This is a genomic window from Flavobacterium cryophilum (genome assembly GCF_048286555.1).
GTDB lineage: Bacteria > Bacteroidota > Bacteroidia > Flavobacteriales > Flavobacteriaceae > Flavobacterium.
The window spans coordinates 1-57,671 of the sequence record NZ_JBLVPZ010000006.1 but is presented as its reverse complement, the minus strand read 5'-3'; the positions used below and the strand labels follow the sequence as shown (position 1 = coordinate 57,671).

Sequence of the window (57,671 nt, the reverse complement as noted above, 5' to 3'; positions counted from 1 at the left end):
AAAGGAATTGTTTTTACCGCTATATTTATCGAAAATAAAGAAGAAAAAACCATCAAGATTTCATTTCGTTCACAAGGTGATTTTGATGTAAATCAATTTGCCAGAGATCATTTCAATGGCGGTGGACATCGTAATGCTGCCGGTGGAAAATCAGAAGTATCGATGGAAGAAACGGTACGAAAATTTGAAAATTTAGTAACAACACTAAAAATATAGCAGATGTCAAAATTCAGTATGTTAATCGCATTTGGATTCTTTTTATCCATACTCGCTTCGAGCTGTAAACAGCATCAGGATGCTAGAAAGCCCATTTCACAAACTTCAGGAAGTTTTATGAAAAAATCAATCGCGCGCAATAAAAAACTGGTTGCCAGCGAAGAAACTAAAATTGAAGCTTTAATTAAAAGCAATCCTAATGTACAATATATCGCTTCTAAAAAAGGATATTGGTATACTTATGAGACGAAAAACGAAATTGATTCTCTTACTCCTAAAAAAGGGGACGTTGCTTTTTTTGACTACGAAATAAAGGATTTAAAAGGTACTATTATATATTCTGAATTGGAATTAAGACCACAAATCTATTACGTTGACAAACAAAACATTATGATGGGATTGCGTGACGGTATCAAGTTAATGCGAAAAAACGAAAAAGTGAGCTTCCTTTTTCCGTCAAATATGGGATTTGGTTACCATGGCGACGACAAAAAAATCGGCACCAATATGCCTTTAATTTGCACAGTAACTTTACGTGATTTTATGCCGGAAACAGTGTATAAAAAACAAAGTGAAGCCAGACCAAAAGTCATACCTTTACCTGCCAAACCAGAAACTAAAGCTGTACCAGAGGTCCAAGACACGATAACTCAATAAATTTAAAATTAGAAATGAAAAAAAAGATCCTACTCACATTCCTAGTCATTGCTACATTTTACGCTTGTAATGAAGAGCACAATAATCTTCCTGATGGTTTATATGCAAAAATAGAAACCAATAAAGGAGAAATAATTGTACAATTAGACTTTGAAAAAGCACCTATAACCGTTGCAAATTATGTAACTTTAGCCGAAGGAAAAAATAATTTTGTCACTAATGAAAACCTTAAGGGCAAACCATTTTTTGATGGATTAAAATTCCACAGAGTCATTCCTGAATTTATGATACAAACGGGTGATCCTTTAGGAACAGGTTCCGGAGATACGGGTTATAAATTTAAAGATGAGTTTTCAGATTTAAGATTTGACAAAGGTGGCGTTTTGGCTATGGCCAATAACGGACCTACTACTAACAGCAGTCAGTTTTTCATCACGCATCTTGCAACACCGTGGTTAGACGGTAAACATACCATTTTTGGTCATGTGGTAGAGAAAGGAATGGATGTTGTAAACAAAATTGTACAAAACGATTATATCAATAAAGTTACTATCATTAGAAATGGCGAAGCTGCTAAAAAGTTTAATGCGGTAAAAACCTTCAATGATTATTTTGCAGTAGAATCTGAAAATCAAAACAAAAAAACAGCAATTGCTGCTGAAAACAAAAAAATTTACGACGCAAAATACAAAGAAGTCCGCGAACAAAAAATCGCTTATTTTGCCGCATTAAAAGCCAAAGCTATTAAAACACCTACTGGATTGCAGTACGTAATTACAAGTAAAGGCGGCGGTACAAAACCTGCCAATGGCACCAGTGTTTTCATCCATTACTCCGGTTTTCTGGAAGACGGAGAATTATTTGATGCAAGTGTAGAAAGCATTTCTAAAACATTCGGAAAATACGATGAAAACCGAGCGGCTCAAAACGGGTATCAACCCATCCCTTTTCAAGCAGGGAAAAAAGATGGCATGATTCCTGGGTTCATTGAAGGACTGGAAAAATTATCTTTTGGAGACAAAGCAGTACTTTTTATTCCGTCTCGATTGGGTTATGGTCAAGCGGGCGCCGGTGGAGTAATTCCTCCAAACGCCAATATCATTTTTGAAATTGAATTATTGGAAACAATACCACAACAATAACAGATTAAAGAAGTTGGACCTTAAATACTTAAAAAATGAAATTTAAAATTCTGTTTTTATTATTTGTGGGAATGTTAAACGTACATTCTCAAACGACAAAGAAAATTGCTCCGGTAAAAAAAACTGCAACAACAGTAAAACCAGCGGTAAAACCAGTATCAAAAACACCTGCAGCAATCGAAGGGATTTTCGCGACAATTGCGACCAACAAAGGAGATATTGTAGTTGAATTAGAATACAAAAAAACTCCCGTTACTGTAGCTAACTTTATAGCGCTAGCGGAGGGTAAAAACACTTTTGTAACCGATGAAAAACTAAAAGGAAAACCATTTTTTGATGGTTTGAAATTTCATCGTGTGATTAAAGATTTCATGATTCAAACAGGAGATCCTTCAGGAAATGGTTCTGGCGGTCCTGGTTACGGGTTCAAAGATGAATTTACAGACTTAAAGCACAATAAACCAGGCATTCTCTCTATGGCTAATTCAGGCCCAACTACTAATGGGAGCCAGTTTTTTATTACCCACAAAGAAACCCCTTGGCTAGACGGCAAACACACTGTTTTTGGTCATGTTACTGCGGGAATGAATGTAGTCAACTCCATTGCTCAAAATGATGCGATCACAAAAATAACGATCTTTAGAAAAGGCGCTTTAGCCAAAAAATTTGATGCCCCAAAAGTGTTCTCGGATTATTTCAACACTAAATCCGAAGATCAAAAAAAACAAGACCTTGTTAATGCTGAAAACAAAGCAAAACAAGCAGCAATTGAGGCTGAAGCCAAAAAAGCCTACACTGAAAAATACGGGCCTGTAGTGGCTGCAAAAAAAACCTATTTGGCTACTACAAAAGCAAGTGCCACCACTACTCCATCAGGATTAGCGTACAAAATAACACAAAAAGGAACTGGCGTAAAACCAGCTAATGGCACGACCTTTTATTTTCATTATGCCGGTTATTTTGAAGATGGAACGCTATTTGACAGCAGTTATGAAGAAGTTTCTAAAAGCTACGGAAAATTTGATGCAAACCGTGCCGCTCAAAACGGATACCAAGCATTCCCTTTTGAAGCTGGAAAAAAAGAAGGTATGATTCCAGGATTTATTGAAGGTTTAGAAAATATGTCCTTTGGCGACAAAGCCGTAGTTTTCATCCCATCAAATCTGGCGTATGGAGAACGAGGTGCTGGTGGGGTTATTCCACCTAACACAACACTTGTTTTCGAATTGGAAATGCTGGAAAAACAACCAGCTCCAAAACAATAAATTTCAAAAAGCATTCCATAAAAAAACCCGACAGTTCTCACCAAAAGCGAATTGTCGGGTTTGTTATTTTAAAATTATTCCGAATGAATAACTTGTAGCAAAAAAATCAGCACACGGATTAGACAGATTAAACGGATTTACACTGATTATAAAAATCTTTAAAAATCCGTGTCTTTCTGTAGGATCCGTGTTATCTGTGTGCTATAAAACTTCAATCAGAAAGGGAATTATTTCTTTCCAAATTTCCAGTCAAATTCATCTTTTTGATTGATAATTGCCCCAATCTCAAATTTCACCACTTCATCAAATTCTGTTTGGAAAATAATCCAATTATCCTCATTGAAATAGTTTTCAAACGTATCGAATTCTTCCTGAGTAAATTTGATAATTCCTTTGGCAGCCAAATCTTTTTTGACCTCACTAATTTTTCGATTGATAATTGTATTGCCCAACAAATCCAGTTCCGGGCTAGACGCCACGATGTAACCCAATCTAAAATCTTCTTCCACATAGAACGTCAAACGCATTTTCAGTTTGTTGTAGGCAAAAATCACGTTCTCATCTTCGTCCTTGTAATTCCGGTCTGGTTTACCATAAATAGCAGTAACATCATTTTGTTTCATTCCGAAAATGAGCTTGTCAATTCCGTTTTTTGGATTTATTTTCATACCTAGTTTATATTTGTTTTTTAAAGCAATTTGTAATTTGCATAACGCTATCGGTGTATATTCGAACTTGTATTACACCTCTTTCATATCGTATTATGCAACGGCAAAGTTCGCAAAGTTTTTTGCAAAGTCCACTACCTTTCACAGTTAAAAATTAGCGGATAGCAAATACCCCTATTGTTTTTACTATTCACAATTTGGGCGTGGCCCTGCAGTAGCTTCGTCGTTCCTCCTCGCCACTTTGGCTCGGGCGGTACGCTATATCTTTATTTTCTTAAAGAAAGAAAATAAAGGATGCCGCTTCCCTCCCTTACGCAAACCGCAATAATTATGACGTTTATTCTTTTCAAGAAAAATTGTAAGAAAATTTTAATATATTTGAAAACATTAAAACGACAATCAATAGCGACGATCTACCCAATTTTGGGTGTTTAGTCGCTACATTGTAACGATTATTTACAAGTTAGCTTCAATTGCTACGCCAACTCAAGAATATTACGCAATTTTAATATTGAAACATATGAAAACATTAATTATTTTACTCCTGACAATTTCAACTTGTGTTGGACAAAGTTCAAATGAGAAAAATTCACAAAACAGAATAATTCATAAGTGGAATTTAAAACAATTCGAGCAGGCTGAAAAAGATGGAGTTGTTGTCACTGTTACTTTGACAAAATATGCAGATAGTGTTTCATTTGAATTTAAGAATGACCGAACTTTAGAAGTAATTTACTCAGACAAAAAAAAGGAGTACTATGGGTGGAAACTTAAGCGTGATTTAATAGAAATAACATCTTCTGAGACAAATTATAATCCTGAAATATTGGGAGTATTTGAAATACATTTTCATGACAAGATTTCTCAACTTTTTTTACAGAGAAAAAATGATCCGCACCATGGAATTATGTTAAAAGTATAAGCAACTGCAGGTAAAAGCTAGGGTTTCGTTGCGTGCATAACACGTACAATGAAGCCCGTGTTGAACCAAACCGAGTACCTGCCGTCAACATTATGGAGTTATCGTAAAAATTTTAGAGGTATTTTCAAGAGGAATTTGTTCCTCTTTTTTTGTAAATGTTCTTGATTCTATGATGCTGATAGCGATTTTATGGGTGTATCTCCCCAAATATTGCACCACCGATTTGGGACTTCCAAACGGACGTTCGGCAAAAATAACCCACGGCTTCTTCCATAATTCATGACGGATTCTTTCGTAGTGAGTAGGTAATTTCGCCTCGAGTTTGGCGCAAAATTTGCCATAGCGAAAGACAACGAAATCAGGCTCATTGACCTTTTTGTAAATAGCTTTAAACTTCCTGATTTTGGCATTACTTTCGATTTTGTCGAAAATTGATCACAATCTATCAAGACAATATGTAAAAGTATTGGCTTTGCATTTTTGGATTGCAAAAGTTATTTTTAACGCTTTTTACGGATTGTTTTATTTTATGTAGGGAGCTGACGTTAGCGGTAATAGCTGCGGACGACACAACATAAAAAGCGTGTATTTATTATTAAATAAAAGTCGTAACTTTAAAATAAAAACAATATGAAATTCAATTCTAAAATTCACGGTGCAATTGATTATTTAGTAGTTATATTTTTATTTCTTTCGCCTGCTCTATTTGGTTTAAAAGACATTACTGCTACATTCACATATGTATTAGCAGCAATTCATTTAATATTAACAATTACAACAAAGTTTGAATTTGGGTTAGTCAAAATAATTCCATTCAATATTCATGGCATGATTGAATTAATAGTTTCAATTGTTTTGATTGGTGTTGCGTTTTATCTCGGAAACCTGGAAGGAATGTTATCTAGAAATTTTTATCTTTCATTTGGAATAGTGGTATTTATTACATGGCTAATAACTGATTATAAAACTTCTTCTGTAAAGTAAAGCACTACCGCTAACAGTTAGATTTTCGTTGCGTGCGTAGCACGAACAATGAAGCCCGGGTTGAACGGAACCGATTACCTGCCGTCAAACACTATGGAGTTATAGTAAAGATTTTAAAGGTGTTTTTAAGAGGATTTTTATTCCTCTTTTTGCGAATGTTTTTGATTCTATTAATGCGGATGGCATTTTTATGGGTGTATCTCCCCAAATATTCCACCACGGATTTGGGCCTTCCAAACGGACGTTGGCAAAAAAAATCCACGATTTCTCCCATAATTCCTGACGAATTTATTCGTAACCATAAGATTTTCTGCCTTGAGTTTAGCGCAAAATTTGCCATAGCGAAAGACAATAAAATCAGGCTCATTGACCTTTTTGTAGACAGCTTAAAACTTCCTAATTTTGGCTTTACTTTCAATTTTATCGAAAATTGATTACAATTTATTAAGACAATATCTAAAAGTATTGGCCTTGCATTTTGGGATTCTAACACTGGTTTTAACACTTTTTACGGATCGTTTTATTTTAAGAATGAAGAATGCTTTTTTTCAGGAAAATTTTAATTGTAGTTTAAATCATATATTTACTAATTAATTAACTAAAATGAGTTCGTTTGAAGGTTTTTAGACGAACTGACGTTAGTGATAAGCAAAAAAAAATAGAAACACATGTAAGAAAAATAAAATTTTAAAATATAACAATATGAAACCAATAATTTTGATCTTATTAATAATCACATCACTCACTATCACAAGTTGTGAAAAAGATGACAATCCAGCTCCAAACATAACAACTGGTATAATTGGAAATATAAAATATGGAATTGGTGATTGTATGCCAATAATTAATGAAAGTTCCCGAATATATAATAATTATAATGGTGAAATCTACTTTATAATAAAATCTGATTTAGAAAATCTTGGCAATGGTGATTTTGAACAATTCAAAGCAAATAGTATTCATTTAAATATAAAAAATGGAGAATTAGTAATTGAATTACCAGTAAATACATATTTAGTAATGCCAAAGGATGTCTACTTATACTCTGATTCAAATACAATCACTATTGAAGAAGGAATTGCATTGAATAAAAATTACAAATTTTGGAAATGTACTTCCTACTAAAATAATAATTGAAAAATTGTTTTAATAAAGTATGAACGCATAACAGCTAGGGTTTCGTTGCGTGCGTAGCACGAACAATGAAGCCCGTGTTGAACGGATCCGAATACCTGCCGTCAACACTATGGAGTTATCGTAAAAATTTTAGAGGTGTTTTCAAGAGGATTTTGTTCCTCTTTTTTTGTTAATGTTTTTAATTCTATGATGGCTGATGGTTATTCTATGGGTGTATATCCCCAGATATTCCACCACCGATTTTGGGACTTCCAAATGAACGTATTGCAAAAACAACCCACGGTTTCTTGCATAATTCCTGACGGATTTGGGAATTTGGTGCAAAATTTAAAATAGTGAAAGACGACGAAATCACGCTCATTGACCTTTTTGTAGATAGTTTTAAACTTTCTAATTTTGGCTTTACTTTCATTTTTATATGAAATTGATTACTATATATTAAGACTATATCTAAAAGTATTGGTTTTTCATTTTGGGGTTCTAACATCGGTTTTTAACGCTTTTTAAGGATTGTTTTATTTTAAGAATGAAGAATGCTTTTTTCTAGAAAGAATTTTAATTATAGTTTAAATCTTATATATTTACTTACTGATTAACTAAAATGAGTTCGTTTGAAGGTTTTTAGACGAACTGACGTTGTTTGATATTTTAAAAAAAAATAGAATTTAGTAAAAACAATAAATATAAAAATGAAAAAAATTTTAGCACTGATATTTTTAGGATTAAATCTAAATGCCAATTGCCAAACTATAGGAGTCGAAAAGACATTTTTTAGCATACAAACTGGACTTGCGGGAATTTGGGTAAATAACGAAACCAAACTTTCTAATAGTATTGCATTAAGAAGTGAAATTGGAATTGAACATGATTTTTTTGTTGACGACCAATATGATGGAGCTGGATTTATTTTACAACCAGTTTTGACTTTAGAACCTCGATATTATTACAATTTAGAGAAGAGAAAATCTAGAGGAAAAAAAACATCCAAAAACAGTGGTAATTATCTTTCTTTAAAAACAAGTTATCATCCAGATTGGTTTGTATTAAATTTAGATGAGAATATTACAAAAACTGCCGACTTATCTATAATCCCAACATGGGGAATTAAGCGTCAAATAGGATCCAATTTTACTTATGAAACAGGTTTTGGTTTTGGTTATAGAATAGTTTACTTAAAACCAAACTACTATAATGGCAGTTCACAGAATGTAGATGACGTATCTACAAATAGGAATCAATATACTCCTTATTTACATTTAAGAGTAGGATATACATTTTAATACATATAAAAACATCCCATAATAGCTGGGGTTTCGTTGCGTGCGTAGCACAAACAATGGAGCTCGGGTTGAACGTAACCGAGTACCTGCCGTCAACATTATGGAGTTATCGTAAAAATTTTAGAGGTATTTTCAAGAGGAATTTGTTCCTCTTTTTTTGTGAATGTTCTTGATTCTATGATGGCTGATAGCGATTTTATGGGTGTATATCCCCAAATATTCCACCACCGATGTGGGACTTCCAAACGGACGTTTGACAAAAACAACCCACGGTTTCCTCCATAATTCCTGACAGATTTGCTCGTATTAAGTAGGCAATTTAGCCTTGAGTTTTTAGCAATATTTGCCATAGCGATAGACAACGAAGTCCGGCTGATTGACCTTTTTGCGGATAGTTTAAAACTTTGTGATTTTGCAATTACTTTCGATTTTGTCGAAAATTGACTAAAATCTATTAAGACAATATCTAAAAGTATTGGCTTTGCATTTTTGAATTGTAAAAGCCTTTTTTATCGGATTGTTTTATTTTAAAATTGAAGAATACTTTTTTCCAGAAAGAATTTTAATTATAGTTTAAATCATATATATTTACTTAACAATCAACTATAATTAGTTCGTATCAATCCGAGCCGTCACGGAGCTGGGGTAACGGGTGCTAAATAAAAACAGCAGTTTATTGACAAATATATTTTAGCATTAAACAAATCCAAATGAATAAACTAGAAACACATACCATCTATTCCATAGGACATTCTACGCGTAGTCTGGATGAATTTTTGAATATGCTGCGCTCTTTTGATATTAAAATTCTTGCCGACATACGGAGTTTACCGGGCTCACGCAGGTTTCCACAATACAACATGGAAAACTTAAAAACATCCTTAGAAGAAACCGGCATACAATATATACACCTAGCCGATTTGGGAGGAAGAAGAAAGGTAAAAAAAGACTCAAAAAACAACCGTTGGAACAATGATTCTTTCAGAGGTTATGCCGATTATATGGAAACCGAAGAATTTGAAAATGCCATTGTGAAACTGGAACTTATCGCTTTAGAACAGCCCACGGCTTATATGTGCGCCGAGGCGGTTTGGTGGAGATGTCATCGTTCTATGGTTTCTGATTATTTAAAAGCAAAAGGTTGGGCGGTATTGCATATTATGGCAACAGGAAAAGTTCAGGAACATAAATACACTTCACCGGCAAGAATACTTGATGGCAATGTATTTTATTATGATGAAAATTAGATTTACATTTAAAAATCAGTTTATGGAAACAAAATTTAAAATAAGCGACAAAGTAAGCTGGAATTCCGAAGCGGGGAGAGTTTCAGGAACTATCATTAAAATACATACCAAAGATTTCGATTACAAAGGTTATACACACCACGCTACGGAAGATGAGCCTCAATATGAAATAAAAAGCAACAAGACGGATCACGTTGCAGCTCATAAGGGTTCTGCCCTTACTAAACTCTGAAAAAAATAATTAGAGAAACGAATTGAGAAAACAACGAATCGCACCTCCCCGAAACGTCAAACTGTCTAGATCGTTTAAAACTTCTTGATTTTGGCTATACTTTCTATTTTGTCGAAATTTGATCACAATCTATTACGAAAATATCTAAAAGTATTGGCATTCCATTTTTGGATTGTAAAAGCTATTTTTAACGCTTTTTACGGGTTGTTTTATTTCAATAATCATCAACTGACTTTTCTCAGAAAGAATTTTAATTGTAGTTTAAATCACATATATTTACTTACTGATTAACTGAAAAGAGTTCTTTTGAAGGTTTTTATACGAACTGACGTTAGTGGCAAGCGTAGTGGACGGGCAAAAGAAACGAATAATTATTGACTAAAAATGGAACGACAAATGGAACTTAAAACTATCACTTTAAATGTTGACAAGTCGAAAGAAATTTATAGTTCAGACAATTGTCAAATTTTATTGAAAACATACGATGAATACTATCAAAAAATTGGCTACAATTTACCTTGGGCTGGATACTTTGTAATAAAAGAAAACCAAATTCTTGGCTCTTGTGGTTTTACAGGACAACCAAAAGAAGGAAAAGTTGAAATCGCATATTGGACATTCAAGGAATACGAAGGGCAAGGAATTTCTTCTTTTTCCTGCAAAGAGCTTGTATCAATTTCGAAACAATTCGACCCGACAATAGTAATAACAGCTAAAACAGCACCTGAACAGAACGCTTCGACAAAAATTTTACAGAATAATGGATTTACATTTACCGAAATAGTACAAGATGAGGAGATTGGTGACGCCTGGTTGTGGACGCTTCTTAAAAAGTAAAAATGGAGCTTGCATTGACACAAAAAGTTGGAAGAACGAGAAGAACTTGGGTTGTAATTCACTATCAGCTTCAGTTTCGGCTCGACGTTAATAATTTAGCTTTAGTTCTTAACTTCAACTTTTAAAAAAATATGGGGCTTCAATTGTACGCTGACTTTTTTCAAATATCCCAACAACACCAAGCCCTGTTCGTTAGCGGTCGGGCTATGATCACCGTAGATTCTAACAAGCTAAACACAACAGAATGCTAAATAGAACTTTTACTCCTTTTCCAATTTTGACAACGGAGAGACTTACCCGTAGGCAACTGGTAACTAAGGATGAACAAGAAATTTTCATTCTGCGCTCTGATAGTCAAATAAACAAATATCTTGACAGACAAATAGCTGATACTATTGACGATGCAAGGACTTTTATTAATAAGGTTAATGCGAATATTAACACAAACGACTCCTTGTATTGGGCAATAACTTTTAGTGACAAAAACATAGTGGTTGGGACAGTTTGTCTTTTCAGCTTTTCAGATGAAAATAACAATTGTGAAATCGGCTATGAACTTTTGCGAAACTTTCAAGGACACGGAATAATGAAGGAGGCTGTAGAAAAAGTCATTGACTATGCATTCAATACAATTAAAGTTCAAAAAATTGAAGCAATCTTTCATAGAGATAATCAGAGTTCCATAAAGCTGTTAGAGAAATTCTCGTTCAGGGATTCAAATGAACCTGATCAGACGGATTCTGACTTAATATATTATCATTTAATAAATTCACTTGACAAACTTAAATAAAAAAACTCAACGGAAAAGCCCGAACTGCAAACAGCTATTACAACAGATGTAAGCACTTAGCTTAATGGGAAGTTTGGTTGTATTTGGGATGATTTGACAACGAAATCAGGCTCATTGACCTTCTTATAAATTGTTTACAACTTCTTGGTTTTGGATTTACTTTCGATTTTGTCGAAAATTGATTAAAACTTATTAAAACAATATCTAAAAGTATTGGCATTCCATTTTTGGATTGTAAAAGCTATTTTTAAAGCTTTTTACGGATTGTATTATATTAAGAATGAAGAATGCTTTTTTTTAGAAAGAATTTTAATTGTCTTTTAAATCATCTAAATTTACATACTGATTAACAACACGAGTTCGTTTGGAGGTTTTTAAACGAACTGACGTTACCTGTGGGCGTAAAAGCCGGTACGAAATTTAATAAAAAAATTAAATATGAAACAGCCCTTTTTTTTAATAATTCTAATCCTTGCTGTGTTTTCTTCCAAAGGGAATGCACAAGACAATTCTTTTTTTTTGAAAGGGGAAAAGTCACCAAATGTACATCACGTTGGTGATGTCTGGCTCAAAGAAATAAATAGCGCAGATACTATTTTCAACAGCAGTATTTCCATTGCGACATTTGGGATTAATGCAAGATTAGATTGGCACAAACATCCAGGCGGACAAATCCTTATGTTTACTGAAGGCGAAGGGTATTATCAAGAAAAAGGGAAACCCAAACAGACGGTACGTAAAGGCGAAATGATAAAATGCCTTCCTGAAGTGGAGCATTGGCACGGTGCGACCCCAAAAAATGGTGTAACTTATATTGCAAGTTCGCCAACTCAAAAAGGGAAGACAATTTGGTTGCAAAGAGTGACAGACGAAGACTATAATAGCAACCCTGATAATCCAACGAATTTAAAAACTGCAAGTCTAGAGCAAGAAGTTATTAATCTATCAAAAAAGAAATGGCTTTGGATGTCGGATAAAAATGTGGACTCATTAAATATTCTATTCAATGAAAAATCTGTTTTTGTTCACATGGGCGGAAGTTGGGGGAAAAAACAGGAAATTAATATCATTAAAAGCGGTAAAATTTGGTATAAGAATGCCAAAATTCAAGAAACATCAGTAGCAATTATTGGAAATACGGCTATTTTACTAAATAAAATCTTATTGACCGCAGTTGTTGCGGGCAACGAAGTAATCAATCCCTTTATGGTAACAGAAGTTTATATTCAGCAGGATAATAGCTGGACATTAAGTTCATTATCATTTACAAAATTGCTAACTCCATAACTCAAACAAAAAAAGGGCAGAACCTAACAGCTAATATTTCGTTGCGTGTGTAGTACCAGCAATGAAACTCCGGTTAAACGGAGCCGAGTACTTGCATTCAACACTATAGAGTTACCGTAAAGATTTTAGCAGTAAATTTGAGAGGATTTTGTCTCTCTTTTTTTGTGGAATGGTTTCAGTTTGATTTTTTTCGCATTTTCCTTCACTTTCGGAGATAAGTTGCCTGAGCCGTAAAATTAGTTTTTACAGGGAATGGCGTTTTGACTGCGGTTAAGAAACTACGCAACAGTTTCAAATCTACTATATCTGTATTCCAATTAAATAAAATTACGTAGTTTTAATGTTCTTAGACGAACTGACGCAAGCAATAATTTTAAGCAACACATTTCGAACATAGTAAATAAAGTATAATTATGAGTAAACAAATTCGAAGATATGCACTAAACATTTTGTTTGTATCGTTTAACATTTTGTCGTGCGCAAACACGGTTCCTGCGCAAAAGATTTTGAAATACACCGACCACGAGTCTGCCGATGAAATGCGAACAACGTTTTTGAGAGATGTTTTTTTTCCAGCAATTGAAAAAGAATCGAATGGTAGGTTAAAAATTGAAGCGCATTGGAATGGCGAACTTTCAACATCTTATGAGGCATTAAATACGGTAAGTGGTGGTAAAATTGCAGATATAGCGACAGTAGTGCCAGAATACTCAGCAAAAGAATTACCGCTGCACCAAATATTCAAAAGTTTTCTTGTAGGTCCTACCGGCAAAAAACAAGTTTCGTTTTTTCGTAAAGTATATGATGATGTGCCACAATTTTCGACCGAATTACAGAAAAATAACGTAGTTGACATTTTTCTTAGTACAGGCTATGGCGTTGGATTTTTTAGCAGAGACCCATTTAAAACATTAACCGACTTGAAAGGAACTAAGTGGCGAACCGCCAGCTTTTGGCATCGCGATTTTTTAAATAATTATGGTGCAAGTCCTGTAACTATTCCCTGGGGAACAGAGGTGTACAAAGCTTTGCAAGAAAAAACATTAGATGGAATTATGGTAAATATTGACGGTGGTTACAATTTAAAAGTTTATGAACAAGCACCCTACTTATTAGCTTCAAAAAAACTATGGTTAGGACATCTTTACCTGGTGGTAATGAACAAGGAAACTTGGAATAACTTAGCAAAGGAAGACCAGTTTGCCATTCAGCGTGCGGCAGAGATTTCATACAAATCTTTAGGAAAAGTGATGGATAAAAGCTTTAAAATCCAAATGAAAAAACTAAAAAAGGAAGGCGTAAAATAGAGAATTTTAAGAAATAAAGAGTTAAAAGATTTTGAAGTTGCTACAAAATTTCAAGAGGTGCAGGAACGTTGGACAAAGGAACAGAAAGCAAAAGGAATAGATAATGCGGCCATTGTTTTGAAAAAAGTAACAAGCATTTTCATTAACACCATGAAATAAAAATTTAGTTAATTCGATGCCTATAATCCTTGACCAATACAAGAGTAAAACAGGCATCAAAATGAACCAACTAAAAGAAACACGAATTGCAAATCCATGCTATCAAATTTTCAGACGAAATGTCGTTGGTGGTAATTTTAACAGATGAAACAATGCTAACAGATAATTTATTAAAACAAGTCAGCTTCATAAAAGAGATAGACAAGTTGAAATACATTCAACGTAAAACTAAATTGTTCAACAGCGACAGACACGAAAATGACGCAGAACACAGTTGGCATTTGGCAATGATGACAATTATATTAGCAGAACATTCAGACAAACCAATTGATATCCTTAAAGTTTTAAAAATGGTTTTAATTCACGACATCGTAGAAATTGATGCAGGTGACACTTTTATTTACGATACTGCAAAAAACCATACAAATACAGACGAAGAACGTATTGCTGCAAACCGAATATTTGGCCTTTTACCGGCCGAACAAGCAACAGAATTTATTGCAATTTGGACAGAATTTGAAGAAGATATAACTGATGAAGCAAAATTTGCAAAATCAATGGACAGATTTGAACCACTGCTACAAAACACTTCAAATAATGGTGGGACTTGGACAGAATTTAATGTTCCCTATCGAGAAGTTTACGATAAGAAAATAGCAATTAAAAAAGGATCGACATCAATTTGGAACTATGCCGAGAACGTACTTAACGAAAGTGTGGAAAAGGGAATTCTAATAAAAAAAGTTGACTGACCGAGAAGCAAAACTACCGCTAAAATTTTATTTAAGAAATTGACGGTTCAGTGGTTAAATACAGCTTCGTCCTTCGTATTAAGCTTAGTGCCGGCAGACAATCCTAATTTACGTAATTCCCACTGCTGAATTTTTTGGATTATTTACAAAATACATTTTCATCATTCCTCTATTTTTAACTTCAATTTCACCTCTATAATGACAATCAAAAGTGTCTTTAATTAATTCATACGTGTTTTTGGATACATTAATTTTCCCGGGCTCGGAATTCGATTCCATGCGAGATGCAATATTTACCGTATCACCCCAAATGTCATATGCAAATTTCTTAGTTCCAACTACTCCGGCTACAACCGGGCCGGAATTAATTCCGATGCGAATTTCAAAACGGGTATCATTTTGAGGATTGTTATTTTTTGAATCTTTAACAAATGTGGCAATTTCCAAAGCCGCATGCACCATTTTAAAAGCATGATCATTTGTTGAAAAAGGCAAACCTCCCGCGCACATATAACAATCACCCACTGTTTTGATTTTTTCTAAGTTATACTTTTCCATAATTTCATCAAACTTCGAAAAATAATAATCTACACTTTCAACCAATTTTTCTGGTGGTAGTTTTTCTGCATATTGTGTAAATCCTTCAAAATCGCTAAACAAAACGGTTACTGATTCAAATTTTTTGGCTCGTACTTTTCCGTTTTGTTTTAATTCAAGCGCTGTTTCCTCGGGGAGAATATTAAGCAATAAATGGTCTGACCGATTTTTTTCTTCTTCAATAATGACATTGGTTCTTTTTATGAATTTATAGCGCCTATAGACTCCGAAGGCAAGTAAAAAAACAAGTCCTGCTGAAACCGCGGATGAAATTGCCATAATCTGTCGATTTTTTTTTCCTTGGTTTAGCAAATCGACTTCAATCTGCTTCTGGGACACTTCATAATTAGTTCGTAAATCAGCCATTTGCTGAACTGATTTAAGGTTGGTGACACTGTCTCGGTAAGTAATGTAATTCCTATAATGCTTGAAGGATTCAACAGGATTCCCAGATATTTGATACAGCTCTGAAAGTTTAAGATTTGAATTACTAATTTGATCCTTTAACCCATATTTTTGAGCTAACTCAAGGCTTCTCTGCGCATAATTTAGCGCAACAGCTTGATTATTACGTCGTAAATAAATTGATGACATATAGGTCAGGTAATCTGAAATTGCATAATAATCCTTTAGTTCTTCCAGAATTTTAATCGCTTTACTTATATATTGCATGGCCAGAGCATCCTTTCCCTGCTCAGCATATACCATCCCAATATTTCCCATATTGTAGGCAGTACCTATTAAGTAATTGGCTTTCTTAAAAATTGCACCGGACTCTTTAAAATTCCTTAATGCTAAATCATATTTTTTATTTTTAAAATATTCGTCTCCAGCATTTAATAAAGCGGATGCTAACCCAACAGAATTATCCGTCTTTCTTAATATTTTGATTGCTTTATTGTAGTACATATAAGCGTTTTTGGAATTCCCCATAACCGAATAAACATCGGCAATAGAGCAATAAGCACTTCCTTGACCAGCACTATAGTTTGCTTTGCCTGCTGCAGCTTCACTTTTGAAAAAAGCATCTAAAGAACTATTCAAATCTCCTATAAGTCTGAGTTTATTTCCTTTTTGAAAATACCCTCTGTGCAAGTATAAATAGTTGTTTTCTAACTTTGACAGTACAATAAGTTCCTCCGCATATTGTAACGATAATCGGAGATTATTCACTTCATTAAAAGATAAATTCCGGAGTAATTCTAATTTTTCAGAATTTGCAATGTCCCCTCTCTGATAAATTTTCACAAGGCTGTCTGCTACTTTTTGCTCCTGAGCCAAAATACATAAGTGCACAAAAAAAACAAAAAGAGAGACTTTAAAAGAATATTTGAAACTCAATTCCATTAGGGATTAATGGCTAACTTTGGATCTATACTAAATGATTTGTGTAAATTACCAGAATTGTAAACACTAAAATTGATGGTGTAAATATCTAACTCGTTGATCAAATTAGGATCGTTTTTCACATTAGCAGATGCATTTCCAGATCTTCCACCTGTCCCATTTATAGTAGCATTGTCAAAAAAATTTACGTCATTGGACTTGGATTCGTAAACCAGACTGTCTATTGCCACTGAATATCCAGCGTCACTTGAAAAACCGACCCACCGAACATTATTATTGATAAATACATTTGATTTAAAATCCTCTAAAGTTCCATTTGAAGAACTTCCTGAATTATCATCTGATAAGGTGCAACAGCTATCAACTTGAGATTGTGATGGAGCACTCATACCATAAAGGGTCGCGGTTTGAACAGTTAATGTGATTACTACAGGCTTTGCCATGATTACGATACTTAGAGGTTAATAAATTCTTATTTAGAAAATTATTAATTTAAAAATGGCTGGGGACACCAAGAAATCAAAATATAAGCTAACTATCTAATTATTAGGTAAATATAATGTTTATTTTTAAAATAAAGTAGTATATTTAAAGGATTTTAATCCAAATTCATTCTCATGAATATTGACCACCAAACGATTGACTGGAAAGAAATATTTCATCCAAAAAATATTATTTTAAATTTAGTGGGCGTGGTATTCATCACATTGGCATTAAAGGGATTCATGATTCCTAATAAATTTTTAGATGGCGGTATTATCGGTATTTCGATACTTATTCATGAAATTACCCCGCTGCCATTTGGATTTCTTGTGCTGGGATTAAATTTACCTTTCCTGTTTTTAGGAAAGAGATTGTTAGGAAAAACATTTGCAATACAAAGTTTGATAACTTTTTTATTACTAGCCGCCAGTATGACTTTTATTCACATTGAAGCTGTTACAACAGATCGACTTTTAATTGCCTTATTTGGTGGTTGCCTGATAGGTATTGGGATGGGATTGTGCATTCGGAGCGGTTCCACTGCTGATGGTGTAGAAATTTTAGCTTTACTAACTACTCGAAAAATCGGGCTTAATGTATCCGAAGTTATTTTTGCAATGAATACCTTATTATTTTTGGCTGCAGCCTGGTCTTTTGGTATCGGCACAGCACTGTATTCTATTGTTACTTATTTTTCAGCTGTAAAATCATTGGATTATATAACGCACGGTCTAGAACAATATACTTCCTTAAATATTATTTCATCTAAAAGTGAAATGATTAAATCTTTAATTGTGAAAAAATTCGGAAAAGGAATCACCGTAATTAAAGGGGAACGAGGGTATTTACCAGACACTTTCGATTTAAAAACAGATTGTGACATAATCATCACTGTAGTAACACGCCTTGAATTGCTTAGAATCAAAGATGAGATCGAAAAATTAGATCCCAATGCTTTTATGTTTATCCAATACATCAAGGAAGCTAGTGGCGGAATTTTAAGAAACAAACAAAAACACTGATATTTAAAATCCATGAAACCATCTTACCAAGATGCTTTGATGGCATTTACACTATTTTTAAATTTAATTGTACCTGCAAATATGAAAAACTGGAATCTTTTGTATGCCAATGTTATGAATTGTTTAAAAACACAATTGTCTCCTTTTCTCTTTTATCACCATTGGAAACATACGCAACATGTTCAGGAAGCCGCAGAATATATTGCGCAACAAGAAAATATAACCGAAGACGATATTCTGCTCATTAAAACGGCCGCATTGTTTCATGACGCCGGTTTTATCAATGGCGTTAACGAAGGACATGAAGAAGAAAGCATTCGGCTAGCTGAAAAAAAATTGCCTGAATTTGGATATACCAAAAAAGAAATTGAAATTATTGCCGGTATGATTAGAGCCACTATTATACCACAACAACCAAAAACCAAATTAGAATGCATTCTAGCGGATGCCGATGTCGAATACTTAGGCACCAATCATTATACTAGAGTAGGAAATAAACTTTTTTTGGAATTGAAACATTATAATCCAAAACTCAGCATGGAAGAGTGGAACGACATGCAAATTAATTTTCTCCAATCGCACTTTTATCATACAGACTACTGCATCCAAAATCGAACTGCGGTCAAAGAAAAGAATCTAAAGCTACTGATTAAACAAAAAAAATTAGAGAACTGGTAAAATTGACTTCGTTTAGTAGCTACGCAAAGGCTGTATTTTAATTTTAAATACCTGTCTGAATATAAGTCGAAATGAATATTGTTATGCGTTGCAGAAGTTTTTTGCTGTTAAAACAGTGCTGATATTTGCTTGAAAACGTACGATTAGTTAGATTTGAATGCGATCCCAGATCCGCATTACGTCCCCAAAACTAATTTACAAGTTATCTCATGAAAAAAATATTCCTTTTTGCCCTACTCTACAGTTTTTTTAATACCCATGCACAGCAAAATTTAGTTCAATATGTAAAACCAATCATTGGAACCGAAAAAATGGGACATACTTATCCCGGTGCCACAGTTCCTTTTGGAGCCGTCCAATTAAGCCCGGAAACAGACACTATTTCCTATGAACTTAATGGAAAATACAATGGCGATGTTTACAAATATTGTGCAGGTTATAAATATGAAGATAAAACTATAGTAGGTTTTAGCCACACCCATTTAAGCGGAACGGGACATTCTGATCTTGGGGATTTTCTAATAATGCCAACACAAGGAAAATTGCAGTTGAACCCTGGAACCGCCACAAATCCAAAAAGTGGGTATCGCTCCGCATTTTCTCATGCTAACGAAAAAGCCGAAGCCGGTTATTATAAAGTCAAACTGGATGATGATGGCATTCTAGCTGAGATGACTGCTACAACGCGGGTTGGTATGCATCAATATACTTTTCCAAAATCGGACGAAAGTCATATCATTTTAGATTTAATGGCCGGAATTTATAATTACGATCAAAAAAACGTTTGGACATATGTGAGAGTTATTAATGATACTTTGATTACCGGATACAGACAAACAAATGGTTGGGCAAGAACCCGAACAGTTTATTTCGCGATGTCATTTTCAAAACCTTTTACTGAATACGGCCAAAAAAATTACGACTCTAAACAACCGTATAAAGGATTTTGGGGCAAGTTCGACCAAAGCAAAAATTTTCCAGAAATAGCCGGCCAAAAAATACGAATGTATTTTGATTTCAAAACAGAAGAAGCCGAAAAAATAAAAATAAAATTCTCTATATCCTCGGTCAGCCAAGAAAACGCGCTGCAAAATATGCAGGGGGAGATCAAAGATTGGGATTTCGAAAAAGTAAAAAACCAAGCACAAGCAATTTGGAATAAAGAGTTGAATAAAATCAACATCACTGCATCCGAAGCTACCAAAGTAAATTTTTACACTGCCATGTATCATACTTTCATAAATCCAACGACGTACACTGATATAAACGGACAGTATAAAGGGCTGGATCAAGGAATTCACCAAGCAGACGGCTTTACTAATTACAGTACTTTTTCACTTTGGGATACCTATCGGGCACTGCATCCGTTTTTCAATATAATACAACCCTCACGCAATAATGATATGGTAAAATCCATGTTGGCACATTACGATCAAAGTGCGCTGCACATGTTACCCATTTGGTCTCATTATTCGAATGATAACTGGTGTATGAGCGGTTATCACAGTGTTTCCGTGATTGCGGATGCGATTATAAAAGGAATTTACAATGGAGATGAAAATCAAGCTTTAGAAGCCTGTATCACAACAGCAAACCACCGCAATTATGAAGGCATTGGCAGCTATATAGATTTGGGTTATATTCCCGCTGAAAAAAGCGGCGTCTCCGTTTCAAATACTTTGGAATATGCGTATGACGATTGGTGTATTGCACAAATAGCCAAGAAATTAAACCGAACGGATGTATATAATGAATTTATAAAGCGCTCCGGAAACTGGAAAAACAATTTTGATAAAACAACAGGTTTTATGCGTCCAAAATTAGCTGACGGCACCTTCAAAAAAGAATTTGATGCATTGAGCACGCACGGACAAGGTTTCATAGAAGGCAATAGCTGGAATTACAGCTTTTTTGTACCACAAGATCCAAGCCAATTAGTAATGCAAATGGGCGGCAAAAAAACGTTTGCATCGCGCTTAGACAAGCTATTTTCAATGTATCTACCGGATTCCTTTTTTGCAGAAACCGAAGATATTACCAGAGAAGGAATTATAGGAGGTTACGTTCATGGCAATGAGCCAGCGCACCATGTGGCTTATTTTTATAATTGGACTGATGAACCATGGAAAACACAATCCCAAGTGCGTAAAATATTGAACATGCAATACAAACCCACTCCCGATGGTTTAGGAGGAAATGATGATTGCGGACAAATGAGTGCCTGGTATATTTTCTCGTCACTGGGATTTTATCCTGTATCACCCGGATCTGATGAATACAGTTTAGGATCGCCACTGGTAAATAATGCCACGCTGACGCTAGAAAATGGAAAAACATTTACGGTAGAAGCAGTGAACCAAAGTGACAAAAATGTTTATGTGAAAAAAGTGCTTTTGAACGGAAAACCTTTAAACAGTTTATTTATTAAACATGCCGATATTACCAATGGTTCAAAAATTACTTTTTATATGGCACCAAAGCCTACAAAGAACTAATCCTTTGGCACCGAATCAAAAAACACTGTCGGACTAAAAAACCAAAACTAGCGAAGTAACAATTGTAGTTACCGTATTTACATTACTATTAATGTTGTTTTTTTCTAGCGTAAAAGTACAAAACAAACTAAAAAAATCACTGCCAAAGTGGAATCTACCAAATTGCACTTTGGCAGTGATTTCCCTGTAACAACACTCTATCTTTTTGAAGATCTGATAACGCCTATCGTACAATTAGCGACAGATGGAACCGGTTTTTTTCAAGAATTTAATTTATAAAAATGGAATAATTTAAGGACTGGAATGTATGGAACATGGCAAAAGCGACAAATTCAGAAATAGAAGCATCAAAAGGCTGAATAAATGTCTATTTCTCCAACCATTTATTTGCAATGCTGTTCATTAGTAATTCCATCTAAAAGTATTATTTTGTCTTACTATCAGCCTGTTAAACTTTATTTCAAGAAAACGATTTCGTAAAAGGGAATGATTCCAGTTTAAATTTCCATTTAATTTTTAAAAACTAATAATTTTTATTAATTTTTATTTAATTTGCAAGTCAATTCAATATGCGAATAATGACTTCTATAACTAGACTTTTTGATTTTCCTTATTATCAACAAGATAAATATAACTCAATTCCAGATGCCTTAACAACGAAGCAAAATGGGGTTTGGATAAAAACTTCTACTCAGGAATATATTGCTAAAGCCAACGCTGTTTCCAGGGCACTCTTGAGAATGAACGTTCAAAAAGACGATAAAATTGCCATTATTTCTACCAATAATAGAACCGAATGGAATATCATGGATATTGGTGTGTTGCAAACTGGCGCGCAAACCGTTCCTATTTACCCAACCATTTCTGAAGATGACTACGAATATATTCTGAATCATTCCGGTGCCATATACTGTTTTGTCTCCGATGCGGAAGTGCTTCGAAAAGTGAATTTGATCAAAAATAAAGTTGCTACGCTCAAAGAAGTCTATTCGTTTAACGAAATAGAAGGTTGTAAAAACTGGAATGAATTATTGATCCTTGGTGTCGATACCGGCAATCAAAGTGAAGTTGAAATTCGTAAAAACAATGTAAAAACAGAAGATTTAGCGACTATAATTTATACTTCTGGAACCACGGGAAAACCAAAAGGAGTTATGCTTTCGCATCAAAACATTGTCTCAAACGTGTTAGACAGTGCCTCGAGAATTCCTTTTGAAGCTGGTAAAAGCCGTGCGCTAAGCTTCCTTCCGATCTGCCATATTTTTGAAAGAATGATTTTGTATTTATACCAATATTTCGGCGTTTCGATATATTTTGGTGAATCAATTGACAAAATTAGTGATAATTTAAAAGAAGTAAGACCAACGGTGATTACTGCCGTTCCAAGACTTTTAGAGAAAGTATACGATAAAATCTATGCCAAAGGAACGGAGTTAACCGGCATCAAAAAGAAATTGTTTTTTTGGGCAATAAATCTAGGACTAATCTATGAGCCTTACGGCAAAAATGGATTTTGGTATGAGTTTCAGCTTAAAATTGCCCGCAAACTTATTTTTAGCAAATGGAAAGAAGGTTTGGGTGGAAACCTTGATTTAATGGTTTCTGGTAGTGCCGCTTTACAACCTAGATTAGCCAGAATTTTTGCTGCTGCTGAAATTCCGGTGATGGAAGGATATGGTTTGACTGAAACGTCACCTGTAATCGCTGTTAATGACATGAGAAAACATGGTTTCAAAGTAGGAACTGTGGGTAAAGTAATTGATAATGTCGAAGTGCTAATTGCTGAAGATGGCGAAATTCTGTGCAAAGGACCAAACGTAATGATGGGCTATTATAAAGATGAAAAATTGACCAATGAAGTAGTTACTAACGGCTATTTTCACACTGGCGATATTGGAATTTTTGACGAAGAAGGATTCTTGAAAATTACCGATCGCAAGAAAGAAATGTTCAAAACCTCGGGAGGGAAATATATTGCGCCACAGTTAATCGAAAATACAATGAAACAATCTCGTTTTATTGAACAAATAATGGTAATTGGCGACGGTCAAAAAATGCCGGCAGCCTTTATTCAGCCGAGTTTTGATTTTGTTAAAGAATGGGCGCATATTCACCGTATTGATATTGGAAATAGCAATGAAGAAATCGTAATAAACGAAAAAGTGATTGCAAGGATTCAGGAAGAAATAGACAGCTTAAATGAAAAATTTGGAAATTGGGAGAAAATAAAACGTTTTGAATTAACGCCTGACGTTTGGTCTATCGAAGGCGGACAATTGACTCCTACTCTAAAACTGAAACGAAAAATAGTAATGGAAAAATACATTGATTTATTCCAGAAAATCTACAGCCAGCCTTAGATAAAACCGCTTCAGCACCAAACTAAACGTCTAAATTTAATCTGTTGTAAGCGTGTCCTATTTTTTTTAAAATCAGGATATATTTGTACGTTCATTTTTGAATATCACTTCACAATTCCGGCTTTATAGGTTGTGATTGCCCGGTCTCTGGCCATTGCGTGCACTACCATTGGTTCGCCGTAACCTAAATCGAATTCTTTGATCCATTTTCGGATGTAGAGTCCTTTTTCATCGAATTTTTTTTGTTGAATCTCGGGATTAAAAACACGGAAATAAGGTGCTGCATCACAGCCCGTTCCTGCGGCCCATTGCCAATTGCCAACATTAGAGGACAATTCGTAATCCAATAGTTTTTGTGCAAAATAAGCTTCTCCCCACTGCCACTGAATCAATAAATGTTTGCAAAGAAAACTTGCTACCACCATGCGCACTCTGTTGTGCATGTATCCGGTTTCATTGAGCTGACGCATTCCGGCATCAACCATAGGATAGCCCGTTGTTCCCGAACACCAGCGCTTAAAATCGTCTTCGTTATTGCGCCACTGAATCCCATCATACGCTGATTTGAAGTTTTGAGTAACTACTTTTGGAAAACTGAATAAGATTTGCATAAAGAATTCTCTCCAAATGAGTTCACTCAAAAAGACATCATTTTTATGAAATGCCCAATTTACCAGTTTACGGACGCTTACTGTTCCAAAACGTAAATGAGGTGAAAGATAGGAGGTTTTGTCTATTGCCGGAAAATTTTGTATATCTTGATAATCTGCAATATATTTTAGATTGTGCGGCTTTACTTTTATCGGACTTTCTTCGAAACCTATTTGTTCCAAAAAGGGAAAAACAAAGTCACATTTATAGAAATTAGAAAACATATCCGTGGCATCGTATTCGGGAACCGGAGCCATTGCTTTGTATTTTTCTAACCATTTATTTTTAAAAGGGGTGTACACGGTATATGGCAATCCATCGGCTTTTGTAATTTCCTTTTCTTCGAAAATAACCTGGTCTTTGAACGAAAAGGAGTTAATTTTGTTTGCTTCCAGTACATCACAAATAGCTCTATCTCTTACTATGGCGTAGGGTTCGTAATCCTTGTTGAAGAAAACTTCTTTGACGTCGAATTCCTCTAAAAGCACTTGCCAAACGTCGAGGGTTTTTCCTTTTTTTACCAAAAGTGAACTTCCTATTTCCTGTAATTGTGTATTTATTTTCGAAAGTGAGTCGTAAATAAAACTTACTCTGGCATCGTTTTTTGGTAAAGTATCTAAAATAGAATCATCAAAGATAAACACTGGAATAACTGGATATTGAGATTTCAGAGCCTGATATAATCCAACATTATCTTCCAGACGTAAATCACGCCTGAACCAAAAAATAGATACTTCTTGTTTACTCATTACTTTGCATTAAACATTTCGTCTACTTTAGCTACACGATAAGCAAAAATAGATTTCAACTTATTTTTAACTACTAACGTATTCATAATTTGGCCCAAAAAACCAAGCGGCAATCCGTAATGCACCACATCCGTCATCTTGGTTCCGTTTGGTGTGGCTTCGAAGAAATGTTTGTGATGCCAAAAACTGTATGGACCAAAACGCTGTTCGTCTATAAAATAACTATTTTCTTGTACTTGGGTTATTACAGTCATCCACGACAAAGTAATTCCAAAAAGCGGCGTTACTTTATATTGAATGATTTGCCCTGGATACATAGATTTATGGTCGAAATCCGTGATTTGAAAACCCATTCCTTCCGGTGTGATTTTCTGAAGATTTTTTGGATTTGAAAAAAAACTCCAGCATTCTTCTAAAGTGGCATTAACGTTCTGAACGGTTTCTTGTTTGTATATTTTCATGATTGTCTTTTAAAGATAAATACCGTCATGGAACACTGGTCTCGCGTGAGGGATAGTAGTGGAGCTCTTTTTATAACTGGCATTTTAGACAGAGATAAAAAAGCGGGAACGGATAGCCCGACCCGTTTTTTCAGCGGGTCACGCCCCAATTAAACTTTATATTTTGTAATATTTTAAAGGTACAAATAACATTCCGAAACATTCACCATGTTCCTTACCAAGATGTTTATGATGGATTTTGTGTGCTTTTCTCAATCCTATTAAATATTTATTATTTGTATTTTTAAACCACTTGAAACGTTGATGAATCAACACATCGTGAATCATGAAATAACAGAATCCGTAAAATGTGATTCCGAGTCCAATGAAAAACAAATAGTTCATTCCGCCTTGCACGCCAAAGTAGAAAAGAACGATGCTGGGAAGGGCAAAAATCACGAAGAAAATATCGTTTCGTTCGAAAATATTAGCGTATTTAGGTTGGTGATGATCCGCATGAAAATACCACATCAAACCGTGCATAATGTACTTGTGTGTTAGCCAAGTGACACATTCCATAAACAGGAAAACACCAAAAAAGATTAAAAAGGAAATCATTATTCTTTTATTTAATTAAAAATACACTTTTTTAAAACAGACGGCAATTTAAACTAACTTCAATTTATAAGTTACAAAAGATTGCGCCAACAGACCTGCTTTGGTATAGTTAGAAACTCGAATTCTAGCATTACCAATTTCATGGCAAGGCGTATTTTCTAATTTTTTTAGTAGTTTTTTGTAATATACAAAAGCAGTGTATACGCCAAACTTAGCTTCGATTGGCAACTTGACAATTCCTTGATACGCTATTTTAAAATCTTCTTTGATTTCGCTAATAATTGCCGTTTTAGCTTTTTCATCGAATGAATTTAAATCGACTCCAGGAAAATAATTGCGGTTTAACACCAAATTATCGTCTTTTAAATCTCTCAAAAAATTAACTTTTTGGAAAGCCGAACCCAAACGCATTGCTTCGCTTTTCAACTGATTGTACCTTTCAAAATCGCCTGCGACAAACACCTTAAGACACATCAACCCAACCACATCAGCAGAACCATAAATGTAATCATCATATTCGGCTTTGCTGTTGTAATCCGATTTTATGAGATCCAATTTCATACTTTTCAAGAAAGCTTGAATTAAATCGTCGGAGATATTGTATTCTTTTACCGTAAGCTGAAAAGAGTTTAAGATTGGATTTAAACTTATTCCTCTTTCAATTGTCTTGTAATACTCCGCTTCAAACTCCGTGATTAAGCCTTCTTTATCAAAACCGTGAAATGAATCTACAATTTCATCCGCAAAACGAACAAATCCATAAATACTATAAATGGCATCTCTTATACTAGGAGACAACATGTACACTGCCATAGAGAAGGAGGTGCTATAGTTTTTTGTAACTAACTTGCTACATTTAAAAGATACATCATCAAATAATTGCTTCATAATTATTGCGCTGAAAATTGCTTGTTAATTAATTCTGATACTAATTTCCCCGAAATTAATGCTGGTGGAACGCCTGGTCCCGGAACGGTCAATTGACCTGTGAAATATAAATTCTTTACTTTTTTACTTTTCAATTTGGGTCGTAAAAATGCGGTTTGCAATAACGTGTTTGCCATTCCGTACGCATTTCCTTTATAAGAATTGTATTCTGAAACAAAATCATTTTTACAAAACGATTTTTTTACTACAATATTATTTTTTACGCTTTGCTGTGTCAAAACTTCAAAACGATCTATTATTTTGTCAAAATATTCTTCTCTTAAAGCCTCATTATCATTGATTCCCGGAGCTAAAGGTACTAAGAAAAACCCAGATTCCATCCCTTCAGGAGCGGCAGTTTTGTCTGTCACAGATGGAAAATTAGCATAAAACAGCGGTTCTTTTGGCCACTGTGGATCATCATAAATATCCTTGGCATGCTGATAAAAATCAACATCAAAAAACAATGCATGATGCGAAATGTTTTCTATTTTTTTATTAAAACCAACATAAAACAATAATGACGAAGGAGCAAAAACCCGGCTCTCCCAATATTTTTCAGAATAGGCACGATGTTCCAGATCCAGTAATGTTTCGGTATGATGGTAATCAGCACCGCTCAAAATCAAATCTGAGGCAATCGTTTCGCCATTAACTATTAATCCTCTAGCTGTTTTATTGCTTACAATTATCTTTTCGATAGTAGCATTTGTCTGGAATTTAACTCCTAGTTCAATCGCCAAACTTTCTATGGCACGGACTACATCAAACATTCCTGTTTTAGGATGCCAGGTTCCAAGACCAAAATCAGCAAAGTTCATGAAACTATAAAACGATGGTGTATCGGACGGTTTTGCACCAAGAAACAAAACTGGAAATTCTAAAATTTGAATTAATCGTTCATTTTTAAATTTCTTACGAACATCTCTGCTGATGTTACTAAAAAACTTCCCAACTTTTTTAGCTGTCTCCACAGTTATTAACTCCAATGGAGAAACCCCTGGACGGTACACTAAATCTTTTATGGCGATATCATAATTACTTTTGGCTTCAGCCATAAAATCATTTAATAGCGCTCCGCTACCTTTTTCGATTTCCTCAAAAGCAAAAATAATATCCGTTAAATTATCTGCAATTGTAATAAAATCATTGATACCATAATACACTCGGTACGCTGGTGACAGCTTTATTAACTCGTAGTAATCTGTTGTTTTCTTTCCAAAATCAGCAAAAAATCGCTCAAACACATCTGGCATCCAGTACCAACTTGGTCCCATGTCAAAAGTGAAACCATCAATTTCTACTTGTCGTGCTCTTCCGCCAATTGTTGCATTTTTTTCATAAACGGTAACATCATGTCCACTTTGTGCTAAATAACAGGAGGCTGCAAGCGAAGAAAACCCGGAACCTATAATTGTAATTTTTTTTATTTCTCTCATTTGTTTAGCAAATATACAAAAAGTTTAAACAAAAAAATTAAATTTCATTCACTAATTCAGAAATAGAATTGAAAATTGATATTTTATCAGAAAGTCCTTCTTTGTTAATAAACGAAACCAAACGTCCTGTATACCATAACTCCGTATTCTCATCTAATAACTCCTCAGCCATTTTTTGAATGTATTCGTCCAAAATATCCCTTTCCGGTTGCACCGTGAAATACGAAACAAAAACAATAGCGTCAAAATGCTTTTTTAAATCTTTTAAATTATTAATCGGCATGCTTTCCCCTAAATAGATAGTTTTGTAGCCAAGTAACAAAATTTCATAGTTTATATACATCAATCCCAGTTCATGAATTTCATTCATAGGCAAGGAAAGGACAAAGACTTTATCTTTTTTAGTTTGCTTTAATACTTGAATTTTTTCGGTATTGATTAGCAATTTTTGCTTGATCAAATACGTTATAAAATGCTCGTGGGCTGGCGTTATTGTATCAGATTGCCACAGCAATCCCAGCTCGTTCATTAGTGGTATAAAAACTTGATGAAATATTTCCTTGAATGATTTTTCAGCAATCAACCAATTGTATGTATTAAAAAATAAATCTTGGTCAAAATTCATCATCGCCATCTTAAACTCACTAATAGCATGGCTTTTGGCGGTCTTATTGGAAATTATTTCGCGTACGAGAGAAGGTAATTTGTCTGGAGGATAGGTCGCAATTTTAGATATCTTGTATCCATATTCGTGTAGCAAAGTAATATTCAGCAGCTTTTGCAAACTGGCCAAATCGTACAACCGAATGTTAGTATCCGTACGCATTGGTTGAAGAATATCGTATCTTTTCTCCCATATTCGTATCGTATGCGCTTTGATGCCTGAAAGATTTTCGAGATCTTTGATACTAAATACGTTTTTAACATTGTTCATCGTTTATCAAAATTTAATAAACAAATGTAAAATATTAAATTAACATTCTGTTCAAAATAATTTAAAAACAATGGTTCCTATAATAAATCTACATTGTTGAAAACATTTAATTTATCCAAATTTAGAATTGTTCTTGAATTATCATCGCTTCGGGTATACATCGGCTCAAATTTAGCGCCATAAATAACCTCATCAAAGGTATAGGAAGTCCGAATGGCAACTGTATTACTAAACATATCATCGAAGGTTTTAATAAAAACAAGTATTTCACCATTGGTGTTTTTAAAATCGGCTGCCGTAAATTTATAAAGAGGACTATCTTCTGTAATGGGATGCACTAAAGTCCAACTTAAAGTCAGTGCGTTAATCTTATCCAATTCTAATTCAAGGGCATAAAATTTATTGGTTCTCTTCCCGTTTTCGGTGACGCTCATACCCAGTGTCATCTTGGCTTCAGCATCGGTAAAATTTGTGTTTTTAAAAGGAGTGGTTCTAATCATTAAACCAGTAATCTCTCCATACGGGGCAATTACCGCATTATAAGAAAACTTTAAAAAAGCGGTAGGTTTACTAAATCGACCAAAAAACAAACCCGTTGCAATGGCAAAACTCAGCAGACCCATTAGCGCTTCAGCAGCAGAAAGGGCGCTGGTCAAAAAACCAGAAGGACTTATATGCCCATAACCAACTGTCGTAAAAGTTTGGGCACTGAAAAAATAAGCTTGTCCAAATTTGACTAATTCACTTTCCGAACTGGAAATCCCGTTCAAAAATTCAATTCCAATTCCATAATAAACAGATGCAAATATGAAATTAATCGTCACATAAAACGAGAGAATGATAAGTAAAAATTTCCATATTGACATATCAATCATAGTGTGATACCAACTGATACGACGCAAAAAAGGCATTCCCCGTTTCTCAACATTCGCTGTACCATTTTTATTGACGAAACGTCCTCCATAACTGTTGGCGTTAGTTCCGAAACCAGTATTCTTGTCGGCTTTCGCGTTGGCATTAATTGAATTCAAAGGAAGAATTTTTAAAATTATTTGGAAGTAAATTTAGTTAAAATACATCTTAAAAAAAAGGCGTTTCTTCACGTTCGGTACAATTTAAAATAAAACTGAAAAATAATTGAGAAATCTTCCACGCTCAATTTTAACTTTAAACAGAAACTTTAAAAAACACAATATTTACACAATTTATTGAAAACATACGCTTTATATTATTTTTTATTAAATTGATTAAACTACCCGTTAACTATAGCGAAATGCTAAAAGATAGCACTGAAACAAAAAAATTAGAGGCAAATAAATTTATAGTATGCCCAAAGTTCCGTTTCATCGTGGAATTTTTACTGTTTTTTTTTTCTAAATTAGTTGAATAAAAACAACTGCTATGAAAAAACTAACCAAAGAAGATATCAGTCAGGAAGTATTTGACTTATACGATGATTATGCCCATAATAAAATTGAAAGAAGACAATTCGTCGAGAAACTATCTTTGTTCGCGGTAGGAACGCTTACGCTTCCGTCACTTCTTAGCTTTATGACACCTAATTACGTTGATTCTATTTTGATAAAACCCGATGATCCAAGGTTGAAATCAGAATTTATCACGTACGATTCTCCTAAAGGCGGAGGCAAGATAAAGGGACTTTTATCCCAACCTACGGAAACTAGAAAGAAACTCCCGGGAATCATTATTGTACATGAAAACCGTGGACTGAATCCGTATATTGAAGATGTAGGACGAAGAGCAGCTGTGGAAGGATTTATTACTTTGGCACCGGATGCCTTATCACCACTGGGCGGTTATCCCGGAAATGATGATGCAGGAAGAGAATTACAAAAAAAACGAACCCGTGAAGAAATGCTCGAAGATTTCATTGCAGCCTACAAATACCTAAAATCGCACAAAGATTGTAATGAACATATTGGCGTGGTAGGATTTTGTTTTGGTGGTTGGATTGCCAATATGATGGCGGTAAAAATACCAAAACTATGTGCCGCAGTTCCGTATTACGGCGGACAACCCACTGCCGAAGAAGCCGAAAAAATAAAAACACCCATCATGGCACACTATGCTAGTTTAGACACTCGCGTAAATGAAGGTTGGCCCGCTTTTGAAGCCATTCTCCAAAAGAATAAAGTAGAACATGTCGCATATTTCTATGAAGGGGTGAATCATGGTTTTCATAACAATACCACTCCACGTTACGATGAAAAAGCCGCTACTTTATCGTGGACACGAACGATTGATTTTTTTAAGGAAAAATTGAAGAAGAAATAATTTCAAACTACAACTGTTTAGAAAGTCCCGTGATTGGGGCCTTCATTCTCCGAAGAAGGGTACCCAGCTGGCGCAAGCTTCCCGTTCGTCTCTATAACCACTAAATCAAACCGCACATAACAATTCAACCTCACACTAATTAAGTCTCAAAATATAATTCGCAAGTAAAACGGCATTATCCCTGTAACGGTTTTTAATAGCCTACCTTACAAAAAAAATTAATGTCTATAGAACACAAAGTTCGATTGGTAGAGGAATTATTTGGCCGTCTGGAAAATGAAGTTACGGTGTTCCAATCAGAAACTCATTTACAGTGTCGCACCGGTTGTGGCAAGTGTTGTTCCACTCCGGACATCAATGCTTCACCTTTGGAGTTTTTACCGTGGGCATTGTATTTATTTTTAAACGGTAAAGCCGAGGAAATGTTAGTCGAGTTAAACAACAAATCCGATAGTAATTGCCATTTATACCGACCGACTATTCTTGACAGAAACATGGGAAGTTGCAGCAACTATCGCTATCGCGGATTAATTTGCAGGCTTTTTGGGTATGCCGCCAGTAGAGACAAATATGGAAAACTGCGATTAGCCACTTGCAAAATAATCAAGGAAGGACAACAAGAAAACTACAAAACGGCAGAAGAAGCCATTAGCGAAGGACTCTACGTACCTGTTTTTACTGATTATTACATGCAACTCTCACATATTGACAACAGACTAGCCACTACCATACTTCCTATAAATGATGCGTTAAAAACTGCCATCGAAGAAGTTTTGCACTATTATGCGTACAGACCGTTTCCAAGCGAACTCAAAAACATCGATTAAAACACTAAATACATTCCATAAAAAAGCATCAAACGGGGCTTTTTGAATATATAAACTCAAGCTTATTTACTCAAATACATTTTTCTTCTGGAGTACAATTCGTAGAACTGATCGTCTTTCAAGTCATTAATTTCGCAGCTCTTTCTACCTGAATAAAAATGACAATACCAATGCGCCATGCTTATTGGAATACTTATTAAGAATGGTAACTGAAAAATGCGAAATTATATGAGTGGTAAGTTTCATGAAAAGTCAACCATAATAAATGTACTTGTTTTTTTATTCCAATTATTGAAAAATTAATTTATATAAAAATTAATTATATTTTCATAATTCACAGATAATTACCTCGACCATTAATGTTTAGCTACATTTGAGAACTAATCCTTATTTAAACAAAAGGTAAAAATTCAACCCCAATTAAACAATTATTTTATGATCAAGAAACAAATTCTCGCATTTTTATTTATTGCGCTATCAATTGTAAGCTGTAGTAAAGACGAACCGACATCGACACCAGCAATTGCATTTGCACAGGCAGAAGGAAAAGCTGTAAATGGAGAATACACTATGACAGGAACAATTACTTCTTCGGTAGCCTTATTAAAGGTTATTCTTACGAAAGAAGGGAGTGCAACATCATTTATTGTTGATGACACAACAGCAAAAAATAAAAACAACTATCCTTACTCTTACTTAATTACTGGTATTACCAAGGACACTTACATTATGATTGATGTCTATGATCAAAACAACACAAAAACCTCTACGAGATTTTTAATTAGAGTTTAGTAATACTATTAATAACCAAAAAGCTCATTTTTACATTTGGGCTTTTTTTATCTTTAAATTTCAAAGGTGGTACGTACAAATATATTATACTACCAAGTGGTCCTTTGAAAAAACACACACCCACAAAAAAAGCCCCGAAATTTCGGGGCTTTTTCAATATATAAACTCAAGCTTATTTACTCAAATACATTTTTCTTCTGGAGTACAATTCGTAGAACTGATCGTCTTTCAAATCATCAATAAACAAGATGCTTTCTCCTGTTGATTTCATTTCTGGTCCTAATGCTTTGTTTACATTATGGAATTTACTGAAAGAGAAAACCGGTTTTTTGATGGCATATCCTTTTAATTGTGGGTTGAAAGTGAAGTCAGTTACTTTATTGTGACCTAACATTACTTTAGTCGCACAGTTCACATAAGGTTCTCCGTATGCTTTCGCAATAAATGGAACCGTACGAGACGCTCTAGGATTTGCTTCGATGATGTAAACGATATCGTCTTTTATCGCAAACTGAATGTTGATTAAACCAACGGTTCTCAAAGCCAACGCCTAAGTTAAACGGTGGTAAAGTAGCGTTACTATCACCAGAGTGTACTCCACAAGGTTCAATGTGCTCCATAATTCCTATGATGTATACATTCTCGCCATCGCAAATCGCATCAGCTTCGGCTTCAATTGCGCCATCCAAATAATGGTCTAAAATCCCGATCCTTCGGGAGAACTGATGTTGGCAGTAATTGCAAAAAAAAAATCGGAATCTATATTTATTACGTCCTAAATTCGTATTTCTGTACGTATAAATATTTTACGTTATGGATACTAAACTCACATTGAAGCTTGATCAAGAGATAATTGAAAAAGTGAAACATTATGCGTCTGAAAAAAAATTAAGCTTATCTTGAATTATAGAAAATCACCTTAATTCTTTGACTTCAGATAAAACAAATAATGACATACAAATTTCACCGTATGTAAAAAGTCTTTCTTTAGGAATTAGCATTCCAGCTGATTACGATTACAAAAAAGAGCATGCTGAATATTTAGAACAAAAATACAAATGAGCAGAATTTTTTTAGATACCAACGTAATATTAGATTTATTGGGAGAAAGAATTCCTTTTTTTGATTCAATAGCTAAGGTTGCTACCTTAGCAGATCAAAAAAAAATTACCCTAATTGTTTCTCCTCTTTCATTTACGACAATAGATTACGTTTTAAATAAATATGAAATATCAGAATCTATTTTGAATAAACTTCGAAAGTTTAAAATAATCTGTGAGGTTTGTGAGGTTAATGAAGAAACAATAGACAAAGCGTTAAATTTGAGTTTTAAAAATTTTCCAAATGCTGTCCAATATTTTACTGCTTGACAATCTAACTGCTCAATAATTATAACTAGAAACGGAAAAGACTTTAAGCAATCTACAATTTCAATTATGACAGCTGAGGAATATTTATGTAGTATTATATAAACCGACTACTGCCAACAGCTAGAGTTCGTTGCGTCTATAGCACCAACAATAAAACTCTTGCTGTTGTGCGTAATCGAAACATGAAATCAAACAAATGAATCCTGAATTAAATTTATTACTAACAAGAGAAGGTTAAGATATGAGCGACGACCTTAATGCTCCTAATAAACGGTTAAGAAACTAGGATACAAAATAAAGTCCCAAATAGAATCGCTATGCGACACATTTCTTAGTAAACGAAACGGATTTACGTTATATTCGGGAATTATTAGAGCGCAATAGTAGAAAAACTCACAGCCAATGAAGTACCAAAAGCATTCAGCAAATAAAAAGTCATTTTGATGATTTGTAATAAAAGATTATCTATACATTTGGAAAGACTAGGCTATTCAATAGCGATTACAGACAGGCTGCCAATACTTATAAATCCTTTACGATTTTAAACTTTTCAATTTTTAAAAATAAACCTTATGAAATCCAAACAAATTCTTCTTTTGATATTATTTATTTCCACTTCGCTTTTTGCGCAAAGCACAGCACCACAATTAGATAAAATTAAGCAGCAAGATCTAAAAGATGATTTATATGAACTGGCGGGTGACGCCTTTCGGGGACGAAGAGGAGGAGAACTTGGCGAAATGCGAGCTTCTGTTTGGGTGGCTCAAAAGGCCCGTGAAGCTGGCCTTAAACCTGCAGGCGAAGATGGAACCTACTTCCAATTCTTTAATCTGAAACGCAGCCGTGTGGCCAATAGTAGTGCTGTTAGTGTAAATGGTAAAACACTTGATCTTTGGAAAGAGATTTGGCCAACTAATTTGGTTGACACTACCCTAGAAGGCTCTGTAGTTTGGTTGGACAAAATACCGGATAATACTGTCGATCTGAAAGGCAAAATTGTAGCTATGAATATTATGCCTCCAACCCCCATTATTCAAGACTGGGTGAGCCTCTGGCAATATCGTTATACCGCTTCTGCCATGAACCAGCAGGGAAAAGAACTCCTCAGCCGCGGTGTTACTGCTATCATTTTTATTGCTGATGATACTGTAGAATCACTTATTTCGTTTACGGGATTTCATTATCAAGAAGGAAGTTATGGAATTGAAGGTGCCAAATCCTCTACTGCAGCTACGGTACCAATTATATTGGCAAGTAAACAGTTAAAGAATATATTTTCTAAACAAGGCACTTATTTGAAAACTAATTTGAAGGTAGAGAATTTTGACTATCCTTCTATTAATGTTGTTGCAAAGGTTGATGGAACTGATCCTAAACTGAAAGAGGAATATGTTTTATTCAGCGGTCACCAGGACCATGACGGAGTAGGACCTGCTGTTAACGGTGATCCTATCTGGAACGGTGCTGATGATAATGCATCAGTAACGGTAGCGATGCTTGCAATAGGGAGTGCGTGGAGTACACAACCCGCTAAGCGATCGGCTTTATTTGTGTGGCACGGATCCGAGGAAAGAGGCTTATTGGGTTCTCGCTATTTTGTTAGCCATCCCACCGTTAAACTGCCCTCCATAGTTGCTGTTTTAAATGGCGATATGATAGGACGCAATGCATCTGATTCTGCGGCGCTATTAGGCGTAACAGAACCTCATCTTAATTCTTCTGACCTTGTAGCTATCACTTTAGCAGCTAATAAAAGTATTGCCAACTTCAAAGTAGATACTTCTTGGGATGCTGCAGATCACCCAGAGAATTGGTACTTCCGAAGCGATCATCTTCCCTATGCTCAAGCTAATGTTCCAGCAATATTTTTTACCACCCTATTACACCCTGACTACCATACTCCTTTCGATAGCCCAGATAAAATTGACTATCTAAAACTGACTAAGATGACAAAGTGGATCTACGAAACCGGATGGAGAATTGCTGAAAGTGCCAAACGTCCTGCTTTAACTATTGAAATAAAAAAGTAAAAAATAACTAACTATTATGTTCTTAATAGACAAGCCATTTGTTTCCGATTTTCTTATCAAAACAATAAAAGATAATAATTATAAAATAATCGCAACCAAAGTAGCAAAAGAATTGGTAAAAGATGATTCTTTGGCATGGATAGAGGAAGAGGAAGCAATCGCTTTACTAAAAAATAATCCAGAAATTTCTCTTTATAGCAATTCAGAGAACGCATTAGCTTGGATCGATCAATACTATGGAGAAAGTGAATTATCAAGTCAATTACAAGTTTTAAAAAATAAAGTAAAGTTTAGAGAACTTATAAAAGAGTTGTTTCCCGACTTTTATTTCAAGCAAATAAGTATTGAAGAAATCCAACGATTGTCCGATGATGAAATTCGGTTCCCTTTTGTAATTAAACCTGCTGTTGGTTTCTTTAGCATAGGAGTTCATATAGTAGAAAATGAGAAAGACTGGATAAAAGCTAAAAGTGAGTTACAACCTGATAAACTTAAAAGTATATTTCCTGAAAATGTATTAAACACAAGTAATTTTATTATTGAAGAATTTATTCGTGGAGAAGAATATGCAATCGATTATTATTACGACAATAATGGAGATGCTGTTTTGTTAAACGTTTTACACCACCTCTTTTCATCCGGAACAGACACAAGTGATCGGGTTTATTCAACATCCAAAGCAATCATTGAAAAGTATAAAATTGATCTTGAATATTTTTTAAGTAAAATTGGTAAAGAGTTACATTTAAAAAATTTCCCGGCTCATGCAGAAGTCCGCATAGATGAAAATGGGAAAATAATCCCCATCGAAGTAAACCCTTTACGCTTTGGTGGATTTTGCACCACGGCCGACCTTCTAGGAGTAACTTTAGGATTTAATGAATACAAATGCTTTTATGAAAACAAAAAACCAGACTGGGATACTATATTTAAAGGAAAAGAGAATAAAACATTTAGTGTTATTATTTTGGATAATAATTCGGGAATAATCCCTTCGGATATTTTAGGATTTAACTATTCAGATCTTGCTAAAGATTTTGAAAAACCGATAGTAATTAGAGAATTAGATATAAATAAATATCCTGTTTTTGGATTTGCTTTTATTGAAAGTGCTGCCAGTAATAAAAAGGAATTAAATGATATTCTAACCTCTGATTTAAGAAAATATATAGTATCGAAATAAGGAAAATTTTAAAGTGAACATGCTGACTTAGCCATCATAGAGAGTTAAGAAATAATCTTAATTTTAATCTATGAAACAAGTGCGCAAAATTTACGAAAAAGCTTTCAAAGAAAAAGCTGTCCAAAGCTAGACTTGGTTGCGTGGCACAATAAAAGCATCTGCACTATTTTACCTTTCAGCAAATTCCACAAAAAAAAGCCCCAAACGGGGCTTTTTCAATATCAATAATTCAAGTTTTTACTTACTCAAATACATTTTTCTTCTAGAGTACAATTCGTAGAATTGATCGTCTTTCAAGTCATCAATAAACAAGATGCTTTCTCCTGTTGATTTCATTTCTGGTCCTAATGCTTTGTTCACATTATGGAATTTGCTGAAAGAGAAAACCGGCTGCTTGATGGCATATCCTTTCAACTGTGGGTTGAAAGTAAAATCAGTTACTTTATTGTGACCTAACATCACTTTGGTTGCATAATTAACATACGGTTCTCCGTATGCTTTTGCAATAAATGGAACCGTACGAGACGCTCTAGGATTCGCTTCAATGATATAAACGATATCGTCTTTTATTGCAAACTGAATGTTGATTAAACCAACCGTTCTCAAAGCCAACGCAATATTCTTGGTGTGATCTTTTATTTGTTGCATTACGAATTCACCCAAATTAAATGGTGGCAAAGTGGCGTTACTATCACCAGAGTGTACTCCGCAAGGTTCGATGTGCTCCATAATTCCTATGATATACACATTCTCGCCATCGCAAATCGCATCAGCCTCTGCTTCTATCGCGCCATCCAAATAATGGTCTAAAAGCAATTTATTTCCCGGAATCGTTTTCAATAAATTGATTACGTGCTCTTCTAATTCTTGTTTGTTGATTACAATTTTCATTCCTTGACCACCCAAAACATACGAAGGACGAATCAATAATGGAAAGTCTAAAGTGTCAGCCAAAGCTGCAGCATCATCAGCTGTTTCTGCAATTCCAAATTGCGGGAAAGGAATTTTTAAATCGGTTAAAAGCTCAGAAAAACGTCCTCTGTCTTCGGCTAAATCCAAAGCGTCAAAGCTCGTTCCTATAATTTTAATACCGTATTTAGATAGTTTTTCTGCTAATTTAAGAGCCGTTTGACCTCCTAATTGCACGATTACCCCTTCTGGTTTTTCATGTTGGATAATATCGTAGATGTGCTCCCAGAAAACGGGTTCAAAATACAATTTATCGGCCGTATCAAAATCAGTCGAAACTGTTTCTGGATTACAGTTGATCATGATGGTTTCATAACCACATTCTTTGGCAGCAAGCACCCCGTGAACACAAGAATAATCAAACTCGATTCCTTGTCCAATTCTATTTGGGCCTGACCCAAGAACGATTATTTTCTTTTTGTCAGTAACAATACTTTCGTTGTCCACGTAACGGGTTCCGTCCGCTTTTTCTATTTCGGCTTCAAAAGTCGAGTAATAGTAAGGCGTTTTTGCTTTGAACTCTGCTGCGCAAGTATCTACTAATTTAAACACACGATTGATGTTCATTGTAGTACGTAAGGTGTGCACTTGGCTTTCCAAGCAACCTACCATATGCGCGATTTGTCTGTCGGCAAAACCTTTTTGTTTCGCTTCCAATAACAATTCTCTTGGCAAAGAATCAACTTTATAATTTGAAATTTCTTTTTCTAACGTATAAAGCTCTTCGTATTGTTTCAAGAACCACATATCAATTTTAGTGATTTCATGAATACGGCTCAATGGAATTCCCATCGCGATAGCATCATAAATCACAAAAACACGATCCCAACTTGCAAAAGTCAGTTTCTCGATAATCTGTTCGTAGTTAGTGTATCCTTTTCCGTCAGCACCCAAACCATTTCTTTTGATTTCTAAGGATTGAGTCGCTTTGTGTAACGCTTCTTGGAACGAACGTCCAATTCCCATAACCTCACCAACAGATTTCATTTGAAGTCCCAAAGTTCGGTCAGCTCCCTCAAATTTATCAAAGTTCCAACGAGGAATTTTTACAATCACATAATCCAAAGTTGGTTCGAATAAAGCCGAAGTCGATTTGGTAATTTGATTTTGCAATTCGTCTAAGTTGTAACCCAAAGCTAGTTTGGAAGCAATTTTAGCAATAGGATACCCCGTTGCTTTTGATGCCAAAGCAGAGGAACGAGACACACGAGGATTGATTTCGATCGCTACAATGTCTTCTTTATCGTCTGGCGAAACGGCAAACTGCACGTTACAACCTCCAGCAAAATTTCCAATGCTTCTCATCATCAAGATTGCATAATCACGCATTCTTTGAAAAGTCGTGTCAGACAAAGTCATTGCAGGCGCAACAGTGATGGAATCTCCGGTGTGAATTCCCATTGGATCCATATTTTCGATCGAGCAAATAATCACAACATTGTCATTTTTATCTCTCAAAAGTTCTAATTCATATTCTTTCCAACCCATTAAAGCCTTGTCAATCAAGACTTCGTGAATAGGAGATGCTTCTAAACCTCTAGTTAAGAGTTCATTAAAATCTTCCTTTTTATAAACAATAGCTGCTCCTGTTCCGCCTAAAGTAAAGGAAGGACGAATTACTAATGGGAAACCAAATTCCTGAGCAATTTCTTTTCCTCTTAAATAGGAAGTACATATTTCGGCAGGTGCAGATGGCACACCGATTCTTTTAAGCAGTTGTTTAAACTGTTCTCTATCTTCGGTAATATTGATAGCATTAACATCAACACCAATTAATTTTACGCCAAAATCCTGCCAAATCCCTTTTTCATCGGCTTCTAAACAGAGATTTAAAGCCGTTTGTCCTCCCATTGTAGGTAAGACTGCATCAATCTGAGGATGTTCTTTTAAAATTTGAATAATTGATTTTGTCGTTAAGGGCAATAAATAAATATGATCTGCCATTGAAGGATCAGTCATAATTGTTGCCGGATTCGAATTGATCAGAATAACTTCAATTCCTTCTTCACGAATAGAACGTGCAGATTGTGATCCCGCATAATCAAATTCGCATGCTTGACCAATAACAATAGGACCTGAACCTATTATTAAAACTGATTTTATGGATGTGTCTTTTGGCATTATATTGTAATTATTGTGTTGTGTAGTTATTTTTTTCAAAGATCAAAGTTACGCTACTTTAAACCCCGTACCTGTACTCTTATTTTTCTTTAACGTTTAGGTATAAAAAAAGGCGATACTAAAAAAAGTAACGCCTTATTTATGTTTATAGAAACATTATTTTTTGTGTCTTGGTTCGCAAGAAACAGTCAATTTATGTCTTCCTTTAGCTCTTCTACGCGCAAGAACTTTTCTTCCATTTGCAGAAGCCATTCTGTCCATAAATCCGTGCTTATTTCTTCTTTTTCTTTTCGATGGTTGAAACGTTCTTTTGCTCATTGCTTTGTATCTTTAAAATCTTATTTATATGTCTTCCTGTTTTTGAATAACTGTTATTCTAAAACCGAGTGCAAATATACAAAGACTTTTTTTTCTCACAAGTAGTTTTGTAAAAATATTTTCAATTCATTTTACTATATTTGTGATCTTAAAATAATCACACTATGTTTCACAAAAATATTAAACTTATTATCGCCGGACTAATTATCATTACTGGCATTTGGCAATTCACTGAAAGCAATATCGGTAATGGAATTTTCCTTATATTATTGAGTGCAATTCCTATTTTCCTTTACTTTAAAAACGAATTCATCTTATTAGCCTTCTTAAAACTTAGAAAACAAGATTTTGAAGGTGCCAAAAAATGGTTGGCTTACATTAAAAACCCAGAAACAGCTTTGGTACAAAAACAACAAGGCTATTTTAATTACTTGCACGGAATCATGCTTTCGCAGACAAATATTAATCAGGCCGAGAAATATTTCAAGAAAGCCATTGAACTAGGATTATCAATGGATATGGATTTGGCTGTTGCCAAATTAAACTTAGCCGGAGTCGCCATGACACGTCGTCGTAAGCTTGAAGCGACTTCCTTACTGAACGAAGCTAAAAAACTAGACAAACAGAATATGTTGAAAGAGCAGATTGTCATGATGAAAGAACAAATGAAAAAAATATAATTTTTTTATACGTATTGAAAAAGGGCCAAATGATACACATTTGACCCTTTTTTTTGTCTGGAATAAGTCCAATTTCACGATTTTCTATTTTCTTATACTATTGATTAGTTCATTATAGTCCAATTGTTTTTTGTCATATCGAGCGCAGTCGAGATGTCATAATGGTTCTAGACTGCGCTCGATATGACAATTTGACCCTTTTTTTTGTCCGCAATAAGTCAAATTTCACGATTTTTCTATTTTCTTATACTATTGATTAGTTCATTATAGTCCAATTGTTTTTTGTCATATCCAGCGCAGTCGAGATGTTATAATGGTTCTCGACTGCACTCGATATGACAATTGGACTATTTTATAATAACGAATGGTATTACATGATTGTCTGTAACTAATACCAATCAAATCTCAAACAAACGCTTTTAAAAAATCAGCCACAGATTCACAGATTGAAATTAGATTATTGGCAACCAAAAATACCTATTTATTACAAAGTTTTATAAACCAGTTCCACTTCTAAAAATCAAATTATAAAATAGTTAGTATCCTTTTAACGGAATTTCGATTTGATATTTCTTACCGGTATCGTTTATTAATTTAGTTTCCCGGAGCCAAGGATTGTGAATTTTCAAAATTTTATAATTAATGCCTTCGCTTTTAGCAAAAACAGCCAGATCGGTAATAGAGCTGTCAATTTCAATTTTTCGAGTTGGCAAAGCTGCATATAAATCTTCGGAAGCAATGGTAAAACCATATTTTACGGGATTCTTCATAATCTCTTTTAGGGCTAAAATTCTAAAAACATAGCGAGACGTTTCTTCGGTAAGCAGCAAATCATAGTAATTTGACACTTTTTGAATTTCAATTTGTTTATTCACACCCGTCATACCCCCGTTATAAGAGGCTGCCGCCAAAGTCCAACTTCCAAATTTCCCTTTGGCACTTAAAAAATAACTGCAAGCAGCCTGCGTTGACTTTTCTAAATCATAACGCTGATCCACATTTTCATTGACCTCCATTCCTCGTTCCTTGGCCGTTTCCGGCATGAATTGCCAAATCCCTCTTGCTCCTGCTGGCGAAACCACATTCACTAATCCACTTTCTATAACGGCCAAATATTTAAAATCATCCGGAATACCGTTCTTTTTTAAAATGGGCTCAATTACAGGAAAAGCACGATTCGCTCTTTTTATAGCCAATATAGTGGAAGCATGCAAATTTGCATTTACCAGTAACTCCCTATCCAAACGCTCTTTAACATCTGTTATTTTCAATGGCGTTTCTTCGCCTGCAAAATCCAATTTTACGGGAAAATCAACTGCGATTTCTTTTGTTCCCTCTTGTACTTCTCTCGGATTACTAGCGGCAAAAATAAACACACTACTCGCAAAAATCACAGTAAGGATTATGGCAACTTTATTAATCGATTTCATCTTTTCTTTTTTATGCCTTTCATAATATCTACAAAAGTGCGTTTACTTTTTTTCTGTTTCCAAAATAATACCCGGTAAATTTTCATTCAGCCATTTGTACTTGTTCAAAATCATAATATGCGTTCCTCCTTTTACAACGACACAATTCTTGATATATTTTATAGGAAACACATCATCCATATCTCCATGAATGTGGATTACATTTTCATCTACAACGGTTCTGTTCCATAAAATCACCTGCTCCACCGCCCAATTTAAATAACCAATATCCCGAACCGAAAGAAATTTTTCGTAAAGCTTGAGCCTTTGATTTACTTTTTCGCCAAAAGAAAACTTAGCAAGGCTTTCAATATTTGCAATCAGCGTCATGGGAATTAATTTGTAGGCCTTGGTGGTTTTAGCAATTTTCAATCTTCTTGGAAATTCAGCATTGCTTTTGACACTTGAAATGATAATGACTTTTCGAGCTTTAACATACTTAGCCATTTCTTGTACTAGAATTCCTCCGAACGAAACTCCGATTAAAACCGGATTTTTATGCTTAATTTTTTTAGTGATCCGCATCGCATACTCCGTCAAAGATTCATTATTAATAGGGATCTCCCATTCCAGTAAGAATATTTCAAACATTTCTTCGGGAAGCGCAAATCGCTCAAAAATGGCAGTACTCGACGCCAAACCTGGCATTAAATAAACTGGGATTTTACTCATAAGTGTTTTAACTATTTTATAACAAAATTCAGTTTTTTTATAGCGAATTTTGTATAAAATTAATTTTTTAATTCAAACACTATCTACATTTCACTTTATATTACCAATAATTTATGACTTCACAATTATTTGAATCAAATACCAGAGGCACGGCTGATTTCGGATGGCTTAAAGCCAATTTCTCTTTTTCTTTCGGAAATTTTTTCAATCCAGAACGCCTTCAATTTGGAATGTTACGCGTTTTAAATGACGATACCATTGCGGGCGGAACGGGTTTTGGCACGCATAGCCACGCTAATATGGAAATCATCACTATTCCACTCGAAGGCGGGCTAAAACATCGCGACAGTATGGGAAATGAAGGTATAATAGGTTTTGGAGAAGTACAAGTAATGAGTGCCGGATCAGGAATAGAGCATTCTGAAATGAATGCCAGCCAGAACGAGGACGCAAAAACACTGCAGCTATGGGTTTTTCCTGATACTGAAAACGTAACTCCAAGATATGACCAGAAATCATTTGATATTGAAAATCAAATCAATACCTTTGTAAACATTGTTTCGCCAAATGATAATAACGATGGAAATGCACTTTGGGTTTACCAAAAAACCTTTTTTTACTTAGGAATTTTCGACAGCAATACCTCCGTTACCTATGAGGTTAAAATCCCTAAAAATGGTGTTTATTTATTTTTGATTGAAGGCGAAATAGTAGTGAATAATCAAACTTTGAAGGCAAGAGATGCCATGGGAATTACAAATTTTGATCAGTTTGAGATCAAAATCAGTACCAAATCAAAAATACTATTGGTAGAAGTGCCAATGAATTAGAATCAACTATCAATATGGAAATTAAAGACAATACTTTTTCAAGACAATTTGAAACCGAAGTACAAGAAGGATTGGTTTCTGTTGAATATTCATTTCAGGAGAGAAAAATATTTTTGACAAAAATTAAAACCCCCGAATCTTTTGATGACGAAGAATTTATTTCTAATTTCCTAAAAAACATCATGAAAATTTCGATTGAACGAAAATTAAAAGTTGTTCCTATTCTCCCTAAAATAGTGGTTTTTTTTAAAAAAAATCCTATTTACAAAGAATTACTTCCTCCCGGAATACGATTATAAAAAAGAGTGAATCATTAAAACACAGCCTTTTTAATCACATCCACTTCCTTGCGGCTGTTGAGACGATAAAAATTAAGCTGTTAGAGGGATACCCTATTTGATGAAGGAATAATTACATAAAAAAAGGCTGTCCGTAAAAGACAGCCTTTTCTTTGAATATAGATCGCCTACATATTTCTTCTATACTGTCCTCCCACTTCAAATAAAGCCGAAGTAATTTGTCCCAAAGAACAAACCTTTGTCGCTTCCATTAAGTGTTCAAATAAATTTTCGTTTTTAATGGCTGCGTCCTGTAGCGTATTTAAATGTTCCGTCACTAAATCCTGATTGGATTGGTGTAAATGGTGCAGCATATCAATTTGATATTGTTTTTCTTCTTCGGTAGCACGAATTACTTCTGCCGGAATTACCGTTGGAGAACCTTTCGAACTCAAAAAGGTATTCACACCAATAATTGGAAATTCTCCAGTATGCTTCAAAGTTTCATAATACAAACTTTCTTCCTGAATTTTAGAACGTTGGTACATCGTTTCCATCGCACCAAGAACGCCACCACGCTCGGTAATACGGTCGAATTCCAGTAAAACTGCTGCTTCCACTAAATCTGTTAGCTCTTCAATAATGAAAGCACCTTGAATTGGATTTTCGTTTTTGGCAAGACCTAATTCTTTATTGATAATCAACTGAATCGCCATTGCACGTCGTACGGATTCTTCCGTAGGCGTTGTAATTGCTTCATCATACGCATTGGTATGCAAGGAATTACAGTTGTCATAAATGGCATACAACGCTTGTAAAGTAGTACGAATATCATTGAAATCAATTTCTTGGGCGTGCAAAGAACGTCCTGAAGTTTGAATGTGATACTTTAACATTTGGGCGCGTTCGTTCGCTCCGTATTTGTTTTTCATGGCTTTCGCCCAAATTTTACGTGCCACACGACCGATAACCGCATATTCCGGATCAACTCCGTTCGAAAAGAAGAACGATAAGTTGGGTCCAAAATCATTGATGTTCATTCCACGACTCAAATAATATTCCACATAAGTGAAACCATTAGAAAGCGTAAACGCCAATTGCGTAATCGGATTTGCTCCTGCTTCGGCAATGTGATAGCCCGAGATAGAAACTGAATAGAAGTTTCTAACGTTCTTGGTAATGAAATATTCCTGTACGTCACCCATTAATCGTAAAGCAAATTCAGTAGAGAAAATACACGTATTTTGTGCCTGATCTTCTTTCAAAATATCTGCTTGAACGGTTCCACGAACTTGAGACAACGTTCTTGCTTTAATATCATTATAAACATCCACATGCAAAACCTGATCTCCGGTAACGCCCAAAAGCATCAACCCTAAACCGTTATTTCCTTCAGGCATATCGCCTTGATAATGTGGTCTTTCGACTCCTTTAGCTGCATAAATTTTGTTGATTTTTGCCTCAACTTCTTTTTCAATACCGTTATCTTTAATGTAAAACTCACATTGTTGGTCAATAGCCGCATTCATGAAAAAGCCTAACAACATCGGAGCTGGTCCATTAATGGTCATACTTACTGATGTCATGGCATGCACTAAATCGAAACCAGAATATAATTTCTTAGCATCATCCAAACAACAAATAGAAACTCCGGCATTACCTATTTTTCCATAAATATCAGGACGTACATGTGGATCATTTCCATATAAAGTCACACTGTCAAAAGCCGTTGACAATCGTTTTGCAGGCAATCCCGCACTTACATAATGAAAACGTTTGTTGGTTCTTTCCGGTCCGCCTTCTCCGGCAAACATACGAGAAGGATCTTCGCCTTCGCGTTTGAAAGGATACAGTCCTGCCGTAAAAGGAAATTCTCCAGGAACATTTTCCTGCAGACACCAACGTAAAATATCACCCCAAGCTTTGTACTTTGGTAATGCTATTTTTGGAATTTGAGAATGTGAAAGGGACTCCGTATGCGTAGCCATTTTAATTTCCCTGTCACGAACTTTGAACGTGTAAACTGGGTTTTTGTACTTGTTTACTTTCTCGTCCCAAGTCAAAATGATTTCCCAATTGTAAGGATCCAAATCCATTTTTACTTTATCAAATTGATTCAGTAAGAGATTTAAAAATATTTTGTCCTCAGCGGCACCCGATTTTTCAGATTCTAAAGCCGTTGGTAAAACTGAATCGTCATTAATTCCTGTTTTATTTACTTCTGGTACTTTTTTAGTTACCGATTCAATCGTTTTGAAAATCCCGTACAATTTCTGAGCCACTTGTTCTTGGCTAACGGCCGTAACATCATATTTACGGTTGCTCTCGGCAATTTCAGACAAGTAACGCGTTCTATGTGGTGGAATAACAAATATCTTCTCGCTCATTTCACGAGTAATTTGAAACGTAGATTTTAAATCAGAATTTGTTTTTTCATGAACTTTATCCATAATCGCTTTGTACAGCGTATTCATTCCCGGATCGTTGAACTGCGAAGCAATGGTGCCAAAAACCGGAAGCGTATCTAAATTAGCATCCCAAAGATTGTGGTTGCGTTGGTATTGTTTTTTCACGTCTCTCAAGGCATCTAGAGAACCGCGTTTGTCGAATTTGTTTATCGCTACCAAGTCAGCAAAATCAAGCATGTCGATTTTTTCCAATTGGGTTGCCGCTCCAAATTCTGGTGTCATAACATATAAAGAAACATCGGAATGGTCCATAATTTCGGTGTCGGATTGCCCGATTCCCGAAGTTTCCAGGATGATGATGTCATAATTTGCCGCTTTAATCACTTGAATTGCATCGGCAACATATTTAGACAAAGCCAAATTCGATTGCCGTGTAGCCAAAGAACGCATATAAACTCTAGGGTTATTGATAGCGTTCATTCGGATTCTATCGCCCAGCAATGCACCGCCTGTTTTGCGTTTTGATGGATCTACAGATATTAAACCAATTGTTTTTTCTGGAAAATCGATTAGAAAACGACGCACTAATTCATCCACCAAAGATGATTTTCCTGCTCCACCAGTACCTGTGATTCCAAGAACTGGAGTTTTACAATCCAAGTTCTTTTTTTGGATGGCTTCCAAAGTTTCAGCCGCTATTTCGGGGAAATTCTCTGCTGATGAAATGATACGGGCAATTGCTTTTGGATTTTTTTCTTCCAAATGATCGATTTCATCGGTGAGTTTATCTCCCACCGGGTAATCGGATTGTTGTACTAAATCATTTATCATCCCTTGTAATCCCATGGCACGACCGTCATCCGGCGCATAAATTCTGGTGATTCCGTAGGCTTGCAATTCCGCTATTTCAGAAGGCAGAATTACACCACCACCACCACCAAATATTTTGATTTGCCCTGCTCCCTTTTCTTGAAGCAAGTCATACATGTATTTGAAATATTCGTTGTGACCTCCCTGATACGAGGTTATTGCAATTGCATTGGCATCTTCTTGTATTGCAGTATTGACTACCTCTTCAACGCTGCGGTCGTGTCCTAAATGGATAACCTCAACACCTGTAGATTGAATAATCCTACGCATAATATTGATTGCGGCATCGTGACCGTCAAAAAGAGCTGCGGCGGTTACAATTCTTACTTTATTGTTAGGGATATACGGTATTTGTTGTTCCATTTTATGAATATGATAATTTAAGCCTGCAATTTACAATTTTATTTTAAAAATTATTTGATGTTGCTCCTCGTTGTTAATAAATTAAGAAAGAATTTTGTTATTTAGCCCCGATTGAAGCGGCATCCCTCGCTTTTTTGGCGAGGATACAGCGGAAAGCGGGACAAATCCTGATTGATACGATTAAAGTTTGTGCTCCAAAAGAATAGTTGGCTTTGTTTTTGAATAAAGAGTATTTTTACAAAAGCCAAATGGCCAAAAGACGAAGTAAACTAATAAAATAATTACGATGAAGAAAATTTTAATTTTAGCGGTAGCAATTTCGCTTTCGAGTTGTGCCGAAATGCAACAAGTTTTGAATCAATTTCCGCAAACACAAGGAATTGGCGGTGTTGATATTGCTGGTGGTTTAAGAGAAGCTCTTAATAATGGGATTTCGAAACAAGTAACAAAACTCACAGCTACCGATGGCTTCTACAGAAATGAAGCGGTAAAAATTCTATTGCCGGAAGAATTGCGGAAAGTGGATGCGGGATTACGAAGAATTGGACTGAGTTCATTGGCTGACGAAGGATTAAAAGTATTGAATCGTGCCGCTGAAGATGCGGTAAAGGAAGCGACGCCAATATTTGTTGACGCCGTTAGAAACATGACTTTTATGGATGCCAAATCAATTTTGATGGGAAATGAAAGTTCAGCGACTACTTATTTACAAAATAGCACTTCGACTGCATTGTACGGAAAATTTAATCCAGTTATTAAAAATTCGTTTACTAAAGTGGGTGCTGATGTTGTTTGGTCAAAAATCATCACTAGATACAACAGTATTCCTTTAATAAACAAAGTAAATCCTGATTTGACTGATTATGTAACGAATCAAGCAATGAACGGCGTTTTTAAGATGGTTGCTATTGAAGAAAAAAATATCAGAACGAATTTAAGTGCCAGAACTTCTGTTTTATTGCAAAAGGTTTTTGCGATGCAGGATAAAATATAAATTAAATAGTGGCTGTTTTTTTTTAAACATAAAACAGCCATATCTCACTTTTCTATAAAAACAACTACGTTTAGTTTTAAAAAACACTAGTCCCAATTAAAAAGCTAAGCTGAAAGAGACACCGAAGATGCAAAAAATTACCATACTCATTCATTGCAACGACCAAAAAGGAATCATTGCTGCCGTGACCAATTTTATTTTAAAAATTGAAGGCAATATAATTTATATTGACCAACATGTTGATTTAGAACAAAATGAGTTTTTTATGCGTTTAGAATGTGAATTGACCAATGTTGAAATAGGTTTAGCAGTGATAGAAAATGATTTTCATCACACGATAGCCCAAGATTTTAACATGTCATGGGAGCTTTACACCAAAGATCAAAAACCAAAAATGGCACTGTTTGTGTCGAAATACGACCATTGTTTATTTGATATTTTGGGCCGTTACAGTGCGGGGGAATTAAATGTGGAAATTCCGCTTATTGTGAGCAATCACGAGAATTTAAGATCTATTGCGGAACGTTTTAATATTCCTTTTTACATCATTCCTTTTACCAAGGAAAATAAAGAGGAAGGCGAACAACAACAGATTGAGTTACTACAAAAACACGACATTGACTTTATCGTACTGGCGCGTTACATGCAAATCATTACCCCAAATTTGATTGCATTGTATAAAAATAAAATAATAAATATCCATCATTCCTTTCTTCCGGCTTTCCCGGGAGCCAAGCCATATCATTCGGCTTTTAAAAGAGGCGTAAAAATTATTGGTGCTACGAGCCATTATGTCACGCAAGAGCTGGATGAAGGACCAATTATTGAGCAGGATATCACTCGTGTTTCGCATATTAATTCTGTCGAAGATTTTATTATGAAAGGACGAGACTTGGAACGTATTGTTTTGGCTAGAGCCATAAAACTCCATTCAGAACGAAAAACAATGGTTTTTAGTAATAAAACGGTTGTGTTTTCTTAAAATGCGTATTCCCTCTCGTAAATTGGATCTAGCGTTATAGAACACTCTGTAATACATAGTAGTTGACGGCATGAATATCGCTAATGAAATAAAGTAAAAAAACTTAACTTATGTACAACAAAGTAATAACAAAATCTTAACAGCAAAACGCCTTCTTATGGGTGATCTTTGCAGAGTAATAAACTGGTTATTTATTATTTTGGTTTTGGTTAGTTAAAGAATTGCCTGCATTTATAATGCAGGCATTTTTTTTATTTAGCCGTATCCATAAAAGAAAGAACCGCATCATTGAAAGCATTGGGTTGCTCTACATTGACTACATGCCCACATTTTTCTATTACAAATAGTTTTGATGATTTATAATGATTCTCCACTACTTTCCGCACCGATGGCAAAAACATATAATCCTCTTCGCCCATCACATACAGCGTAGGAATATTCAGTTCGACCTGTCGGAACCATTTAAGAACCGGATTTATCTCGGCAGTAAGTTTAAACCATTTGATAAATTCTTTTTGGTATAATTTTTTAGCCTCATTGATAAAAAGCAGACGAGATTGTTTGTGACTTTTTTTGGGCATAATCACAAAGGCAAAAAACTTATATAAAACCAAATAAGGCAATAGATATTTAAACAAATTTCCCACTTTCATTAATACTTGGGAACGGAAATTCATTTTCAGTATTGCACCACCAAGAATCATGCTTTGCACGCGTTCCGGATACATTTCAGCCAATTGCCTAATGAGGATGGTACCCAACGAAATCCCGACGAAATGTGATTTTTTGATTTTAAGAAAATCTAATACTTCCAGAATATCATTGGCCAAAGCCGAAAAAGTATATTTTTGTTTGAAAGCCGTTTTTAAAGTGGTTTTTGATTCCCCATGACCCCGCAAATCCAGCAACAAAACATTGTACTGTTTTTTAAAATCCCGAATTTGTTTAAACCATATTGACGAACTTCCACCGGCACCGTGAACAAATGTTACCCATTGATCGGTGTTTTTATTTTCGTAAATGGTATAATTAATCACTTGTTTTTTTTGTAAAAATATGATTTTAATTTTAAATCCCAATCTTAACGAAAAATAATGATTGTTTTATGATAGTATACCGTAAATTTGCAAAAAAATTACACCCATGAAAGGATTATTGAAAGAGAAAAGTGAAATAGAAAAATTTAAAAGAGACTACCAAATGTTCTCCGAACTAAATTTAAACTTAGAAAAAACTACTGTTACGGCTAACATTACAACAGAAGAATCAATTATGGAAGAATGCGAATTATAATTTTTGATGCATTTTTTTAAAATAGTCAAACGCTTTTAACAGCCTGCTTCCGTACCAAGAAAACATTTCCCCATCAACAAACACCGTTTTTGCATGGTGCGTGTGCCTTCCTATTTCGAATGCATCTTCTTCTTTGAAAGGATACGGCTCTGAGGAAAGGAAAACCAAATCCGGATCGCCTTCTAAACGCATTTTTTTGAGTTCAATTTCCGGGTAACGCCCCAAAGTTTCGGGATTTTTATCGTAGCTATTTTCAAAATGATTCAGCTTCAGTAATTCATTGATGAAATTATCTGAACCAGCGACCATAAATGGGTTTTTCCAAATGAAATACGCTACTTTTTTCACAGGTATATCTTTAACGAAATTTTTAAAATCGCTCAAGGCAAAAGCCAATTTGTCATTCCATTTCTGGGCTTCGGTTCTGCAATTGAAGAGTTGACCAAAATCAGTAATCATTTGAAAATTGTCTTCAATGGTAATGATATCGGTCACCCAAACCGGACAAATTTTACGCAACTCTTCCACAATTTCAGCTGTGTTTTCCTCTTTATTACAAATGATGATATCCGGTTGCAGCAATCTGATTTTCTCATAATGTACTTTCTTGGTGCCACCTACGATTTTCTTCGTTGATTTAAAATGATACGGATGAACACAGAATTTTGTAATTCCTATAATTCGGTCTTCTAAACCTAAATCATACAGCAATTCCGTTTGTGAAGGAACCAATGAGATAATGCGTTTTGGCGACGTTTCGAATGAATGGGAAGTTCCGAGTTGATCGATTAAAGTTTTTTGTTTCAATTTTAATGTTTAATGTTGAGTAAATCTAATCAAAAATTACATTTTTAAACCAGTAAGAAATTTAGAAAAATTAAGGCTTAAAAAGTTTTAACGGTAAAGTTTTCGATTCAAATCTTAGCGCAAGCGAAATAAAACTTAATTTCTTAATGGTTTAAAATGAAGTATGATTGAATTCAAAATATTTTATAAAAACCCAAAACCTTTAAACGTTAAACTTCAAACTCATAATTTCTGCCATTTCCTGTTGCATTTTCAATGCTTCGGCTCTTGCTTTTTCAACAAAGTCGGTTCCATTGGAGGCATAAATAATGTCACGGGAAGAATTAATCAGCAATCCTATGTTGGCATTCATTCCGTATTTACAAACTTCAGACAAACTTCCGCCCTGTGCGCCTACTCCGGGAACAAGCAAGAAACTATCCGGAACGATTTTACGAATTTCAGTAAAATATTCAGCTTTAGTAGCGCCTACAACATACATCAGGTTTTCACTGTTTTTCCATGTTTTGGATGTTTCTAATACGTGTTTGTACAATTCGGTCCCATCTACTTTTAACGTCTGGAAATCATACGCGCCTTCATTGGAAGTCAAAGCCAGCATAATGGTATGTTTATTTTCGAAAGCTAAAAACGGCTCCACCGAATCCTTTCCCATATAAGGAGCAACGGTAACACTATCAAAATTCAAATCTTCAAAAAAAGCTTTGGCATACATCGCTGACGTATTTCCTATATCACCTCGTTTTGCATCCGCAATCGTGAAGATTTCCGGATAATTTTCATTAATGTACTGGATTGTTTTTTGCAACGACATCCATCCTTTTAAACCATTCGCTTCATAAAAAGCAATATTGGGTTTGTAAGCCACCGTTAAATCATGGGTAGCATCAATTATCGCTTTATTGAATTCGAAAATAGGATCTTCTAATTCTAATAAATGTTTTGGAATTTTATTCAAATCAACATCGAGTCCCACAACTAGGAATGATTTCTTTTGTTGAATTTGGTCAATAAGTTGTTGTGTAGTCATTTTTAGGATATTGGGTATTGGGTTTTAGGTGTTGGTTTAGGAATTAAACCTTGGAATCAACATACTTTTTCAAGGATTGAATTCTTTTTTGAATTACATTAAGCTGGGAAATAATTTCTAAGTGTAAAATTCCATCCACAAAACCAATCTCTTTAGCTATTTCAATTTGAGTCTCTAATTCAAAGGCCGAACCTAAACTTATCTGTAAAAATCTAGAAAAATCTTTTTGAGAAGTTCTGGAACAACCTTCGGCTATGTTCGAAGGAATTGAAACTGCACATCTATTTATTTGAGAAACCAGTCCAAATTTTTCTTCTTTGGGGAAAGAGCCCGTAACGATATAAATTTTTTTAACAAATAAAACAGAACTCTGCCAAACTTCTAAATCCCTAAAGTTTCTCATATATTTTAGTTTTACAAAAATCCACACCAAGACCCATTCCCCAAAACCTAGCACCCATTAAAAAACTTCGCTGGCTTCTTTCAGTTTTTCCATGTTGTTGACTAACGCCAACTCATCTACAATTTTCTGAATATCACCATTCATGATATTTCCTAAATCGTACAACGTCAATCCTACGCGGTGGTCCGTTACACGACCTTGCGCGTAATTATAAGTACGGATTTTTGCCGAACGGTCACCAGAACTTACTTGAGATGTACGTGTTGTAGCATCTTCTGCTTGTTTTTTGGCCAATTCCTGTTCGTACAAACGAGAACGCAAAACGCCAAATGCCTTGTCTTTATTTTTATGTTGTGATTTTTGATCCTGACATTGCGCCACTAATCCGGTTGGAATGTGCGTCAAACGAACCGCTGATTTGGTTGTATTTACTGATTGTCCGCCTGGTCCTGACGAACAGAAAAAATCCACACGTACATCATTCATATCAATTTGTACATCAAATTCCTCTGCTTCCGGCAATACCATTACAGTTGCTGCCGAGGTATGAACACGTCCTTGCGTTTCCGTTTGCGGTACACGTTGCACACGGTGAACACCCGCTTCAAACTTCAAGGTTCCGTACACATCTTCGCCGGTAACTTCAAAAATAACCTCTTTGAAACCACCCGAAGTTCCTTCATTCATATCCACCACAGATGTTCTCCAACCTCTGTTTTCACAGTATTTCGTGTACATACGGAACAAATCCCCTGCAAAAATACTCGCTTCATCCCCACCCGTTCCAGCACGAATTTCCACCATGACATTTTTAGCATCTTCGGGATCCTTAGGAATCAGCATAAATTTGATTTCTTCCTCCAGTTCCGGCAATCTATCCTTGGCTTCTTCCAGTTGCATTTTGGCCATTTCGGTCATATCTGCATCACTGTTATCGGCAATTATTTCGTTTGCTTCTTCGATATTTGCCATCAAAATAACGTATTCATCGCGCTTTTCAGCCAAAGCTTTTAAACTTTTGTACTCTTGATTCAATTGCACATAACGCTTCTGATCTGAGATTACATCCGGTTGAATAATCAAATCCGAAATCTCATCGAAACGTTGTTTTACTATTTGAAGTCTATCTAACATTTTCTTAGTCCTTTATTTAGAGTGCAAAATTACGAAAAAAGTATTCAGTTTGCAAGGTTCGTTTTTTGCTAGTACCGTTCCATTAAAAATTTTCAAATTGAAAGCCATCATTGCAGCCAGAAGTACTTGAACGGAAACTTTAAAACAATTAAATAGTTAAATTAATTAAACTTTTTCAGGAGCTATTTCCTGCTGTCATTCCAATCTTTATTGATAAAACTTGCTTTGCGTTTTATCAAAAAAGGATTTTCCCTTCCATCAGGGCTAGGGCATTCGTGTCAAAAAAAGACAATCTTTACAATTTCCCTAAAAATCTCTGAATCAAAAGGAGTTAGTTTTTGATAGAAATTTAAACTTGATATATTTTATCAGTATTTTCGGTAGAAATTTATATATTTGAAAATAAATATATTCTGATCACTATCAGATGTATCTCTTTAAGTTTGGGATGATAGTTCTTATTTTATCAGACCTATAAACAAGTTGGCAGTAATTTTACCCAAATGACGGAAAATCAACATATATTTAAATAAAAGAACCTTGAAATATTATGCAAAAATTAGACTTTGTAAAAAACCTTGAAATTATTATCGAAAATTTAAAATCAGTAGAGATACTACATCATTTTGAGACTGGTTTTGATAATCCAAATCAAGCTTATAAATATGACAGCATAATTCCATTATTGTTTTCTTCAAAAAGCAACTATGAGAAAATAAAAAATGAAGATAATATTTTTAAAATTCTAGAAATATTCAACTGTGAAGAAATGTATTCTGACTTGAATTTAACGGCCTTAACAAGAAGTCTAACTCATTCACAAGCAGGAAGTGTCTTTGGACATGCAAATAATTTATCTCTATATAATTTTCATAACACATTAGTAAAAACATATAAATTATCTAAAGAATTATTGCTAAATGATCTACTAAATGAAACATATGAAGAATCGTTAGAAGAAGGTGTAAACATTTTTCAAATTGTAATTGAAGAAGAGTCTCTAGAAACTTTTAAATATATAAAAATATTAACTTGTTTAACAGAACTTATTGAGACAATAAATAAAATAAATAAAGCTGAAAGTCAAAAATCTGAAATTATCTTATTAGATAGTGGTAGCGATACCAACATAGGAATAAAAACAGGAATTGAAACTGCTAAATCATTATTCTTAATTTTTAAAGAAGTTTGGGATTTCGCAACCAATCATAGACAATATAAAAATGAGCAAAATAATAAAGCACTACTTGAAAGCTTATCAATAAGAGCAGAAATACTAAAAAAAGTTGAAGAAGGAATTATTAGTGAATCTGAAGGGACCGAATATGTTCATCTAATAAAAACAAGAACTGATGACTTAATTGGTATGAAAGTTATGCCTAAATTAATAGTAATAGAAAATAATAAGATTGAAAATAAAAAATTGCTTAAAGAAATGCAAGGAATAAGATTATTATCAAACGGAGAATAAAAACTACTGCCAACCGCCATTTTGAGCTAGCTGGAATTTAGTGGAATTACCATTTCGCATCAAGTTTGTCGTTAAACCGAAAATTAAGCGGTTACGAACTTCCAGCCATCTCAAAGTGGCAAAACGTCAGGCTGTGAAAAAACCTCATTTAGTCGCTATTTTGGCTTAAAATCATCCTCATAAACATCACTACAATCGTTCTGCTACAAGCTCTTTTTTAGGCAGCAAATTGTAGCTCATTTTTAATAATGTCTTTACAAAGCCTAAAATAGTTCGTAATAAAGACAATACAAGCTTTTGCTTTGTAGGGTGTGTTCCAGTTCTTGATTTTGGCAATTAAATCGGGTACACCAAGAATATTTATCGTGCGTTTGATGTTGTAGACAAGCATAATTAAACTATGCTCCCCATTTACTTTTTCGAGGCCCGTCAAATTGGTGTGATTGTAGCCCCATTGTCT

53 protein-coding genes and 7 pseudogenes (1 of these 60 running past the window's edge) are annotated in these 57,671 nt (G+C 34.8%); 34 read left to right on the top strand and 26 right to left on the bottom strand.

Going from position 1 to position 57,671, the window contains the following annotated elements; all coding sequences use genetic code 11:
- The 4 genes in view from ACNQGJ_RS10155 to ACNQGJ_RS10140 are tightly spaced (at most 35 nt apart) and all read left to right on the top strand, a layout consistent with a single transcriptional unit that may run on beyond the window.
- Positions 1-216: the final stretch of a DHH family phosphoesterase gene (locus tag ACNQGJ_RS10155; protein WP_417972709.1), read on the top strand. Its footprint begins 789 nt before the window's first position; the window shows 216 of its 1,005 coding nt (coding positions 790-1,005); its start codon lies beyond the left edge, outside the window; it ends in the stop codon at positions 214-216.
- Between the two features lie 3 nt (positions 217-219).
- Entirely contained in the window at positions 220-873 is a 654-nt protein-coding gene (gene gldI / locus ACNQGJ_RS10150; RefSeq protein ID WP_417972710.1) for a gliding motility-associated peptidyl-prolyl isomerase GldI, read from the top strand.
- A gap of 14 nt (positions 874-887) precedes the next feature.
- Complete coding sequence (locus ACNQGJ_RS10145) at positions 888-2,015, top strand: peptidylprolyl isomerase (protein ID WP_417972711.1); 1,128 nt, start codon at positions 888-890, stop codon at positions 2,013-2,015.
- A gap of 35 nt (positions 2,016-2,050) precedes the next feature.
- Positions 2,051-3,280: a peptidylprolyl isomerase gene (locus tag ACNQGJ_RS10140; protein ID WP_417972712.1), complete on the top strand. Its 1,230-nt coding sequence runs from the start codon at positions 2,051-2,053 to the stop codon at positions 3,278-3,280.
- A gap of 227 nt (positions 3,281-3,507) precedes the next feature.
- Here the strand turns inward: ACNQGJ_RS10140 and ACNQGJ_RS10135 are convergent, their stop codons facing one another.
- The gene (locus ACNQGJ_RS10135) at positions 3,508-3,948 is read right to left on the bottom strand and encodes a hypothetical protein (RefSeq protein ID WP_417972713.1); all 441 of its coding nucleotides are present in this window, start codon (positions 3,946-3,948) and stop codon (positions 3,508-3,510) included.
- A gap of 520 nt (positions 3,949-4,468) precedes the next feature.
- On the opposite strand from ACNQGJ_RS10135, the gene ACNQGJ_RS10130 reads away from it, so the two are divergent.
- Complete coding sequence (locus ACNQGJ_RS10130) at positions 4,469-4,870, top strand: hypothetical protein (protein WP_417972714.1); 402 nt, start codon at positions 4,469-4,471, stop codon at positions 4,868-4,870.
- 174 nt (positions 4,871-5,044) lie between these two features.
- On the opposite strand, the pseudogene ACNQGJ_RS10125 reads toward ACNQGJ_RS10130, so the two are convergent.
- Positions 5,045-5,221 (bottom strand): annotated as a pseudogene (locus tag ACNQGJ_RS10125) (transposase); the annotation flags it as partial.
- Between the two features lie 279 nt (positions 5,222-5,500).
- Between ACNQGJ_RS10125 and ACNQGJ_RS10120 the strand changes: the two are divergent.
- Positions 5,501-5,854 (top strand): hypothetical protein, encoded by a 354-nt coding sequence (locus ACNQGJ_RS10120; protein WP_417972715.1) that lies wholly within the window; start codon positions 5,501-5,503, stop codon positions 5,852-5,854.
- 145 nt (positions 5,855-5,999) lie between these two features.
- Here ACNQGJ_RS10120 and ACNQGJ_RS10115 read toward each other — a convergent pair.
- Positions 6,000-6,204: pseudogene (locus ACNQGJ_RS10115) on the bottom strand (transposase); the annotation flags it as partial.
- Between the two features lie 352 nt (positions 6,205-6,556).
- Here ACNQGJ_RS10115 and ACNQGJ_RS10110 point away from each other — a divergent pair.
- Entirely contained in the window at positions 6,557-6,979 is a 423-nt protein-coding gene (locus tag ACNQGJ_RS10110) for a hypothetical protein (RefSeq protein ID WP_417972716.1), read from the top strand.
- Positions 6,980-7,144: 165 nt separating this feature from the next.
- Here ACNQGJ_RS10110 and ACNQGJ_RS16830 read toward each other — a convergent pair.
- Positions 7,145-7,301 (bottom strand): annotated as a pseudogene (locus tag ACNQGJ_RS16830) (transposase); the annotation flags it as partial.
- Positions 7,302-7,680: 379 nt separating this feature from the next.
- Between ACNQGJ_RS16830 and ACNQGJ_RS10095 the strand changes: the two are divergent.
- Positions 7,681-8,271 carry a hypothetical protein gene (locus ACNQGJ_RS10095; protein WP_417972717.1) on the top strand — a complete coding sequence of 197 codons (591 nt, stop codon included), beginning with the start codon at positions 7,681-7,683 and terminating at the stop codon, positions 8,269-8,271.
- 144 nt (positions 8,272-8,415) lie between these two features.
- Here the strand turns inward: ACNQGJ_RS10095 and ACNQGJ_RS10090 are convergent.
- Positions 8,416-8,577: pseudogene (locus ACNQGJ_RS10090) on the bottom strand (transposase); the annotation flags it as partial.
- A 404-nt stretch (positions 8,578-8,981) separates the two neighbouring features.
- Between ACNQGJ_RS10090 and ACNQGJ_RS10085 the strand changes: the two are divergent.
- From ACNQGJ_RS10085 to ACNQGJ_RS10055, 7 genes are all read left to right on the top strand, one after another.
- On the top strand, positions 8,982-9,518 hold the full coding sequence (locus tag ACNQGJ_RS10085; protein ID WP_417972718.1) for a DUF488 domain-containing protein: 537 nt from the start codon (positions 8,982-8,984) through the stop codon (positions 9,516-9,518).
- A gap of 22 nt (positions 9,519-9,540) precedes the next feature.
- The gene (locus ACNQGJ_RS10080) at positions 9,541-9,750 is read left to right on the top strand and encodes a hypervirulence associated TUDOR domain-containing protein (protein WP_417972719.1); all 210 of its coding nucleotides are present in this window, start codon (positions 9,541-9,543) and stop codon (positions 9,748-9,750) included.
- A 396-nt stretch (positions 9,751-10,146) separates the two neighbouring features.
- The gene (locus ACNQGJ_RS10075; protein ID WP_417972720.1) at positions 10,147-10,587 is read left to right on the top strand and encodes a GNAT family N-acetyltransferase; all 441 of its coding nucleotides are present in this window, start codon (positions 10,147-10,149) and stop codon (positions 10,585-10,587) included.
- A gap of 244 nt (positions 10,588-10,831) precedes the next feature.
- Positions 10,832-11,377, top strand: a complete 546-nt coding sequence (locus ACNQGJ_RS10070; RefSeq protein ID WP_417972721.1) for a GNAT family N-acetyltransferase — start codon at positions 10,832-10,834, stop codon at positions 11,375-11,377.
- Between the two features lie 438 nt (positions 11,378-11,815).
- Positions 11,816-12,664, top strand: coding sequence for a DUF4440 domain-containing protein (locus ACNQGJ_RS10065; RefSeq protein WP_417972722.1), 849 nt, complete (start codon positions 11,816-11,818; stop codon positions 12,662-12,664).
- Between the two features lie 413 nt (positions 12,665-13,077).
- A complete protein-coding gene (dctP, locus tag ACNQGJ_RS10060; RefSeq protein ID WP_417972723.1) occupies positions 13,078-13,971 on the top strand; it encodes a TRAP transporter substrate-binding protein DctP in 894 nt (297 codons plus the stop codon).
- Between the two features lie 311 nt (positions 13,972-14,282).
- On the top strand, positions 14,283-14,882 hold the full coding sequence (locus ACNQGJ_RS10055) for an HD domain-containing protein (protein WP_417972724.1): 600 nt from the start codon (positions 14,283-14,285) through the stop codon (positions 14,880-14,882).
- A 108-nt stretch (positions 14,883-14,990) separates the two neighbouring features.
- On the opposite strand, the gene ACNQGJ_RS10050 is transcribed toward ACNQGJ_RS10055, so the two are convergent.
- Both ACNQGJ_RS10050 and ACNQGJ_RS10045 read right to left on the bottom strand, forming a co-directional pair.
- Entirely contained in the window at positions 14,991-16,727 is a 1,737-nt protein-coding gene (locus ACNQGJ_RS10050; RefSeq protein WP_417972725.1) for an adenylate/guanylate cyclase domain-containing protein, read from the bottom strand.
- Positions 16,728-16,825: 98 nt separating this feature from the next.
- The gene (locus ACNQGJ_RS10045; RefSeq protein WP_417972726.1) at positions 16,826-17,269 is read right to left on the bottom strand and encodes a hypothetical protein; all 444 of its coding nucleotides are present in this window, start codon (positions 17,267-17,269) and stop codon (positions 16,826-16,828) included.
- 174 nt (positions 17,270-17,443) lie between these two features.
- On the opposite strand from ACNQGJ_RS10045, the gene ACNQGJ_RS10040 reads away from it, so the two are divergent.
- The 5 genes from ACNQGJ_RS10040 (at position 17,444) to ACNQGJ_RS10020 (ending at position 23,864) form a co-directional block, all read left to right on the top strand.
- Complete coding sequence (locus ACNQGJ_RS10040) at positions 17,444-18,331, top strand: YitT family protein (RefSeq protein WP_417972727.1); 888 nt, start codon at positions 17,444-17,446, stop codon at positions 18,329-18,331.
- A 12-nt stretch (positions 18,332-18,343) separates the two neighbouring features.
- Complete coding sequence (locus tag ACNQGJ_RS10035) at positions 18,344-19,009, top strand: HD domain-containing protein (protein WP_417972729.1); 666 nt, start codon at positions 18,344-18,346, stop codon at positions 19,007-19,009.
- 209 nt (positions 19,010-19,218) lie between these two features.
- The gene (locus ACNQGJ_RS10030; RefSeq protein WP_417972730.1) at positions 19,219-21,504 is read left to right on the top strand and encodes a GH92 family glycosyl hydrolase; all 2,286 of its coding nucleotides are present in this window, start codon (positions 19,219-19,221) and stop codon (positions 21,502-21,504) included.
- A 147-nt stretch (positions 21,505-21,651) separates the two neighbouring features.
- Complete coding sequence (locus ACNQGJ_RS10025) at positions 21,652-21,783, top strand: hypothetical protein (protein ID WP_417972731.1); 132 nt, start codon at positions 21,652-21,654, stop codon at positions 21,781-21,783.
- 299 nt (positions 21,784-22,082) lie between these two features.
- Complete coding sequence (locus tag ACNQGJ_RS10020; protein ID WP_417972732.1) at positions 22,083-23,864, top strand: AMP-dependent synthetase/ligase; 1,782 nt, start codon at positions 22,083-22,085, stop codon at positions 23,862-23,864.
- A 104-nt stretch (positions 23,865-23,968) separates the two neighbouring features.
- On the opposite strand, the gene ACNQGJ_RS10015 is transcribed toward ACNQGJ_RS10020, so the two are convergent.
- The 7 genes from ACNQGJ_RS10015 to ACNQGJ_RS09985 form a co-directional block, all read right to left on the bottom strand.
- A complete protein-coding gene (locus ACNQGJ_RS10015; protein ID WP_417972733.1) occupies positions 23,969-25,264 on the bottom strand; it encodes a cryptochrome/photolyase family protein in 1,296 nt (431 codons plus the stop codon).
- Positions 25,264-25,725: an SRPBCC family protein gene (locus ACNQGJ_RS10010; protein ID WP_417972734.1), complete on the bottom strand. Its 462-nt coding sequence runs from the start codon at positions 25,723-25,725 to the stop codon at positions 25,264-25,266. Before ACNQGJ_RS10010 ends, ACNQGJ_RS10015 begins: the two co-directional genes overlap by 1 nt.
- A 156-nt stretch (positions 25,726-25,881) precedes the next feature.
- Positions 25,882-26,322: a sterol desaturase family protein gene (locus tag ACNQGJ_RS10005; RefSeq protein WP_417972735.1), complete on the bottom strand. Its 441-nt coding sequence runs from the start codon at positions 26,320-26,322 to the stop codon at positions 25,882-25,884.
- Between the two features lie 48 nt (positions 26,323-26,370).
- Positions 26,371-27,210 carry a phytoene/squalene synthase family protein gene (locus ACNQGJ_RS10000; RefSeq protein WP_417972736.1) on the bottom strand — a complete coding sequence of 280 codons (840 nt, stop codon included), beginning with the start codon at positions 27,208-27,210 and terminating at the stop codon, positions 26,371-26,373.
- A gap of 2 nt (positions 27,211-27,212) precedes the next feature.
- Positions 27,213-28,688 carry a phytoene desaturase family protein gene (locus ACNQGJ_RS09995; protein ID WP_417972737.1) on the bottom strand — a complete coding sequence of 492 codons (1,476 nt, stop codon included), beginning with the start codon at positions 28,686-28,688 and terminating at the stop codon, positions 27,213-27,215.
- 37 nt (positions 28,689-28,725) lie between these two features.
- Positions 28,726-29,622, bottom strand: a complete 897-nt coding sequence (locus ACNQGJ_RS09990) for a MerR family transcriptional regulator (protein ID WP_417972738.1) — start codon at positions 29,620-29,622, stop codon at positions 28,726-28,728.
- A 77-nt stretch (positions 29,623-29,699) separates the two neighbouring features.
- Positions 29,700-30,653: an ion channel gene (locus ACNQGJ_RS09985; RefSeq protein WP_417972739.1), complete on the bottom strand. Its 954-nt coding sequence runs from the start codon at positions 30,651-30,653 to the stop codon at positions 29,700-29,702.
- A 370-nt stretch (positions 30,654-31,023) separates the two neighbouring features.
- Here ACNQGJ_RS09985 and ACNQGJ_RS09980 point away from each other — a divergent pair, with 370 nt between their 5' ends.
- The 3 genes from ACNQGJ_RS09980 to ACNQGJ_RS09970 all read left to right on the top strand — a co-directional run bounded on the left by ACNQGJ_RS09980 (position 31,024) and on the right by ACNQGJ_RS09970 (position 33,536).
- The gene (locus ACNQGJ_RS09980; RefSeq protein WP_417972740.1) at positions 31,024-31,917 is read left to right on the top strand and encodes a dienelactone hydrolase family protein; all 894 of its coding nucleotides are present in this window, start codon (positions 31,024-31,026) and stop codon (positions 31,915-31,917) included.
- Positions 31,918-32,138: 221 nt separating this feature from the next.
- On the top strand, positions 32,139-32,744 hold the full coding sequence (locus tag ACNQGJ_RS09975) for a YkgJ family cysteine cluster protein (protein ID WP_417972741.1): 606 nt from the start codon (positions 32,139-32,141) through the stop codon (positions 32,742-32,744).
- A gap of 435 nt (positions 32,745-33,179) precedes the next feature.
- Entirely contained in the window at positions 33,180-33,536 is a 357-nt protein-coding gene (locus ACNQGJ_RS09970; protein ID WP_417972742.1) for a hypothetical protein, read from the top strand.
- Positions 33,537-33,708: 172 nt separating this feature from the next.
- Here ACNQGJ_RS09970 and ACNQGJ_RS09965 read toward each other — a convergent pair.
- Positions 33,709-34,240: pseudogene (locus ACNQGJ_RS09965) on the bottom strand (ATP-binding protein); the annotation flags it as partial.
- Between the two features lie 109 nt (positions 34,241-34,349).
- On the opposite strand from ACNQGJ_RS09965, the pseudogene ACNQGJ_RS09960 reads away from it, so the two are divergent.
- The 4 genes and pseudogenes from ACNQGJ_RS09960 (at position 34,350) to ACNQGJ_RS09945 (ending at position 38,119) form a co-directional block, all read left to right on the top strand.
- Positions 34,350-34,598 (top strand): annotated as a pseudogene (locus ACNQGJ_RS09960) (DUF6364 family protein).
- Positions 34,595-34,906, top strand: coding sequence for a type II toxin-antitoxin system VapC family toxin (locus ACNQGJ_RS09955; protein WP_417972743.1), 312 nt, complete (start codon positions 34,595-34,597; stop codon positions 34,904-34,906). Before ACNQGJ_RS09960 ends, ACNQGJ_RS09955 begins: the two are co-directional and overlap by 4 nt.
- Before the next feature lie 572 nt (positions 34,907-35,478).
- On the top strand, positions 35,479-36,936 hold the full coding sequence (locus ACNQGJ_RS09950; protein WP_417972744.1) for a M28 family metallopeptidase: 1,458 nt from the start codon (positions 35,479-35,481) through the stop codon (positions 36,934-36,936).
- A 16-nt stretch (positions 36,937-36,952) separates the two neighbouring features.
- Complete coding sequence (locus ACNQGJ_RS09945) at positions 36,953-38,119, top strand: ATP-grasp domain-containing protein (protein WP_417972745.1); 1,167 nt, start codon at positions 36,953-36,955, stop codon at positions 38,117-38,119.
- Positions 38,120-38,356: 237 nt separating this feature from the next.
- On the opposite strand, the gene carB is transcribed toward ACNQGJ_RS09945, so the two are convergent.
- Both carB and rpmH read right to left on the bottom strand, forming a co-directional pair.
- Positions 38,357-41,209 carry a carbamoyl-phosphate synthase large subunit gene (gene carB, locus ACNQGJ_RS09940; RefSeq protein WP_417972746.1) on the bottom strand — a complete coding sequence of 951 codons (2,853 nt, stop codon included), beginning with the start codon at positions 41,207-41,209 and terminating at the stop codon, positions 38,357-38,359.
- A 156-nt stretch (positions 41,210-41,365) separates the two neighbouring features.
- Positions 41,366-41,527 (bottom strand): 50S ribosomal protein L34, encoded by a 162-nt coding sequence (gene rpmH, locus ACNQGJ_RS09935; protein ID WP_007136275.1) that lies wholly within the window; start codon positions 41,525-41,527, stop codon positions 41,366-41,368.
- A gap of 164 nt (positions 41,528-41,691) precedes the next feature.
- On the opposite strand from rpmH, the gene ACNQGJ_RS09930 reads away from it, so the two are divergent.
- Positions 41,692-42,207 (top strand): DUF2892 domain-containing protein, encoded by a 516-nt coding sequence (locus tag ACNQGJ_RS09930; RefSeq protein WP_417972747.1) that lies wholly within the window; start codon positions 41,692-41,694, stop codon positions 42,205-42,207.
- Between the two features lie 536 nt (positions 42,208-42,743).
- Here ACNQGJ_RS09930 and ACNQGJ_RS09925 read toward each other — a convergent pair.
- Together ACNQGJ_RS09925 and ACNQGJ_RS09920 are read right to left on the bottom strand one after the other, a co-directional pair.
- Positions 42,744-43,637 (bottom strand): lytic transglycosylase domain-containing protein, encoded by an 894-nt coding sequence (locus ACNQGJ_RS09925; RefSeq protein WP_417972748.1) that lies wholly within the window; start codon positions 43,635-43,637, stop codon positions 42,744-42,746.
- A gap of 42 nt (positions 43,638-43,679) precedes the next feature.
- On the bottom strand, positions 43,680-44,348 hold the full coding sequence (locus ACNQGJ_RS09920) for an alpha/beta hydrolase family protein (protein WP_417972749.1): 669 nt from the start codon (positions 44,346-44,348) through the stop codon (positions 43,680-43,682).
- A gap of 113 nt (positions 44,349-44,461) precedes the next feature.
- Between ACNQGJ_RS09920 and ACNQGJ_RS09915 the strand changes: the two genes are divergently transcribed.
- The gene (locus tag ACNQGJ_RS09915) at positions 44,462-45,178 is read left to right on the top strand and encodes a pirin family protein (protein WP_417972750.1); all 717 of its coding nucleotides are present in this window, start codon (positions 44,462-44,464) and stop codon (positions 45,176-45,178) included.
- 14 nt (positions 45,179-45,192) lie between these two features.
- Positions 45,193-45,477 carry a GNAT family N-acetyltransferase gene (locus tag ACNQGJ_RS09910; RefSeq protein WP_417972751.1) on the top strand — a complete coding sequence of 95 codons (285 nt, stop codon included), beginning with the start codon at positions 45,193-45,195 and terminating at the stop codon, positions 45,475-45,477.
- Positions 45,478-45,644: 167 nt separating this feature from the next.
- On the opposite strand, the gene ACNQGJ_RS09905 is transcribed toward ACNQGJ_RS09910, so the two are convergent.
- A complete protein-coding gene (locus ACNQGJ_RS09905) occupies positions 45,645-49,097 on the bottom strand; it encodes a methylmalonyl-CoA mutase family protein (RefSeq protein WP_417972752.1) in 3,453 nt (1,150 codons plus the stop codon).
- A gap of 286 nt (positions 49,098-49,383) precedes the next feature.
- On the opposite strand from ACNQGJ_RS09905, the gene ACNQGJ_RS09900 reads away from it, so the two are divergent.
- Together ACNQGJ_RS09900 and purU are read left to right on the top strand one after the other, a co-directional pair.
- Positions 49,384-50,091 carry a DUF4197 domain-containing protein gene (locus ACNQGJ_RS09900; RefSeq protein WP_417972753.1) on the top strand — a complete coding sequence of 236 codons (708 nt, stop codon included), beginning with the start codon at positions 49,384-49,386 and terminating at the stop codon, positions 50,089-50,091.
- A 127-nt stretch (positions 50,092-50,218) separates the two neighbouring features.
- Positions 50,219-51,073 carry a formyltetrahydrofolate deformylase gene (gene purU, locus ACNQGJ_RS09895; RefSeq protein ID WP_417972754.1) on the top strand — a complete coding sequence of 285 codons (855 nt, stop codon included), beginning with the start codon at positions 50,219-50,221 and terminating at the stop codon, positions 51,071-51,073.
- Positions 51,074-51,324: 251 nt separating this feature from the next.
- On the opposite strand, the gene ACNQGJ_RS09890 is transcribed toward purU, so the two are convergent.
- Positions 51,325-52,110, bottom strand: a complete 786-nt coding sequence (locus tag ACNQGJ_RS09890) for an alpha/beta fold hydrolase (protein ID WP_417972755.1) — start codon at positions 52,108-52,110, stop codon at positions 51,325-51,327.
- Between the two features lie 106 nt (positions 52,111-52,216).
- Between ACNQGJ_RS09890 and ACNQGJ_RS09885 the strand changes: the two genes are divergently transcribed.
- Positions 52,217-52,366 (top strand): hypothetical protein, encoded by a 150-nt coding sequence (locus tag ACNQGJ_RS09885; RefSeq protein WP_417972756.1) that lies wholly within the window; start codon positions 52,217-52,219, stop codon positions 52,364-52,366.
- Here ACNQGJ_RS09885 and ACNQGJ_RS09880 read toward each other — a convergent pair.
- The 4 genes from ACNQGJ_RS09880 to prfA form a co-directional block, all read right to left on the bottom strand.
- A complete protein-coding gene (locus ACNQGJ_RS09880) occupies positions 52,361-53,173 on the bottom strand; it encodes an ABC transporter substrate-binding protein (RefSeq protein ID WP_417972757.1) in 813 nt (270 codons plus the stop codon). The two genes, ACNQGJ_RS09885 and ACNQGJ_RS09880, sit on opposite strands and share 6 nt — an antisense overlap.
- A 202-nt stretch (positions 53,174-53,375) precedes the next feature.
- The gene (gene pyrF / locus ACNQGJ_RS09875) at positions 53,376-54,203 is read right to left on the bottom strand and encodes an orotidine-5'-phosphate decarboxylase (protein ID WP_417972758.1); all 828 of its coding nucleotides are present in this window, start codon (positions 54,201-54,203) and stop codon (positions 53,376-53,378) included.
- Between the two features lie 43 nt (positions 54,204-54,246).
- Complete coding sequence (locus ACNQGJ_RS09870; RefSeq protein WP_104000935.1) at positions 54,247-54,606, bottom strand: four helix bundle protein; 360 nt, start codon at positions 54,604-54,606, stop codon at positions 54,247-54,249.
- A 57-nt stretch (positions 54,607-54,663) separates the two neighbouring features.
- Positions 54,664-55,740: a peptide chain release factor 1 gene (gene prfA / locus ACNQGJ_RS09865; protein WP_104000936.1), complete on the bottom strand. Its 1,077-nt coding sequence runs from the start codon at positions 55,738-55,740 to the stop codon at positions 54,664-54,666.
- Between the two features lie 550 nt (positions 55,741-56,290).
- On the opposite strand from prfA, the gene ACNQGJ_RS09860 reads away from it, so the two are divergent.
- Positions 56,291-57,211 (top strand): hypothetical protein, encoded by a 921-nt coding sequence (locus ACNQGJ_RS09860; protein ID WP_417972759.1) that lies wholly within the window; start codon positions 56,291-56,293, stop codon positions 57,209-57,211.
- A 217-nt stretch (positions 57,212-57,428) separates the two neighbouring features.
- On the opposite strand, the pseudogene ACNQGJ_RS09855 reads toward ACNQGJ_RS09860, so the two are convergent.
- Positions 57,429-57,671: pseudogene (locus ACNQGJ_RS09855) on the bottom strand (hypothetical protein); the annotation flags it as partial.

Bases quoted from the DNA above. Each gene is read 5' to 3' on its own strand.
- gldI (WP_417972710.1), top strand. From the start codon at position 220: ATGTCAAAATTCAGTATGTTAATCGCATTTGGATTCTTTTTATCCATA.
- ACNQGJ_RS10145 (WP_417972711.1), top strand. From the start codon at position 888: ATGAAAAAAAAGATCCTACTCACATTCCTAGTCATTGCTACATTTTAC.
- ACNQGJ_RS10140 (WP_417972712.1), top strand. From the start codon at position 2,051: ATGAAATTTAAAATTCTGTTTTTATTATTTGTGGGAATGTTAAACGTA.
- ACNQGJ_RS10135 (WP_417972713.1), bottom strand. From the start codon at position 3,948: ATGAAAATAAATCCAAAAAACGGAATTGACAAGCTCATTTTCGGAATG.
- ACNQGJ_RS10130 (WP_417972714.1), top strand. From the start codon at position 4,469: ATGAAAACATTAATTATTTTACTCCTGACAATTTCAACTTGTGTTGGA.
- ACNQGJ_RS10120 (WP_417972715.1), top strand. From the start codon at position 5,501: ATGAAATTCAATTCTAAAATTCACGGTGCAATTGATTATTTAGTAGTT.
- ACNQGJ_RS10110 (WP_417972716.1), top strand. From the start codon at position 6,557: ATGAAACCAATAATTTTGATCTTATTAATAATCACATCACTCACTATC.
- ACNQGJ_RS10095 (WP_417972717.1), top strand. From the start codon at position 7,681: ATGAAAAAAATTTTAGCACTGATATTTTTAGGATTAAATCTAAATGCC.
- ACNQGJ_RS10085 (WP_417972718.1), top strand. From the start codon at position 8,982: ATGAATAAACTAGAAACACATACCATCTATTCCATAGGACATTCTACG.
- ACNQGJ_RS10080 (WP_417972719.1), top strand. From the start codon at position 9,541: ATGGAAACAAAATTTAAAATAAGCGACAAAGTAAGCTGGAATTCCGAA.
- ACNQGJ_RS10075 (WP_417972720.1), top strand. From the start codon at position 10,147: ATGGAACTTAAAACTATCACTTTAAATGTTGACAAGTCGAAAGAAATT.
- ACNQGJ_RS10070 (WP_417972721.1), top strand. From the start codon at position 10,832: ATGCTAAATAGAACTTTTACTCCTTTTCCAATTTTGACAACGGAGAGA.
- ACNQGJ_RS10065 (WP_417972722.1), top strand. From the start codon at position 11,816: ATGAAACAGCCCTTTTTTTTAATAATTCTAATCCTTGCTGTGTTTTCT.
- dctP (WP_417972723.1), top strand. From the start codon at position 13,078: ATGAGTAAACAAATTCGAAGATATGCACTAAACATTTTGTTTGTATCG.
- ACNQGJ_RS10055 (WP_417972724.1), top strand. From the start codon at position 14,283: ATGCTAACAGATAATTTATTAAAACAAGTCAGCTTCATAAAAGAGATA.
- ACNQGJ_RS10045 (WP_417972726.1), bottom strand. From the start codon at position 17,269: ATGGCAAAGCCTGTAGTAATCACATTAACTGTTCAAACCGCGACCCTT.
- ACNQGJ_RS10040 (WP_417972727.1), top strand. From the start codon at position 17,444: ATGAATATTGACCACCAAACGATTGACTGGAAAGAAATATTTCATCCA.
- ACNQGJ_RS10035 (WP_417972729.1), top strand. From the start codon at position 18,344: ATGAAACCATCTTACCAAGATGCTTTGATGGCATTTACACTATTTTTA.
- ACNQGJ_RS10030 (WP_417972730.1), top strand. From the start codon at position 19,219: ATGAAAAAAATATTCCTTTTTGCCCTACTCTACAGTTTTTTTAATACC.
- ACNQGJ_RS10020 (WP_417972732.1), top strand. From the start codon at position 22,083: ATGACTTCTATAACTAGACTTTTTGATTTTCCTTATTATCAACAAGAT.
- ACNQGJ_RS10015 (WP_417972733.1), bottom strand. From the start codon at position 25,264: ATGAGTAAACAAGAAGTATCTATTTTTTGGTTCAGGCGTGATTTACGT.
- ACNQGJ_RS10010 (WP_417972734.1), bottom strand. From the start codon at position 25,725: ATGAAAATATACAAACAAGAAACCGTTCAGAACGTTAATGCCACTTTA.
- ACNQGJ_RS10005 (WP_417972735.1), bottom strand. From the start codon at position 26,322: ATGATTTCCTTTTTAATCTTTTTTGGTGTTTTCCTGTTTATGGAATGT.
- ACNQGJ_RS10000 (WP_417972736.1), bottom strand. From the start codon at position 27,210: ATGAAGCAATTATTTGATGATGTATCTTTTAAATGTAGCAAGTTAGTT.
- ACNQGJ_RS09995 (WP_417972737.1), bottom strand. From the start codon at position 28,688: ATGAGAGAAATAAAAAAAATTACAATTATAGGTTCCGGGTTTTCTTCG.
- ACNQGJ_RS09990 (WP_417972738.1), bottom strand. From the start codon at position 29,622: ATGAACAATGTTAAAAACGTATTTAGTATCAAAGATCTCGAAAATCTT.
- ACNQGJ_RS09980 (WP_417972740.1), top strand. From the start codon at position 31,024: ATGAAAAAACTAACCAAAGAAGATATCAGTCAGGAAGTATTTGACTTA.
- ACNQGJ_RS09975 (WP_417972741.1), top strand. From the start codon at position 32,139: ATGTCTATAGAACACAAAGTTCGATTGGTAGAGGAATTATTTGGCCGT.
- ACNQGJ_RS09970 (WP_417972742.1), top strand. From the start codon at position 33,180: ATGATCAAGAAACAAATTCTCGCATTTTTATTTATTGCGCTATCAATT.
- ACNQGJ_RS09955 (WP_417972743.1), top strand. From the start codon at position 34,595: ATGAGCAGAATTTTTTTAGATACCAACGTAATATTAGATTTATTGGGA.
- ACNQGJ_RS09950 (WP_417972744.1), top strand. From the start codon at position 35,479: ATGAAATCCAAACAAATTCTTCTTTTGATATTATTTATTTCCACTTCG.
- ACNQGJ_RS09945 (WP_417972745.1), top strand. From the start codon at position 36,953: ATGTTCTTAATAGACAAGCCATTTGTTTCCGATTTTCTTATCAAAACA.
- carB (WP_417972746.1), bottom strand. From the start codon at position 41,209: ATGCCAAAAGACACATCCATAAAATCAGTTTTAATAATAGGTTCAGGT.
- rpmH (WP_007136275.1), bottom strand. From the start codon at position 41,527: ATGAGCAAAAGAACGTTTCAACCATCGAAAAGAAAAAGAAGAAATAAG.
- ACNQGJ_RS09930 (WP_417972747.1), top strand. From the start codon at position 41,692: ATGTTTCACAAAAATATTAAACTTATTATCGCCGGACTAATTATCATT.
- ACNQGJ_RS09925 (WP_417972748.1), bottom strand. From the start codon at position 43,637: ATGAAATCGATTAATAAAGTTGCCATAATCCTTACTGTGATTTTTGCG.
- ACNQGJ_RS09920 (WP_417972749.1), bottom strand. From the start codon at position 44,348: ATGAGTAAAATCCCAGTTTATTTAATGCCAGGTTTGGCGTCGAGTACT.
- ACNQGJ_RS09915 (WP_417972750.1), top strand. From the start codon at position 44,462: ATGACTTCACAATTATTTGAATCAAATACCAGAGGCACGGCTGATTTC.
- ACNQGJ_RS09910 (WP_417972751.1), top strand. From the start codon at position 45,193: ATGGAAATTAAAGACAATACTTTTTCAAGACAATTTGAAACCGAAGTA.
- ACNQGJ_RS09905 (WP_417972752.1), bottom strand. From the start codon at position 49,097: ATGGAACAACAAATACCGTATATCCCTAACAATAAAGTAAGAATTGTA.
- ACNQGJ_RS09900 (WP_417972753.1), top strand. From the start codon at position 49,384: ATGAAGAAAATTTTAATTTTAGCGGTAGCAATTTCGCTTTCGAGTTGT.
- purU (WP_417972754.1), top strand. From the start codon at position 50,219: ATGCAAAAAATTACCATACTCATTCATTGCAACGACCAAAAAGGAATC.
- ACNQGJ_RS09885 (WP_417972756.1), top strand. From the start codon at position 52,217: ATGAAAGGATTATTGAAAGAGAAAAGTGAAATAGAAAAATTTAAAAGA.
- pyrF (WP_417972758.1), bottom strand. From the start codon at position 54,203: ATGACTACACAACAACTTATTGACCAAATTCAACAAAAGAAATCATTC.
- ACNQGJ_RS09870 (WP_104000935.1), bottom strand. From the start codon at position 54,606: ATGAGAAACTTTAGGGATTTAGAAGTTTGGCAGAGTTCTGTTTTATTT.
- prfA (WP_104000936.1), bottom strand. From the start codon at position 55,740: ATGTTAGATAGACTTCAAATAGTAAAACAACGTTTCGATGAGATTTCG.
- ACNQGJ_RS09860 (WP_417972759.1), top strand. From the start codon at position 56,291: ATGCAAAAATTAGACTTTGTAAAAAACCTTGAAATTATTATCGAAAAT.